Source organism: Pseudomonas sp. EB271-G4-1 (assembly GCF_058791355.1).
Window position 1 is genome coordinate 1 of the sequence record NZ_JBYTEO010000011.1, and the last position, 57,671, is coordinate 57,671.

General features: G+C 59.1%; 49 protein-coding genes and 2 pseudogenes (1 of these 51 running past the window's edge). 29 read left to right on the forward strand and 22 right to left on the reverse strand.

What is annotated here, in order from left to right; all coding sequences use genetic code 11:
• Positions 1–206: 206 nt before the first annotated feature.
• Positions 207–2,681: a UvrD-helicase domain-containing protein gene (locus AC3WWR_RS07765; RefSeq protein WP_020797102.1), complete on the reverse strand. Its 2,475-nt coding sequence runs from the start codon at positions 2,679–2,681 to the stop codon at positions 207–209.
• Between the two features lie 277 nt (positions 2,682–2,958).
• Here AC3WWR_RS07765 and AC3WWR_RS07770 point away from each other — a divergent pair, with 277 nt between their 5' ends.
• Positions 2,959–3,654 carry a pirin family protein gene (locus AC3WWR_RS07770; RefSeq protein ID WP_492598617.1) on the forward strand — a complete coding sequence of 232 codons (696 nt, stop codon included), beginning with the start codon at positions 2,959–2,961 and terminating at the stop codon, positions 3,652–3,654.
• A gap of 141 nt (positions 3,655–3,795) precedes the next feature.
• On the opposite strand, the gene pgm is transcribed toward AC3WWR_RS07770, so the two are convergent.
• From pgm to AC3WWR_RS07790, 4 genes are all read right to left on the reverse strand, one after another.
• Positions 3,796–5,442, reverse strand: a complete 1,647-nt coding sequence (gene pgm / locus AC3WWR_RS07775; protein WP_168758191.1) for a phosphoglucomutase (alpha-D-glucose-1,6-bisphosphate-dependent) — start codon at positions 5,440–5,442, stop codon at positions 3,796–3,798.
• Positions 5,443–5,563: 121 nt separating this feature from the next.
• Positions 5,564–6,964, reverse strand: coding sequence for an aminotransferase-like domain-containing protein (locus AC3WWR_RS07780; RefSeq protein ID WP_020797106.1), 1,401 nt, complete (start codon positions 6,962–6,964; stop codon positions 5,564–5,566).
• A gap of 67 nt (positions 6,965–7,031) precedes the next feature.
• Positions 7,032–8,513, reverse strand: coding sequence for a hypothetical protein (locus AC3WWR_RS07785; RefSeq protein WP_033043565.1), 1,482 nt, complete (start codon positions 8,511–8,513; stop codon positions 7,032–7,034).
• Positions 8,514–9,081: 568 nt separating this feature from the next.
• Positions 9,082–10,104, reverse strand: a complete 1,023-nt coding sequence (locus tag AC3WWR_RS07790) for a zinc-dependent alcohol dehydrogenase family protein (protein WP_020797108.1) — start codon at positions 10,102–10,104, stop codon at positions 9,082–9,084.
• A 269-nt stretch (positions 10,105–10,373) separates the two neighbouring features.
• On the opposite strand from AC3WWR_RS07790, the gene AC3WWR_RS07795 reads away from it, so the two are divergent.
• The 4 genes from AC3WWR_RS07795 (at position 10,374) to AC3WWR_RS07810 (ending at position 17,509) form a co-directional block, all read left to right on the forward strand.
• Positions 10,374–11,291: a LysR family transcriptional regulator gene (locus tag AC3WWR_RS07795; protein WP_020797109.1), complete on the forward strand. Its 918-nt coding sequence runs from the start codon at positions 10,374–10,376 to the stop codon at positions 11,289–11,291.
• 312 nt (positions 11,292–11,603) lie between these two features.
• The gene (mexE, locus tag AC3WWR_RS07800) at positions 11,604–12,857 is read left to right on the forward strand and encodes a multidrug efflux RND transporter periplasmic adaptor subunit MexE (protein ID WP_020797110.1); all 1,254 of its coding nucleotides are present in this window, start codon (positions 11,604–11,606) and stop codon (positions 12,855–12,857) included.
• A gap of 15 nt (positions 12,858–12,872) precedes the next feature.
• On the forward strand, positions 12,873–16,049 hold the full coding sequence (locus tag AC3WWR_RS07805; protein WP_020797111.1) for an efflux RND transporter permease subunit: 3,177 nt from the start codon (positions 12,873–12,875) through the stop codon (positions 16,047–16,049).
• Complete coding sequence (locus tag AC3WWR_RS07810) at positions 16,049–17,509, forward strand: efflux transporter outer membrane subunit (protein WP_083349150.1); 1,461 nt, start codon at positions 16,049–16,051, stop codon at positions 17,507–17,509. Before AC3WWR_RS07805 ends, AC3WWR_RS07810 begins: the two co-directional genes overlap by 1 nt.
• Before the next feature lie 218 nt (positions 17,510–17,727).
• Here the strand turns inward: AC3WWR_RS07810 and AC3WWR_RS07815 are convergent, their stop codons facing one another.
• From AC3WWR_RS07815 to AC3WWR_RS07825, 3 genes are read right to left on the reverse strand one after another with little or no spacing between them, the layout of a single operon-like run.
• Positions 17,728–18,693, reverse strand: coding sequence for an HlyD family secretion protein (locus tag AC3WWR_RS07815; RefSeq protein ID WP_492598618.1), 966 nt, complete (start codon positions 18,691–18,693; stop codon positions 17,728–17,730).
• Between the two features lie 4 nt (positions 18,694–18,697).
• Positions 18,698–18,898: a DUF1656 domain-containing protein gene (locus AC3WWR_RS07820; RefSeq protein ID WP_008061285.1), complete on the reverse strand. Its 201-nt coding sequence runs from the start codon at positions 18,896–18,898 to the stop codon at positions 18,698–18,700.
• Entirely contained in the window at positions 18,888–21,023 is a 2,136-nt protein-coding gene (locus tag AC3WWR_RS07825; protein WP_492598619.1) for an FUSC family protein, read from the reverse strand. The genes AC3WWR_RS07820 and AC3WWR_RS07825 overlap by 11 nt, the downstream gene beginning before the upstream one ends.
• 147 nt (positions 21,024–21,170) lie before the next feature.
• Between AC3WWR_RS07825 and AC3WWR_RS07830 the strand changes: the two genes are divergently transcribed.
• The 3 genes from AC3WWR_RS07830 to AC3WWR_RS07840 all read left to right on the forward strand — a co-directional run bounded on the left by AC3WWR_RS07830 (position 21,171) and on the right by AC3WWR_RS07840 (position 25,621).
• On the forward strand, positions 21,171–22,226 hold the full coding sequence (locus tag AC3WWR_RS07830; RefSeq protein ID WP_020797115.1) for a tetratricopeptide repeat protein: 1,056 nt from the start codon (positions 21,171–21,173) through the stop codon (positions 22,224–22,226).
• A 225-nt stretch (positions 22,227–22,451) separates the two neighbouring features.
• Positions 22,452–23,954, forward strand: coding sequence for an ATPase domain-containing protein (locus AC3WWR_RS07835; protein WP_492598620.1), 1,503 nt, complete (start codon positions 22,452–22,454; stop codon positions 23,952–23,954).
• The gene (locus AC3WWR_RS07840) at positions 23,951–25,621 is read left to right on the forward strand and encodes an ATP-binding protein (RefSeq protein WP_151142010.1); all 1,671 of its coding nucleotides are present in this window, start codon (positions 23,951–23,953) and stop codon (positions 25,619–25,621) included. Before AC3WWR_RS07835 ends, AC3WWR_RS07840 begins: the two co-directional genes overlap by 4 nt.
• Positions 25,622–25,740: 119 nt before the next feature.
• Here AC3WWR_RS07840 and AC3WWR_RS07845 read toward each other — a convergent pair whose 3' ends face one another.
• The 5 genes from AC3WWR_RS07845 to AC3WWR_RS07865 all read right to left on the reverse strand — a co-directional run bounded on the left by AC3WWR_RS07845 (position 25,741) and on the right by AC3WWR_RS07865 (position 32,283).
• Positions 25,741–26,118 (reverse strand): response regulator, encoded by a 378-nt coding sequence (locus AC3WWR_RS07845; RefSeq protein ID WP_020797118.1) that lies wholly within the window; start codon positions 26,116–26,118, stop codon positions 25,741–25,743.
• Between the two features lie 77 nt (positions 26,119–26,195).
• On the reverse strand, positions 26,196–27,377 hold the full coding sequence (locus tag AC3WWR_RS07850) for a hybrid sensor histidine kinase/response regulator (protein ID WP_151142008.1): 1,182 nt from the start codon (positions 27,375–27,377) through the stop codon (positions 26,196–26,198).
• On the reverse strand, positions 27,371–27,964 hold the full coding sequence (locus AC3WWR_RS07855; protein ID WP_033043338.1) for a chemotaxis protein CheB: 594 nt from the start codon (positions 27,962–27,964) through the stop codon (positions 27,371–27,373). Before AC3WWR_RS07855 ends, AC3WWR_RS07850 begins: the two co-directional genes overlap by 7 nt.
• A complete protein-coding gene (locus AC3WWR_RS07860) occupies positions 27,961–28,794 on the reverse strand; it encodes a CheR family methyltransferase (RefSeq protein WP_020797121.1) in 834 nt (277 codons plus the stop codon). The genes AC3WWR_RS07855 and AC3WWR_RS07860 overlap by 4 nt, the downstream gene beginning before the upstream one ends.
• A complete protein-coding gene (locus tag AC3WWR_RS07865; RefSeq protein ID WP_492598621.1) occupies positions 28,795–32,283 on the reverse strand; it encodes a response regulator in 3,489 nt (1,162 codons plus the stop codon).
• A 263-nt stretch (positions 32,284–32,546) separates the two neighbouring features.
• On the opposite strand from AC3WWR_RS07865, the gene AC3WWR_RS07870 reads away from it, so the two are divergent.
• The 5 genes and pseudogenes from AC3WWR_RS07870 (at position 32,547) to AC3WWR_RS07890 (ending at position 35,700) form a co-directional block, all read left to right on the forward strand.
• Complete coding sequence (locus AC3WWR_RS07870) at positions 32,547–32,912, forward strand: response regulator (protein ID WP_020797124.1); 366 nt, start codon at positions 32,547–32,549, stop codon at positions 32,910–32,912.
• Between the two features lie 72 nt (positions 32,913–32,984).
• Positions 32,985–34,292, forward strand: coding sequence for a glycosyltransferase (locus tag AC3WWR_RS07875; RefSeq protein ID WP_492598622.1), 1,308 nt, complete (start codon positions 32,985–32,987; stop codon positions 34,290–34,292).
• Positions 34,289–34,411, forward strand: a pseudogene (locus tag AC3WWR_RS07880) (AraC family transcriptional regulator); the annotation flags it as partial. The gene AC3WWR_RS07875 and the pseudogene AC3WWR_RS07880, both read left to right, overlap by 4 nt.
• Positions 34,407–34,676, forward strand: a pseudogene (locus tag AC3WWR_RS07885) (xylulokinase); the annotation flags it as partial. The pseudogenes AC3WWR_RS07880 and AC3WWR_RS07885, both read left to right, overlap by 5 nt.
• Positions 34,677–34,761: 85 nt before the next feature.
• On the forward strand, positions 34,762–35,700 hold the full coding sequence (locus tag AC3WWR_RS07890) for a carbohydrate kinase family protein (protein WP_492598623.1): 939 nt from the start codon (positions 34,762–34,764) through the stop codon (positions 35,698–35,700).
• A gap of 93 nt (positions 35,701–35,793) precedes the next feature.
• On the opposite strand, the gene AC3WWR_RS07895 is transcribed toward AC3WWR_RS07890, so the two are convergent.
• The gene (locus AC3WWR_RS07895; RefSeq protein WP_033041612.1) at positions 35,794–37,095 is read right to left on the reverse strand and encodes an OprD family porin; all 1,302 of its coding nucleotides are present in this window, start codon (positions 37,093–37,095) and stop codon (positions 35,794–35,796) included.
• Positions 37,096–37,453: 358 nt separating this feature from the next.
• On the opposite strand from AC3WWR_RS07895, the gene AC3WWR_RS07900 reads away from it, so the two are divergent.
• On the forward strand, positions 37,454–37,726 hold the full coding sequence (locus AC3WWR_RS07900; protein WP_168758205.1) for a DUF2790 domain-containing protein: 273 nt from the start codon (positions 37,454–37,456) through the stop codon (positions 37,724–37,726).
• A gap of 99 nt (positions 37,727–37,825) precedes the next feature.
• On the opposite strand, the gene AC3WWR_RS07905 is transcribed toward AC3WWR_RS07900, so the two are convergent.
• Positions 37,826–38,098 (reverse strand): DUF1652 domain-containing protein, encoded by a 273-nt coding sequence (locus tag AC3WWR_RS07905; protein WP_492598624.1) that lies wholly within the window; start codon positions 38,096–38,098, stop codon positions 37,826–37,828.
• 302 nt (positions 38,099–38,400) lie between these two features.
• On the opposite strand from AC3WWR_RS07905, the gene eco reads away from it, so the two are divergent.
• Positions 38,401–38,883: a serine protease inhibitor ecotin gene (gene eco, locus AC3WWR_RS07910; RefSeq protein WP_020797132.1), complete on the forward strand. Its 483-nt coding sequence runs from the start codon at positions 38,401–38,403 to the stop codon at positions 38,881–38,883.
• Between the two features lie 60 nt (positions 38,884–38,943).
• Here the strand turns inward: eco and AC3WWR_RS07915 are convergent, their stop codons facing one another.
• Positions 38,944–40,095: a PQQ-dependent sugar dehydrogenase gene (locus AC3WWR_RS07915; protein WP_033044476.1), complete on the reverse strand. Its 1,152-nt coding sequence runs from the start codon at positions 40,093–40,095 to the stop codon at positions 38,944–38,946.
• A 51-nt stretch (positions 40,096–40,146) separates the two neighbouring features.
• Positions 40,147–40,491, reverse strand: a complete 345-nt coding sequence (locus AC3WWR_RS07920) for a hypothetical protein (protein ID WP_033044477.1) — start codon at positions 40,489–40,491, stop codon at positions 40,147–40,149.
• Between the two features lie 192 nt (positions 40,492–40,683).
• Between AC3WWR_RS07920 and ku the strand changes: the two genes are divergently transcribed.
• Positions 40,684–41,544, forward strand: coding sequence for a non-homologous end joining protein Ku (gene ku, locus AC3WWR_RS07925; RefSeq protein ID WP_492598625.1), 861 nt, complete (start codon positions 40,684–40,686; stop codon positions 41,542–41,544).
• Between the two features lie 117 nt (positions 41,545–41,661).
• Here ku and lpxO read toward each other — a convergent pair whose 3' ends face one another.
• Complete coding sequence (lpxO, locus tag AC3WWR_RS07930; RefSeq protein WP_033044479.1) at positions 41,662–42,561, reverse strand: lipid A hydroxylase LpxO; 900 nt, start codon at positions 42,559–42,561, stop codon at positions 41,662–41,664.
• A 490-nt stretch (positions 42,562–43,051) separates the two neighbouring features.
• Here lpxO and AC3WWR_RS07935 point away from each other — a divergent pair, with 490 nt between their 5' ends.
• The 3 genes from AC3WWR_RS07935 (at position 43,052) to AC3WWR_RS07945 (ending at position 46,726) form a co-directional block, all read left to right on the forward strand.
• Entirely contained in the window at positions 43,052–44,638 is a 1,587-nt protein-coding gene (locus AC3WWR_RS07935; RefSeq protein WP_033044478.1) for an ABC-F family ATPase, read from the forward strand.
• A 291-nt stretch (positions 44,639–44,929) separates the two neighbouring features.
• Positions 44,930–46,126, forward strand: coding sequence for an MFS transporter (locus AC3WWR_RS07940; protein WP_492598626.1), 1,197 nt, complete (start codon positions 44,930–44,932; stop codon positions 46,124–46,126).
• 159 nt (positions 46,127–46,285) lie between these two features.
• The gene (locus tag AC3WWR_RS07945) at positions 46,286–46,726 is read left to right on the forward strand and encodes a tail fiber domain-containing protein (protein WP_080725356.1); all 441 of its coding nucleotides are present in this window, start codon (positions 46,286–46,288) and stop codon (positions 46,724–46,726) included.
• Positions 46,727–46,753: 27 nt separating this feature from the next.
• Here AC3WWR_RS07945 and AC3WWR_RS07950 read toward each other — a convergent pair whose 3' ends face one another.
• Entirely contained in the window at positions 46,754–47,791 is a 1,038-nt protein-coding gene (locus AC3WWR_RS07950; RefSeq protein WP_020797140.1) for an alpha/beta hydrolase family protein, read from the reverse strand.
• Positions 47,792–47,974: 183 nt separating this feature from the next.
• Positions 47,975–48,586 (reverse strand): FMN-dependent NADH-azoreductase, encoded by a 612-nt coding sequence (locus AC3WWR_RS07955; RefSeq protein ID WP_020797141.1) that lies wholly within the window; start codon positions 48,584–48,586, stop codon positions 47,975–47,977.
• 132 nt (positions 48,587–48,718) lie between these two features.
• Between AC3WWR_RS07955 and AC3WWR_RS07960 the strand changes: the two genes are divergently transcribed.
• Complete coding sequence (locus AC3WWR_RS07960; RefSeq protein ID WP_083349166.1) at positions 48,719–49,627, forward strand: LysR substrate-binding domain-containing protein; 909 nt, start codon at positions 48,719–48,721, stop codon at positions 49,625–49,627.
• On the forward strand, positions 49,624–49,983 hold the full coding sequence (locus tag AC3WWR_RS07965; RefSeq protein ID WP_083349167.1) for an MmcQ/YjbR family DNA-binding protein: 360 nt from the start codon (positions 49,624–49,626) through the stop codon (positions 49,981–49,983). The genes AC3WWR_RS07960 and AC3WWR_RS07965 overlap by 4 nt, the downstream gene beginning before the upstream one ends.
• Before the next feature lie 11 nt (positions 49,984–49,994).
• On the opposite strand, the gene AC3WWR_RS07970 is transcribed toward AC3WWR_RS07965, so the two are convergent.
• Positions 49,995–50,405: a DUF1294 domain-containing protein gene (locus AC3WWR_RS07970; RefSeq protein WP_020797144.1), complete on the reverse strand. Its 411-nt coding sequence runs from the start codon at positions 50,403–50,405 to the stop codon at positions 49,995–49,997.
• Positions 50,402–51,232 (reverse strand): undecaprenyl-diphosphate phosphatase, encoded by an 831-nt coding sequence (locus AC3WWR_RS07975; RefSeq protein ID WP_033043490.1) that lies wholly within the window; start codon positions 51,230–51,232, stop codon positions 50,402–50,404. The genes AC3WWR_RS07970 and AC3WWR_RS07975 overlap by 4 nt, the downstream gene beginning before the upstream one ends.
• A gap of 285 nt (positions 51,233–51,517) precedes the next feature.
• On the opposite strand from AC3WWR_RS07975, the gene pnuC reads away from it, so the two are divergent.
• The 8 genes from pnuC to fapF all read left to right on the forward strand — a co-directional run.
• On the forward strand, positions 51,518–52,081 hold the full coding sequence (gene pnuC, locus AC3WWR_RS07980) for a nicotinamide riboside transporter PnuC (protein WP_020797146.1): 564 nt from the start codon (positions 51,518–51,520) through the stop codon (positions 52,079–52,081).
• On the forward strand, positions 52,078–52,602 hold the full coding sequence (locus AC3WWR_RS07985) for an AAA family ATPase (RefSeq protein WP_454866399.1): 525 nt from the start codon (positions 52,078–52,080) through the stop codon (positions 52,600–52,602). Before pnuC ends, AC3WWR_RS07985 begins: the two co-directional genes overlap by 4 nt.
• A 333-nt stretch (positions 52,603–52,935) precedes the next feature.
• Positions 52,936–53,373 carry a functional amyloid chaperone FapA gene (gene fapA, locus AC3WWR_RS07990; protein ID WP_492598636.1) on the forward strand — a complete coding sequence of 146 codons (438 nt, stop codon included), beginning with the start codon at positions 52,936–52,938 and terminating at the stop codon, positions 53,371–53,373.
• 1 nt (position 53,374) lies between these two features.
• Complete coding sequence (fapB, locus tag AC3WWR_RS07995; protein WP_168758216.1) at positions 53,375–53,953, forward strand: fibril amyloid subunit FapB; 579 nt, start codon at positions 53,375–53,377, stop codon at positions 53,951–53,953.
• A 51-nt stretch (positions 53,954–54,004) separates the two neighbouring features.
• Positions 54,005–55,522, forward strand: a complete 1,518-nt coding sequence (gene fapC, locus AC3WWR_RS08000) for an amyloid-like fimbrin subunit FapC (protein WP_020797150.1) — start codon at positions 54,005–54,007, stop codon at positions 55,520–55,522.
• 61 nt (positions 55,523–55,583) lie between these two features.
• On the forward strand, positions 55,584–56,264 hold the full coding sequence (gene fapD / locus AC3WWR_RS08005) for a fibril amyloid maturation endopeptidase FapD (RefSeq protein ID WP_454866011.1): 681 nt from the start codon (positions 55,584–55,586) through the stop codon (positions 56,262–56,264).
• A gap of 33 nt (positions 56,265–56,297) precedes the next feature.
• Positions 56,298–57,044, forward strand: a complete 747-nt coding sequence (fapE, locus tag AC3WWR_RS08010) for a fibril amyloid subunit FapE (protein WP_020797152.1) — start codon at positions 56,298–56,300, stop codon at positions 57,042–57,044.
• A 46-nt stretch (positions 57,045–57,090) separates the two neighbouring features.
• Positions 57,091–57,671 carry the 5' end (the start) of a fibril amyloid transporter FapF gene (gene fapF, locus AC3WWR_RS08015; protein ID WP_432668192.1) on the forward strand. The gene runs 700 nt beyond the window's last position, so the window shows 581 of its 1,281 coding nt (coding positions 1–581); it begins with the start codon at positions 57,091–57,093; its stop codon lies off the right edge, out of view.

Here is a 57,671-nt window from a genome sequence, read left to right on the forward strand (position 1 = left end):
ACGGCTCATGTCATGCGTCGTCAGTGGAACGCGGAGCGTCCCTGGCGGCATTCCCACGCAGAGCATGGGAACGATCAGAACGCGGACAGATCTGCAATCACGTCCCTATAAGGCCGTCTCGCTTTGGCGTATTTGATCGTTCACATCAAGAATGTAGAGGGTACATGTACACCTTGTAAGAGCCGCACCGCAGGCTCCTACATGGGTCATGCCGGCGTTTTGGCCCGCCGATGATCGGCGAAAAACGCCTTGCCCTTGCCGATCCGGTCCGACGCCTTGGGCATGTTCACCGCCTGGGTGTCCTGCGCATCGACATACCAATAGCAATGACTTACCGCCCGGGTAATGCCCACGTATGCAAGGCGCAGAATCTCGTCTTTCTGGGCATTGTCATAAGGCTCAGTGTCGCCAGCCTTGCCCAGGCCCGCCATACGGTACACCTGGTTTTTGTAGGGCGAACGGGTCAGGTGCTGGCAATCGCCGAGCAGGAATACCGCGTCAGCCTGTAGGCCCTTGGCGCTGTGATAGGTCAGTTGCTTGAGGCGTCGTGCTTCAAACGGCAAGCTAGAATCAACATTAAGTACAGGCTTAATATGTTGTTCTATCAATGACTTATCGCTACTTTTTCGATAAAGCATCAAGATTGAATCGCCTTTCCGATAGTGCTCCATCAAGCGCTCGGCCATCCCCTGATCGTCCCGGTCCAGCACATTGACCGGCAGCAAGGCCTTTGGCTCGCCACTGGCCTTGGCCTTCTTGCCCGCGATCGCAGGCGCGGCACGCACGATGTACTCGGCGGCGTCAATGATGTGCTGGTGGCTGCGATAATTGTCGCTGAGCATCACCTTGGTGGTGCTTGGCGACGAGAACGTCTTGTTGAACTCCATGAAATAGGTCGGCGAACTGCCACGCCAGCCGTAAATCGACTGCCAGTCATCGCCTACGCACAGCAATGAAGAATGCTGGGCGCCGCGCCCGACGTGCATCGCCGGCCCGCGACTGCGGATTTCGGCCAGGCTGGCACGGATCCACGAGACAATTTGCGGTGAAACGTCCTGGAACTCGTCGATCATCAAGTGCGACAGCGGCCGCAAGAGCTCGTCACTGAGCAGCTTGAGGTTTTCCGGGGAGTGTTCGCTAAACAGCGCGAACATGCGGTTGTAAGTCATGACCGGCGGTTTCTGGTCGAGCAAATGGTCTTCCAGGGCGCGCCAGTACAGACTCAAGGCCTCGAAGAAAAAGCGGTCCGGGTCATCCTTGGCAAAGCTCATCTGGCCCACAGCCGTCGGCACATCCAGGCCGAGGTTTTCAATGAACCCGGCGGCAGCGACAAAACAGTCCAGCAATGGCGCGGACGCCAGCTCTCCCTTGACCTTGTAATCGAAGCCAGGCCCGGCGCTGGCATCCCCCCCAAGGGACGCCAGCACACGCTTTGATGACTCGTAATTATCAAGCCATATCAATGGCTTACGACAGAAAGCTTGAAACAACGTGCGCTTTACCGCGGTTTCCGCACGCAACGTAAGCTTGGCATTTGGCCGGGTCAGTTGCGGATTTTCACCAGGGTCGAATCCCAGCACCACCCAAGCGTCCAGCGAGGCAATGTAACCGTGGCAGTGAAAGGTGCTGCCATTGATATCGAAAGCCTGGCGCTTGGGCTCTATGCCTTTGATCGGCCAGGCGCCAGCGCGAAACCACAAGTCTTCCACCAGGTCGCAGAGCTCTTCATCGCGTTTGGCCGCCAGTTCGGTGACGGCCATACGCTTCTGTACATCGGGGTGGTCGCGCTCCAGCTCCTTGAGTTGCAAAGCGTGGCGGGACAATGGCTTGATCAGCTCGCGAAAACGCTCATCGCGAGTGTGCAACGCGTGATAACAGGCATTGAGTTGCTGACGCTGGGCGTCATTGATGCGTAGATCGAAGGGGTTGCTGTCCACTTCGTCATCCGCGCCTTGCGCTCGGTGACTGAGGTTTTCGAAGGCTTGCAGCCGCTCGAAGCCCGGCAGGCTGCGAACCATCGGCAATATGCGCGAATGGAAGGTGCGCACCAGGTCACGCGCCTCGCGCACACCCAGTGCATGCCCCCAGAGCGCAAACAGCTCAATTAGTTTATTGATGAAGTCCTTGCGCGACTCACGAGTGAACGTCACCACGGTCATCGAGCTCAGTTCGAACCCCAGGTAGTGACTGAGCAGCAGGATACGCAGAACCAGCGTCGTCGACTTGCCCGCTCCCGCACCGGCAATCACCGACGTCGATGGCGTATCACTGAAGATCATTTTCCACTGCGCAGCGCTGGGCTGGGCGTGTGCCGGCAGCAACCGGGCGACGTCGGCTTTCATGCGTTTCTTCAGTTCGGCGGTCAATGGCAGGCGCCAATCGTCGAAAAGATGGACATCGATATTGGGTGGCCGGTGCTCGGTGCAGCGTGAGTCGCGAATCAGCAAGACTTGCCGGCCCTCTTCCAGGCCCTCGAGCTTGCCTTCTTTGTATCCGTAGTCCACCCCGGCGCTATGACCGCTACGAAAACCGTCTGCCTGACCGTGCAACCAAGACGCGCGGTGTTGTGCGCGCAGGCGCGTCAGGCCATGACCAAAAAAGCGCGCGGCCAGGCGCTTGAGCAATGGCATCTCGGCCAGCGGGCGAAGTTCAGGCGGAAGATCGGGGGTGTGTTGCGGCACGCGGACGGACTCCAGGGTGTGAGGCTGTTGAGGGCTATGGTGTCTGTATTTGCTTTTTAGTTCTAGTGAAATGCTTATGACTCATCGACTTATGGGCGATATTGAAGGCTGGATGAGACGCTTTCGAGCGCACTTCCTATCTAATTTATCGATTATTATGCGGCATTTTTTACGCTTTTTATCGATTGTTGCCTGATGGATGATGCCGGTCATCAACAACCGGTCTCGATTCGTGGCCAGGCCTTGCGCCCCATGACGAACCTTTCAGGAGACGATCATGCTTGAACTCAGACCTTTCAACTCGCTTGGCGGCGCTCACCATGGCTGGTTGGATGCTCATCACCACTTTTCGTTCGCCGAATACCATGACCCCAAGCGCATGAACTGGGGCAACTTGCGGGTATGGAACGATGACGTGATTGCCCCGGGCACCGGTTTCCCGCAGCACCCGCACCGGGACATGGAAATCATCACCTATGTCCGTGAAGGCGCAATTACTCACCAGGACAACCTGGGCAACAAGGGTCGCACTGAAGCGGGTGACGTTCAGGTGATGAGCGCCGGCACCGGCATTGCCCACAGCGAATACAACCTGGAAGCTACGCCGACCAAGATCTTTCAGATCTGGATCATTCCCAATGAATCCGGCCTGGCACCTTCCTGGGGCGCAAAGCCATTTCCCAAGGGCCAGCGCGAAGGTTTCGTTACCCTGGCCAGCGGTAAGCCCGGGGACGATCAAAGCCTGCGAATCCGCGCCGATGCGCGCCTGGTGGCGGCAAACCTGAAGGCCGGCGAAACCGCTGAGTATCGCCTGGAGAACGGTCGTCGCGCGTACCTGGTGCCGGCCACGGGTGTCATTGAAGTCAATGGCTTGCGTGCACAAGCTCGAGACGGTGTTGCGGTTGCCCAAGAGCAGGTGTTGCGGGTGACGGCTATCGAGGAAAGTGAGATCGTGTTGGTGGATCTGGCTTGATTCAGTAAATCGAACAAAAAAAGGGCGACCGTGGGAGGTCGCCCTTTTTTATTTGGCTGGAGTACAACGGTGTTCATGCTGCCTTCTTCGCGGGCAAGCTTCGCTCCACAGACACGTGACGCTCGCGAAGACGGCCATCAATCATTTCGCAGAAATAGCGCCATCTACAAGGGTCTGTGCCTCAGCGACCAACTGCTTGAGGTGGTCGTCGCTGACGAAGCTTTCCGCGTAGATCTTGTAGATATCCTCGGTCCCCGACGGACGCGCCGCGAACCAGCCATTTTCGGTCATGACCTTAAGGCCGCCAATGGCCTGGTCGTTACCCGGTGCATGGCTGAGAATGCTCTGGATCGGCTCACCCGCCAGTGTTGTCGAGGTGACCTGATCCGGTGACAGCTTGCTCAACAGGGCCTTTTGTTCCGGGTTGGCCTTGGCATCCACCCGTACCGAGAACGGCTCGCCCAGTTCATCGGTCAGCGCGCGGTAGGCCTGACTTGGGTCGCGACCGGTACGTGCAGTCATTTCAGCCGCCAGCAAGGCCGGGATCAGACCGTCCTTGTCCGTGCACCAGACGCTGCCGTCCTTGCGCAGGAACGAAGCCCCCGCGCTTTCTTCGCCACCAAAGCCCAGGGAGCCGTCGAACAGGCCATCGGCAAACCACTTGAAGCCCACAGGCACTTCGTACAGGCGGCGTCCCAGGCGCTTGGCCACGCGGTCGATCAAGCCGCTGCTGACCACGGTTTTACCCACCGCGGCATCGGCTCGCCAGTGCGGGCGGTTCTGGAACAGATAATCGATCGACACGGCCAGGTAGTTGTTCGGCGCCAGCAGGCCGCCAGAGGGAGTCACGATGCCATGGCGGTCGTGATCCGGGTCGCAGGCGAAGGCCACGTCGAAGCGCTCTTTCAGGCCGATCAGCCCCTGCATCGCGTGGCTGGACGATGGGTCCATGCGAATCTGGCCATCCCAGTCGACGGTCATGAAACGGAAAGTCGAGTCGACCTGCCGGTTCACCACGTCCAGGTCCAGGCGATAATGCTCGGCAATCGCCGACCAGTAGCGCACGCCCGCACCACCCAGGGGGTCAACACCCAAGCGTAGCTTGGCATCACGAATGGAGTCGAAATCGATCACGTTGATCAGGTCGGCGACATAGGTGTTGAGGTAGTCGTGGCGATGGGTGGTGCTGGCCTTCAGCGCCTGCTCGTAGCTGATGCGCTTGACCCCGGCGAGCTTGTTCGCCAACAGTTCGTTGGCCTTGGCTTCGATCCACTTGGTGATGTGGGTATCGGCCGGGCCGCCATTGGTCGGGTTGTATTTGTAGCCCCCGCTTTGCGGCGGGTTGTGGGACGGGGTGATGACGATGCCATCCGCCAGGCCAGAGGTACGGCCGCGGTTGTAGCACAGGATCGCATGGGAAACCGCTGGGGTCGGCGTGTATTCGTCACCCTCGGCGATCATCACCGTCACGCCATTGGCCGCCAGCACTTCCAGGGCGCTGGCACCCGCCGGCGTGGACAATGCGTGGGTGTCGATGCCGACGAACAAAGGGCCATTGATGCCCTGGGCCTCGCGATACAAGCAAATGGCCTGGCTGATTGCCAGGACGTGCCATTCGTTGAAACTCAAGTCGAACGAGCTGCCTCGGTGCCCGGACGTACCGAAGGCCACCCGCTGGGTCGAAATGGCGGCGTCGGGTTGGCCGGTGTAATAGGCCGTGACCAGTCGCGGGATGTCTACCAACAATTCTGCCGGTGCCGGTTTGCCCGCAAAAGGACTGAGTGTCATGCAATACCTCTGGAATAGAGTTCAGGAGTAGAAGCGGAGTTTACTGGCAGTTTGACCATAGCGCGATGCAGTTTATCCAGCGCTCGATGGAATCGTTCCATTGGCATCATTTTGCAAAGGGTCAATCAACGGCTTCAAGGCGCAAGGCGTCCCCCAGCAAGCCCAGCGCGGCGGCCAGTTCCTGGTCGCTGCCAACGCCATGGCTCAAGCGCAAGTGTTGCCCATGCAAGCCTTGCAGGCTGAACAACTCGCCGGGCGCAACGACCACCTGCTGCCTGAGCAATCGCTGAAACACCCGGCTCATATCGACCTGGCGCAACGAGCGCAGCCAGATCGTCGCCCCGCCCTGGGGCTCGACGAACTGCAACGCGTCACCCAGGCGCTCCTGGAGCATCCGGGCCATTTGCTCCTTGCCGTCCTTGAGGCGTCGGCGCAGTACCTGCAGGTGTTGATCGATGCGTCCGTTGCTGTACAAGCGGGCGATGGCTTTCTGGCGAATCGGCGACAAGCGAAAGGCGCGCAACAGGAATTGCCGTTGCAGCTCGCTGCTCATATGGCGCGAGAGCAGGTAGCCATAAGGGGCTTCCGGGCCGATGATCTTTTCGAACGTGGAAAACACCATCAAGCGCTCCGGGGCCAACAGATCGCGAAATCGCCGCTGATCGGGCTCAAACCCGAGTTCTCCATAACAATCGTTTTCCAGTACCCAACTGCCATACCGCTCCAGCAAGTTCGCGATCACCTGCCGGTTCTCATCGGGTGCCCTGCTGCCTCGGGGCATGTTCAGCCCGGACGACACCATCACCAGGCGTACCGGCTCGGCTTCCAGCAGGTCCCGAAGGCACTTGTCGTCCAGGCTACCGTCGCCCAGCAACGGCCATTCGATCACCTTCACACCGGCCGCCTGGAACAAGCGCAGTATCGCCCAGTCACAGGGCGACTCGACGACCACCGCGGCATCCTTGAGATCCAACACGACGATGAGGATTTCCAGCACGCCGCGCAGGTCAGCGCCAATGTAGACATCATCGGCATGCCAGCAGCGCACCGCAGAGGTGGTATAGCGCGCCGCCAATGCGGTACGCAGTTCCAGCTCGCCACAGGGCTGCGCAGACGGCTGTGGCTGGCGCGGGTATTGGCGCAGCAGTTCCCTTTCCAGCAGCAACAAGGGGCTGTCGAGCGGTTGCAGCAAGGCCGGCTCATCCGCGCTCAGGACCAGCATGGCGGGCAGGCGGGCGTTGACATACACACTCTCGAGCAAGTCGCTGCCATCGTAGAGCGTGCTGGTAGGGGCAACCGGCAACGCGTAGTAACCGGACTTGGCCACCGAATACACCCGCCCCTCCTTTTCCAGTAGCGCATAGGCATACTGGATGGTCGAGATCGAAACGCTCAGGCGCCCGGCCAGTTCACGCAAGGATGGTAGTCGTACCCGGCTGTCGCTGACGAGCTCGCTGATCAGGCAGGTCAAGTATCGGTAGACCGACTGATAGGCGAAATCGGTTTCACGTTGTCCTTTCATGGCAGGGGATCGCTTGCGTGGGGGTAGCGGTCACGCTCACTCGAAGAGGCCGGCAACATGCGCATGTTCAACGCCCTGCCGACCGTTCACCGGTCATCGACGCCTCGTCGCTTGCCTGCTCGGGTTCCGAGACAGGGCTGTGGGGCGGGCTCATCGACGTGGCCTCCTGCACCAACGGTTCCATGCGATACAACTTGCCGACCAGGCTGACAGGCAGGCCGCTGACATCGACTATCCACTGCAGGATCTGCTCCGCCACTGGATGCCCCTGCATGGCCCGATGCAACTCGGGCAAGGCCACGAGCATGCCCGGGTGACATTGGCGCAGGAAGCGCTCCAGTGACGCACCTTGCCCGATAAAAGGCGCAAACAGCAGGCACACCCATTGTGCCTCGTTCAGGCCAAGGCTCTGATAAGCCTCGTCGGCGATCAGTGCGCGCTGGCCGGCCAGCTTGTAGGGGTTGCCATATGCGCCGTCTGCCCGTTCACATAAGCGTTCCGATAGCTGGTTACGCCGCATCATCACCAAGGCGCGCTGCAGGTAGTGTGTAACACCTGCCAAGTACGTGCTGCCCTGGACGAAGCAGGATTGCAAACCCCGCAAGTGCGCCGAGACCGCCACACTGACATATTGATTTTCACCAAGATGAGCTGCCAGCTCATCGGGCTGATACCCGAGAAACTCGGTCAGTATCGGCCAACGCTCTTCAAGCTGGCTGACCAGCACGTCGTGGATATCGATGTAGGTCGTGCGGCGACAGGCCTCAAACTGTTCTGCCGGACGCCAGGCCTCCTGGCCGTAGCCTTCATAAAAGGCCTGATAACAGTCGCTGCCGAACTCATCAAGCAACATGAACAACCCGCCGTAATCCGCCGCCTCATGACGGTTCGACGATGCCAGACCAGCCTTGGCGGCCGCGCGCTTGAGCCCTTCGATGAACCGCTTCTGCTGGCGCGGTGAGTCGCCACTGACCAAGGCATCGACGCCATTGTTCCAGCGGGCGATCTGACCATGGAACTCGCCAGTGGCCAGGAAACTGTCGTCCCACAGCTCAAGCGGTCCGTCCACGACGCCACGATGGCCGATCAGTAGCAGGTTCATGCGGTTGGATTCACGTGCGGCGCGCGAGACCGGCGCGCGGTGATCGAACGCCAGCACTTCCCTGTTATCAACCATCAGCACATCGACCCGGGGATCGTCGTAGATGAACAAGGCGTTGTAGCTTCGATGGATGTTATCCAGTGCCAGCTGGCTCATGCCATTGAGCCGCAGGGTCGCCAAGCGCAGCTTGAATGTCGTGGGCGCGCGGGTGGCGATTGTCAACTGTGCGGCTCGCAGCAGTGCCAGGGTGTAGCAACTGTCCCGCGATCCGCACTGGACCACCAATACCTTGTAATTACCTATTCGATCCATTCCTCCGGCAGCCACGGCCAGGCGCTGGATCAACAACTGCAAAGCCGTGCGCTCGGCTCGTGAAAAAAAACTCAACAAGCGTTGCAGCACTTGTTGATAGACATTATTCATCGCCTGATCATGTATATGGCTCATTTCTATTTACCTGATATTCAAAAGTTCGACACAACGCAAACAACTTCACGCATAGCGCAAGGAATGCCCGAAGAGAGATTAATTACTGAACTTTATTACCAAATGCTAACAATAAAGTTTTTTGTCATCATTTGAAATAATTGATCACTGCAAGCCTGATAGGCCCGCAAGGACTGGCGCACAGTAGCTTGGCAGGGGTTTGTTGCGATTGCCTTCGGGATCCTAGGAAATTTCCGACAGCGTCCCACAGACATTTAATACAAAAAATGAGGAAAGTAGCTTCTCGTAATAATGTGCCGACCACGCAGAAAATCACTAGTTGTCGAATATGCGTCAACGACGCGCACTGAAAAGTGTCGGCAAGATACCTGGCCATGACTCATTCCTTGAGATGAAAGTAATCATGCAATTATCAGTACTTGGATGTTGATTAGAAGCTACAGATCGAGAGCAAAAACCGGTTCAGTTGCTGAACCGATCCACCTACAGGCCGGTGGAACGTCTCATGTGGGGAGGCAAAGCGCTAAAAACGCAAGAGTCCGTGCAGGCACGGACTCTTTTGCAGGGGTCAAGCAGGTTCGACTTGCAGCGCAACCCTTTCGCGGCATGGGCATTCGTCCATGTAGCGGTGCGCTTCGACAAACTCGGCGAATGGGAAAACCCGGGTCTTGAGCGGCAGCAACACGCGATCGGCGGTCAGTTGGTTAATGTCACGCAACGCACGTTGCAGCGCGACCTGGTCCTGGATGATGCCCAGTTCCGGCTTGCCGGTGAAATTGCCGATGCAGTGCACGAAGAACTGAATGTTCTTCTGGAACGCCGCACACGCCGGGAATGGTGTCTGGTTACCGCCCTGCAGGCCGTAGAGCACCAGGCTGCCGCGGGGCGCCAGGACATCACCGAGCAACGACATCTGCGGGCCACCCAAACCATCGAACACCACATCCACACCGCGGTTGTCGGTGATCTTGTTGATGCGCATCAACAGGTCTTCTTCCTCGGTGACGATGACTTTCTCGGCACCCAACGACAGCAGGTATTCACGCTCCTCCGCAGTTTTGGTCGCGGCGATCACTCGTACGCCCAAGGCTTTGCCCAGTTGCACGAACGAAGGGCCGGCGCAGTGGCTGGCGTCGGTGACCAGGGCGAATTGCCCCGGTTTGACCCGCGCCAGGTCGACATAACCAAAATAGGCAATCAACAGCGGCGTGTAATGCACGCTGGCTTCAATCGGGCTGAGCACGTCCGGGTAACGCGTTACCGACGAACGCGGCAGAACGATCAGTTCGCCGTAGACCGGATAATCGTTGGGGCTTTGGGCCGGGAAACTGGCAACCTTGTCACCGACCTCCAGGTCATCGACACCCTCACCGACGGCTGTGACGACACCGGCCATTTCCTGGCCGATACCGGCAGGCAGACGGGCGTGGGATGACGCCAGGTTTTGGCGCCAGAGGGTGTCATACCAGCTGATGCCAATGGCTTCGACGCGCACCTGCACTTCGCCCGGAGCAGGCAGAGCCGCCGCATGCTCTTCGCATTTGAGCACCTCGGCTGGACCAAACTTGTGAAAACGGATCGTGCGGGACATCGCAAACCTCGCCAATTGAACCTCTAATGCCTTGAACTCTAGCTGGGCTTTTAACCCAACACTATCAGTGGCTATTAATAGTCGACATGCCTGTCATTGATTCCGCAGCTGCAGCATCCTCGTCAAATGTCGTAGGAAACCAGAGCAGCCGATGTGGGAAAAATGAATTACTCGGTGCAGAGTACCAGCCTTTCCCCGTAATATTCCTGCTGGCCATTGTTCCCATATGGCCGCTCACGTCAAGTTTGCTGACTCTGCCAGGACTCAAGATGAATCGTAATGACCTGCGTCGTGTCGACCTGAACCTGTTGATCGTGTTCGAAACCCTGATGCACGAACGCAGTGTGACCCGCGCCGCGGAGAAGCTGTTCCTCGGCCAGCCCGCCATCAGTGCGGCGCTCTCGCGCTTGCGCGGGCTGTTCGACGACCCGTTGTTCGTGCGCACCGGCCGCAGCATGGAGCCGTCCGCACGCGCGGTCGAGATCTTCGCCCTACTCTCCCCGGCTCTGGATTCGATTTCCACCGCCGTCAGCCGTGCCGCCGAATTCGACCCCGCCACCAGCACCGCAGTATTTCGCATAGGGCTGTCGGACGACGTCGAATTCGCCCTGCTGCCCATGCTGCTCAAGCGCCTGCGCGCCGAATCGCCGGGGATCGTGCTGGTAGTGCGACGGGTCAACTACATATTGATGCCCAATTTGCTGGCCTCCGGAGAAATCTCCATTGGCGTCAGCTACACCACTGACCTGCCAGCCAATGCCAAGCGCAAAGTATTGCGCCGCAGTTCGCCAAAACTGCTGCGCGCCGACACCGTGCCCGGGCCCTTGAGCCTGGACGACTTCTGCGCGCGACCCCATGCACTGGTGTCGTTCGCCGGTGACCTGAGCGGCTTTATCGATGAAGAACTGGAAAAGCTCGGGCGCAAACGTCATGTGGTGTTGGCAGTGCCGCAATTCAACGGGCTGGGCACGCTGTTGAGCGGCACCGACATTGTGGCCACCGTGCCTGACTATACGGCCGATGCACTGACGGCGGCTGGTGGTGTACGGGCGGAAGATCCGCCGTTGCCGGTGCGTAGCTTTGAATTGCACATGGCTTGGCGCGGTTCCCAGGACAATGATCCGGGGGAGCGTTGGTTGAGATCGCGGATACAGATGTTTTTTGGAGATCCGGATAGTCTGGCCTGATCCAATTGATTTATCGAGGCTGATAGACTCTTCGCGAGCAGGCTCGCTCCCACGGCATTGCTTAAATCTAATGTGGGAGCGAGCCTGCTCGCGAATGGCCGCGACTCGATCCAAAGCAGACCATTGCCAATCTGGAAACACACAATTGCCATCAACCGGGTTGATCACCGCCTGACGCAAGGCGCAGGCTAGAGAGCTGCCCGGCTCTCTCCTATCATTCCGAATGATAGTTACCTTCGCCCCATTCGATTCGTGCGATACAACCCTGCCGAGCATCATTCGCCAATCTTAAATACATTGGCGGATGCATCCATGGAACAGTCACTCAAACATTTGCGCTTGCCGTTGGCCGTGTTGGCCGTAGTGGTGATGAGCGCTTGCGGCAAGACGCCAGAGACTGCCGCTACCCCTTCCGCGGCCAAGGTCAGCGTGGCCAAGGTGCTTGAGCAACCGGTCAACGAATGGGACGAATTCACCGGGCGCCTTGAGGCGCCGGAAACCGTAGAGATTCGTCCACGGGTATCGGGCCAGATCGATGAAGTGACGTTCACTGAAGGCGCCCTGGTCAAGAAAGGCGACCTGCTGTTCCAGATCGATCCGCGTCCGTTCCAGGCCGAGGTCCGTCGCCTCGAGGCCTTGGTGGCCCAGGCCCGCGCCAACGCCACCCGCAGCGAAAACGAAGCCCAGCGTGGCGAACGCCTGCGCACCAGCAATGCGATTTCCGCCGAGCTGGCCGATTCGCGCACCAGTGCTGCCCAAGAGGCTCGTGCCGCGGTCGGCGCCCTGCAAGCGCAGCTTGATCTGGCCAAATTGAACCTGAGTTTCACCCGCGTCACCGCCCCTATCAGCGGTCGCGTCAGCCGTGCGCAAATCACCGCCGGCAACCTGGTGACGGCGGACACCACCCCGCTGACCAGCGTGGTTTCCACCGACAAGGTCTACGCCTACTTCGATGCCGACGAGCGCGTGTTCCTCAAGTACACGCAGCTCGCCCGCCAGGGCAAACGCGGCGCCACCACCCCGGTGTACATGGGCCTGTCCAATGAAGACGGCAATCCACACCTGGGCCAGATGAACTTCGTCGACAACCAGGTCAACCCGAAAACCGGCACCATCCGTGGTCGCGCCGTATTCGACAACAGCGACGGCAGTTACACCCCTGGCCTTTACGCTCGCCTGAAACTGGTGGGCAGCGGCACCTACAACGCCATGTTGATCAACGATGAGGCGGTGGGCACGGACCTGGGCAAGAAGTTTGTGCTGGTGATGGATGCTGACAACAACACGGCTTATCGCGCCGTGGAGCTGGGGCCCAAAATCGAAGGCTTGCGCATCGTGCGTAACGGCCTGAACACGGGCGACACCATCATCGTCAAGGGCTTGCAGCGGGTACGCCCGGGTTCGCCGGTCACCCCTGAAGTGATCCCGATGGCCAGCGAGCAAACCCTCGCTGCCCTGGCCCAACAACGACAAGCGCTGGAAGCCAGCAACCTGCCCCAAGTCGCCCCTGCCAGGGTTGCGCCGGGTGCGGTTGTGAAAGTGGCTGCTGCGACCCCACGCGGTTAAGGGATAACGACTCCGATGAATTTTTCCCAATTTTTCATTTCACGGCCGATCTTCGCCGCGGTGCTGTCGCTGCTAATCCTGATCGCCGGTGCCATCTCGCTGTTCCAGCTGCCGATCAGCGAATACCCGGAAGTGGTGCCACCGACCGTTGTGGTCCGTGCCAACTTCCCGGGTGCAAACCCCAAAGTCATCGGTGAAACCGTGGCAGCTCCCCTGGAGCAAGCGATCACCGGCGTCGAGAACATGCTGTACATGTCCTCGCAGTCGACTGCCGACGGCAAGATCACCCTGACCATCACCTTCGCCCTGGGCACGGACCTGGACAACGCCCAGGTGCAGGTGCAGAACCGCGTGACCCGCACCGAACCGAAACTTCCCGAGGAAGTGACGCGCATTGGTATCACGGTGGACAAGGCATCGCCCGACCTGACGATGGTCGTGCACTTGACCTCGCCGGACAAACGCTACGACATGCTGTATCTGTCCAACTACGCGATCCTCAATATCAAGGATGAGCTGGCGCGCCTGGGCGGTGTCGGTGATGTGCAGCTGTTCGGCATGGGCGACTATTCGCTGCGCGTGTGGCTCGATCCGAACAAGACCGCTTCGCGCAACCTGACCGCCACCGACGTGGTAACCGCCATCCGTGAACAGAACCGCCAGGTGGCTGCCGGTGCCTTGGGTGCGCCGCCTGCGCCGAATGCGCAAAGCTTCCAGTTGTCGGTCAACACTCAGGGCCGCTTGGTCAATGAGGAAGAGTTCGAGAACATCATCATTCGCTCCGGCGACGATGGTGAAATCACTCGCCTCAAAGACATCGCTCGGGTTGAACTGGGCTCCAGCCAATACGCCCTGCGTTCGCTGCTGAACAACCAGCCGGCGGTGGCGATCCCGATCTTCCAGCGCCCGGGCTCCAATGCTATCGAGATCTCCAACGAAGTTCGGGCGAAAATGGCCGAGCTGAAGAAGAACTTCCCGGAAGGCATGGATTTCAGCATCGTCTATGACCCGACGATCTTCGTGCGCGGCTCCATCGAGGCGGTGGTCCACACCCTGTTCGAAGCGCTGATCCTCGTGGTGCTGGTGGTGATCCTGTTCCTGCAGACCTGGCGCGCCTCGATCATTCCGCTGGTGGCGGTGCCGGTCTCGCTGATCGGTACCTTTGCCGTGATGCATCTATTCGGCTTCTCGTTGAACGCGTTGTCGCTGTTTGGCCTGGTGTTGGCGATTGGTATCGTGGTGGACGATGCGATCGTGGTGGTGGAAAACGTCGAGCGTAATATCGAGCTCGGGCTGACCCCGGTCGAAGCCACCAAGCGCGCCATGCGTGAAGTGACCGGCCCCATCATTGCCACGGCGCTGGTGCTGTGTGCGGTGTTTGTTCCGGCAGCGTTCATCTCGGGCTTGACCGGCCAGTTCTACAAGCAGTTCGCCCTGACCATCGCGATTTCGACGGTGATCTCGGCCTTCAACTCCCTGACCCTGTCGCCCGCCCTGGCCGCTGTGTTGCTCAAGGGTCATGACGCGCCGAAAGACCGTTTCTCCAAGGTCCTGGACAAGCTGTTCGGTGGCTGGTTGTTCCGTCCGTTCAACCGCTTCTTTGAAAAAGCCAGCCATGGTTATGTTGGTACCGTTGCCCGCGTGATCCGCTCCAGCGGCATCGCCCTGCTGCTGTACGCCGGCCTGATGGTGCTGACGTTCTTCGGTTTCTCCAGCACCCCGACCGGTTTCGTACCCGGCCAAGACAAGCAATACCTGGTGGCGTTCGCTCAATTGCCGGATGCGGCGAGCCTGGACCGCACCGAAGACGTGATCAAGCGCATGTCCGACCTGGCCCTGAAACAGCCTGGCGTGGAAAGTGCGGTGGCCTTCCCTGGCCTGTCGATCAACGGTTTCACCAACAGCCCGAACGCCGGCATCGTGTTCGTGACCCTCAAGCCGTTCGACGAGCGCAAAGACCCGAGCATGTCCGCCGGTGCGATTGCCGGTGCCTTGAACGGGCAGTTCGCCGGGATCCAGGAAGCCTACATGGCGATCTTCCCGCCGCCACCGGTACAAGGCCTGGGCACCATCGGCGGTTTCCGCCTGCAGATCGAAGACCGGGGCAACCTGGGCTACGAAGAGCTGTACAAGGAAACCATGAACATCATCGCCAAGAGCCACAACGTTCCGGAACTGGCCGGGTTGTTCACCAGCTACACGGTGAACGTGCCTCAGGTCGATGCCGCCATCGACCGGGAGAAAGCCAAGACCCACGGCGTGGCCGTCAGCGACATCTTCGACACCCTGCAGATCTACCTGGGTTCGCTGTATGCCAACGACTTCAACCGCTTTGGTCGCACCTATCAGGTCAACGTTCAGGCAGAACAACAGTTCCGCCTCGAATCCGACCAGATCGGCCAACTCAAGGTGCGCAACAACAGGGGCGAGATGATCCCGCTGGCGACCTTCATCAAGGTCAGTGACACCTCGGGCCCCGATCGTGTGATGCACTACAACGGCTTCATCACCGCTGAAATCAACGGTGCCGCAGCCCCCGGCTACAGCTCCGGCCAGGCGGAAAAAGCCATCGAGAAACTGCTCAAGGAAGAACTGCCCAACGGCATGACCTACGAATGGACTGACTTGACCTACCAGCAGATCCTGTCCGGCAACACCGCACTGTTCGTGTTCCCGCTCTGCGTGCTGCTGGCGTTCCTGGTGCTGGCGGCCCAATACGAAAGCTGGAGCCTGCCACTGGCGGTGATCCTGATCGTCCCGATGACCCTGCTGTCAGCCATTACCGGTGTGATTGCTTCGGGAGGCGACAACAACATCTTCACCCAGATCGGCTTGATCGTACTGGTGGGACTGGCCTGTAAGAACGCGATCCTGATCGTCGAGTTTGCCAAGGATAAACAGCTCGAAGGCATGAACCCGCTGGCGGCGGTACTGGAAGCGTGCCGCCTGCGTCTGCGGCCAATCCTGATGACCTCCTTTGCATTCATCATGGGTGTGGTACCCCTGGTGTTCTCCAGCGGTGCCGGTGCCGAGATGCGTCACGCCATGGGTGTAGCGGTGTTCTCCGGGATGCTCGGGGTGACCTTCTTCGGCCTGCTGCTGACGCCGGTGTTCTACGTATTGATTCGCAACTTTGTCGAGCGTGGTCAAGCGCGCAAAGCCGCCCGTGCCCTGAAGCTGGAGTCGCATTGATGAGTTTGAAAGCTTTCCTGCCAAGCCTGCTGGTACTGGCGCTGAGCGCCTGTGCCGTCGGCCCGGACTATAAAACCCAAGCCCTTGAACCGGCCAACATCACCACGGCCACGCAGGGCGCAGCCGGCCAGAAGAACTTCGACCGTTCGCGGTTCGAAGGCATCTGGTGGCAGCAGTTCGAAGACCCGACCCTCAACCAGTTGGTGAGCGAGTCCCTCAAGGGCAACCGTGACCTGCGTGTCGCCTTCGCTCGCTGGAAAGCGGCCCGGGCGATCCGCGATGACGTCAGCAATGACGCCATGCCGACGATCACCAGCCGGGTCAGCAGTGACTTGGGCAAAGGGCAGATTCCTGGCGAGACCACCGACCGTGTCAACAGCGAACGCTATGACCTGGGGCTGGACATGGCCTGGGAGATCGACCTGTTCGGCCGCATCCAGCGCAACCTGGAGTCGGCGGATGCCGAGCAACAGGCACTCGAGGCTGATTTGTACCAGCTGCAAGTGACCATGATCGCCGAACTGGTGGATGCCTATGGTCAGCTGCGCGGTGCACAACTGCGGGAAAAAATTGCCCTGGCCAACCTGAACAACCAACAGGAGTCGCGCAAGATCACCATCAGCCTGCGGGATGCCGGCGTCGGCGACCAGCTTGATGTGGAACGTGCCGATGCGCGCCTGGCTTCGGTCGAAGCCAGCGTGCCGCAGTTGCAGGCCGAGCAGGTGCGACAGAAAAACCGTATCGCCACCCTGCTGGGCCAGCGCCCGGACAAGTTGACCGTGGACCTGGGCCCGAAAGACTTGCCGGCGATTGCCAAGGCCTTGCCGATCGGTGATCCCGCCGAGTTGTTGCAACGCCGTCCGGACATCCTCAGCGCCGAGCGCAAACTGGCGTCGGCCACGGCGCGCATTGGCGTGGCGAAAGCCGACTTGTTTCCACGGGTGAGCCTCAGCGGCTTCCTCGGCTGGACCGCCGGACGTGGCTCGCAGATCGGTTCCTCGGCGGCCAACGCCTGGGCACTGGGCCCGAGCATCACCTGGGCGGCGTTTGACCTGGGCAGTGTAAAGGCCCGCATACGCGGCGCCGACGCCGATGCCGAAGGCGCCCTGGCGACTTACGAGCAGCAAGTGTTGCTGGCCCTGGAAGAGTCGGAAAACGCCTTTAGCGACTACGGCAAACGCCAGCAGCGACTGATTTCGCTGATTCGCCAGAGCGAATCGAGCCGTTCAGCCGCCGACCTCGCCGAAATCCGCTACCGCGAGGGCACCGCCGACTTCCTCGTGCTGCTCGATGCCCAGCGTGAACGCCTGGCGGCCGAAGACACCCAGGCCCAGGCCGAAGTCGACCTGTACCGCGGCATCGTGGCGATCTACAAGGCCCTCGGTGGCGGCTGGCAACCAGAGACGGTTGTAGGAGCGAGCATGCTCGCGAAAAACCCGAGGGCGCCGTTGGGCACCTGATTTAACGCATTGTCGTCGGAACGCCGCCCCGAGCAATACAGAGCTCCTTTGGTTGGCCGCAACCAACCAATTTTTTGCCCCGCGCCCCATTCGGTCGCGGGGCTTTTTTTACCCATCCAGCAGACAACACCCCACTGTAGGAGCTGCCGAAGGCTGCGATCTTTTGATCTTGCTTTTCAAAATCAAAAGATCGCAGCCTTCGGCAGCTCCTACAGGGGTCAGCGGTGATCTTGGGCGTTGTGGTTCTCCCGAACCGTCACGGTAGCCGTTGTACCGGCGCGCAATTTGTCTCTACGGGCATAGTCGTCGTCAATCCTGATCCGCACCGGCACCCGCTGCGCCAACTTGACCCAGGTGTAGCTGGGGTTGATGTTCGCCAGCAAGCGGCCGCCCGGCAGGTTTTCCCGGTCGGCAATGGCGAAGGCGATGCTTTGCACAGTGCCACCGAAACGTTCGCCGCTCATCAACTCGATGTCGACCCGATCACCCTCGCCGATCCGCGGCAGTTTGGTTTCTTCGAAATAGCCGCTGACGTAAAACGAATCGCTGTCCACCAGGGCCACCAGTGGACCGCCTGCGGTGGCGTAGTCGCCCTGGCGGGTCAGCAGGTTGGTGACGTAGCCACTGATCGGCGAGACGACGCGGGTGCGTTCCAGGTCGTGTTCGGCCTCGGCCAGTGCGGCGATCGCCAGTTGCACATTAGCCTGGGCAAACCCCAGGTTGGCCTGGTTGCGCAGCAAATCGGCCTGGGCCACCGAGACATCGGTGCTGGATTTTTCCCACTCTTCGCCGGAAATCGCCGAGCGTTCCTTGAGGGTCCGCCGGCGCCGCTCCTCGCTCTGGCGCTGCTTGAGCAGGGCCTGGCTGGCAACGATGGTTGCCTCGGATTGCCCCAGTGAAGCCTTCGCCACCTCCACCGAACGCTTGGCGTGCTCCACCGCCAGGGCGTAGCGTGAAGGATCTATTTCCAGCAGCAACTGGTCCTTCTGCACATGTTGGTTATCCTGCACGCCGAGGCTGACGATGCGTCCCGCGACATCGGCGGACAAGGTCACCACATCGGCACGCACTCGTGCGTCGCGGGTCCAGGGTGCGCGGGTGTAGTGCTCCCAGGCAAACCAGCCGAGCACGAAAGCCAGCACCACTACCGCGACCGTGGTGAGATGGGCAAGGATCTTCTTCACGGCATCAGGCTCCCATCACCAGGATCAACGTCGCGCACACGCAGACGTACAACGCGCCTTCGAACAAGGCTTCATGCCAGACGAACTGCAACACCCCGAGACGCCGCAGGATCCAGTCCAGCACCAGGAAAACCGGTACCCCCAGCAGCAACGCCTGGGCGATCGGTGGCAGGTAGACGCCGCCTATTTCCAGATCAATGGGCAAGCTCGGGTACTCCCTGCAAGGTGGCGGGTTCGAAGTGGCGACGGTGGCGTTCCAGGAACGAGACCACGATCAACAGCGCCACGCGCATGCGAAACACCGACCAGAGGTGTTCATGAACACTGGAATGCAGCGCGTCCAGGTCATCGCCCAAGGCGTGCAAGCTGTCGAGCACGTGGTCCACTCCAATGTCGCGCCGACCGGCCACCAGCCTCCCGGTTTCTCGCACCGTGGCGAATAATCGACGTTGCAACCCCGGGCTGAGCAATGCGTTGTTCTGCCCCTGTTGCCGCAGTTGGTTCAAGGCGATGCCCAGCGCCATGCAACCCAGGCTGACATCGAACAGGTCACGCGATGGCTTGTCCTCGATGGCGGGCAACAGTCCCAGCATCATGGTCAGGCGGTCGACCATACGACTCTCGAAGGCGAACTGGTTTTCATCGGTGGCGGGGGTTTTCAGCAAGGCGTAGACCTGCTCGCAGTTCTCCTTGAACAAGCGGCGAATCCGCAGCACAGGCCTGAAGGGGAAGATCAGGGCATAGACACTCAACGCCAGTGTCGCGGCGCACACATAAGCGCCCGCAAACTCGAACCACTGGATGGCGCTGTTTTGGCCTGTGCCGGTGTTTTGCGGGCCCAACAACAGGCACGTCATCAACCCCAGGCCAATCCCCGTGCCCGTCGTGGCCGGGCTGGACAACCCCACGGCGACCGCGTACAGCAAGGGCGCCAGCAGCAGCGCCAGGAGCTCGAAACTGCTGATCATCGGGACCAGCGCGAACTGCAGCACCGCCGACAGCACCAATGCCATCGCCAGCCCCCGGGCATAGCTCTGGGCAGCCAGCAGTGGCCGGGGAAACGTCGCCATCAGCGAACACAGAATCCCCACCACGACCATCCCGCCCCGCGCGCCGTCCCATCCCGTTTCGATCCAGATCAGCCCGGCCACCATCAGTGCGCAATAAGCGCGGATGGCATTCATCGTCGCCAGGGTGAAGTCCAGGTGCAGAGGGTTGGCCTGGCCACGAAAAACGCTACTGGCCTTGCGCCCGTTCTGGATCACATCGCTCAACTCCAAAATCATTTCAAGCTGCTGCAGCATGCGCGCCTGTTCCCAGCGTAAGGACCAGGACAGCGAGCGCAAAGTGGCCTTCAAGGGCTCGATCAATTGCTCCGAGCGGTACGCCAGTGCATCGAAACGCTGTTGCAACGCAGCAAACTGGCGCCGCTGCTCACCAGGTATCGCGCGCCCCTGCCGGGCCAGTTCGTCGAGCAAGACCAATTCTTCGGCGAGCAGTTGCTGTATTTCCCCGGGGAGCTCACCTTCCCAGCGTTCGAGCAACAGTTCGCGCTGGTGGCGCAAGGCGGTGAGTCTTGCCGTCAGCAGCACCAGTTGGTTGCCGAGCAATTGCACCAGGTCGTCGGCGCTGCGCAAGCGCGGCGCGTCGTAATAAAGGTGCCGACGCACGCCCTCCAGCGCGCTGATCTGCCCCAGCAACTGCATTTGCCGACGGTGGAAGTCTTCCTCGCTTTCCTCGGTACGAATAACGGCGCTGGCATGGGTTGCCAGCAGCTTGATCACCTGGTCGATCCTGTCGAAATACTCCTTGGCCACGGCCTCCGGGCGCGCGGTCAGCAGGCTCACGACGCAGACGCAGGCCACTGCCAGCAACGTCTCGGTCACGCGGGTCACGGCCAGCAGGAAGGTCCCGTCCTGATCGGGAACCGCCAACAGCCCCACGACCACCGCCGTGTAGCCGCTGAGGACAAACGCCTGGGAACTGGTATAGCGCAACAAGGTGCCACCGGCGGTGCACAACGCCAGCCACAGCGACAAGGTCATGATGAAAGGCAGCGGCGCCTGGGGGAATAGCGCCATGATTACCACGGCCACTGCCGCTCCCAGGGTGGTTCCGATGACCTGACCGAAACTGCGGGCCAGCACCATGCCGGCCAGGGGCTGGCTGATGATGACCACGGCCATGATCGACCACTTGGGCTGTTCGAGGTCGAATACGAACGCCAGATAGAGAGTCAACAGCCCGGCTGCAATGGTTCTCAAGGCGAACAGCAGCACCCCGCGCCCGGGGTTGAGCATCGCCTTGAAGTATTGCAGCAGCGCTTGCATGGGAATGCCTGTCCAATCCACTCCAGCAAGCGTAGTCATAGCCGCGAGGTCTGGACAGGTTTGAGTATCGCAGTCAGGGTTTGACTCCAGGCGCCGCCTGACCGAAGCTGACAGCTTTGCCAAAGCCTGTCAGCTTCCGGATTCTGCATGACCCAGTCCCGCCGCTATTTGCTCATCAGCCTCTGTGTCCTGTTTGCCATCGGCCTTGCCTGGATGTTCCTGCGCAGCAGCACCCCGGTAGTACCCGAAACCATCAAGCGCGGGTACAGCGAAGCACTGACGGCAGCCCGAAACGGCCAGCCGGGGGCCGCGCGGGTGCTCTACCAGCAACTGGCCCGCCCGGACATATCACCCAAGCGGCGCGTCTGGCTGCTGGCCGAACTGCCCAACTACCCCAGCTCCGTGGCGCTGAAACTGGCGGATGCAGACTTGCAGCATGAGGCGCCCGAGGTGCGTATCGCGGCGATCAAAAGCATCAGCGGGCTGGTGCCCAGCGGCCAGCGCAGCCTACTGCTGGGGCCCTTGCTCGATGACGGCGAACAGAGCGTGCGCCTGGCCGCCGTCAATGCGTTGCTGGGCCTGTCGCCCGATGATCTTGGCCTGTATTTCGGCGCGCTGGAGCAGGCTATCGACGCCTGGCAGGTGGTTCTCAAAGACGCCCCTGAAAGTGCCGACAATCAGTATCAACTGGCGCGCCTGTACCTGCACAATGCCCAACTGAAGAAGGCACAACAGGCGCTCGAACACACCTTGCGTCTGGACCCGGGCAATCTGCCGGCGCTGGTGATGCAGATTGAGATACTGGACAAACAGGGCCAGAGCGACGCGGCCCGGCAACTGTTGGCCAAACAACTCAAGGCCCAGCCCGACTCGGCCTATCTGCAACATGCGCTGGGGCTCTGGCTGCTGCATCACGGTCAAAGCGAATTCGCCCTGCTCGGATTGTCCAAGGCCGTGGAGCTTGAGCCGAACAACAAGGACTACCGCTACGACCTGGCCACCACGCTGCATGGCGAGCAGGAACTGGAAGCGGCGCAGAAACAGCTGCAGGAAATCGTCCAGCGCCACCCGAACGATCGCCGCGCACGGGTGTTGCTGATCAACTACTGGAAAGAAAGCGGGCAATTGCAGAACGTGCAGATATTGCTGGCGCAGCTGGAACAGATGAACCCGGATGATCCGGCCCTGCAGCAAGGGCTATAAAACAGGTTACCGACGTAGGAACCTTGCCGGCGAACCAGGCGCTTCGGTGTATCAGTCGTTACCGCGTCTCGTTCTTCGCGGGCAAGCCTCGCTCCTACGGTGCGAGTGCACACCCAACGCCTCTCAAAAAAGTTGAACGCTCCTCGCGACCCAAGGTCAAGTGAACAGGCAGCTCGCCATCATCGGTCCGCTGCCTCGTTTTCCCTAGTCATGAGAGGGCATTTTTTGTCTACATCCAACGAGTTGATCAGCGTTAAAGCCGCCACAGGGATTACTGGTCTCGATGACATCCTCAATGGCGGACTGTCCCGCGGCCACGTGTTCTTGCTTGAGGGCGAACCCGGAACCGGCAAGACCACGGTCGCCTTGCACTTCTTGTTGGCCGGTGCCCAAGCCGGCGAGCGCTCGTTGTACATCACCCTGTCCGAAACCGAACGCGAATTGCGCCAGGGTGCGCGCTCCCATGGCTGGGAGCTGGACGATAACGTCCATATCTTCGAACTGACGCCCCCCGAAAGCCTGCTGACCGCCGAGCACCAGCAATCGCTGTTGTACTCCTCGGACCTGGAATTGGGTGAGGCCACCAAACAGATTTTTGAAGTCGTCGAACGCGTCAGGCCGACCCGCGTCGTGCTCGACAGCCTCTCCGAGATTCGCCTGCTGGCGCAAAGCTCACTGCGATACCGTCGACAGATCCTCGCCATCAAGCATTATTTCGTGCGCTATGAGGCCACGGTGCTGCTGCTCGACGACCTGACCACCGAATCCCTGGACAAGACCGTGCACAGCGTGGCCCACGGAGTGGTTCGGCTGGAGGAACTGACGCCGAACTATGGCGCCGAGCGCCGGCGCGTTCGCGTGGTGAAATACCGTGGCCAGAAATACCGCGGCGGTTATCATGATTTCACCATCATGGGTAACGGCGTGCACGTGTTCCCACGCCTGGTGGCCGCGGAGCACCGGGGTGACTACCAGCGACAGCAGTTGACCAGCGGCATCCGCGAAATGGACGCGCTGCTCGGTGGTGGCGTCGAGACGGGCTCAAGCACGCTGATTCTCGGCCCGGCCGGCACCGGAAAATCCTTGATATCGATGATTTTCGCCGCCGCCGCCGTGGCCCGGGGCGAAAAGGCGGCTCTGTTCATCTTCGATGAAGAGCTTGGCTTGCTGTTCGCTCGCATGAAGAAAATCGGCATCGACTTGAGTGCATTGCAAGCCACCGGCAACTTGCTGATCGAGCAAGTGGACGCCGCTGAACTCTCCCCCGGCGAATTTTCCCACCGGGTTCGTCGTTGCGTCGATGAAGGCGATATCAAGACCGTGGTAATCGACAGCATCAACGGCTATCAAGCGGCGATGCCGGAAGAGAACGCCCTGGTGCTGCACATGCACGAATTACTGCTGTACCTCAACCGCAAAGGCGCGGCGACGTTCATGACAGTCGCCCAGCATGGCCTGGTTGGTGACATGCAGGCCCCGGTAGACATCACGTACCTGGCCGATACGGTCATTCTGCTGCGCTACTTCGAAGCCCTGGGCAAGGTGCGGCGAGCCATTTCCATCATCAAGAAACGCACAGGCAGCCATGAATCGACCATCCGCGAATACAAAATCAGCGCCAACGGCATGACCATCGGGGAACCGCTGGAGACCTTCCAGGGCGTTTTGCGCGGAGTTCCGACCTATTTGGGTGCCAGCAATCCCCTGCTCGGGGATGAAGTCCCGTGACGGTCAATGAAGCGACGTCCGAGCGTGCGATCATTCTTGCCCCCTTGGGGCGGGACAGTCAGATCGCCTTGATGCTGCTCAATGAAGCGGGCTTCGGCGGAGTCGTCAGTACTGATCTGCCAGGGCTTTGCCTCGAAGTGGAGCAAGGGGCCGGCTTGTTGCTCATGTCTTCCGAAGCCTTGCTGCGCAGCGATCTCGAACCCCTGTTGAGCCTGATCGAGCAGCAACCGGCGTGGTCTGATTTGCCGATCGTATTGCTGACTCACCATGGTGGCCCGGAACATAATCCGGCGTCACGCTTTGGCCCCCTCCTGGGCAATGTCACGTTCCTCGAACGACCCTTCCACCCCGAAACATTGATCAGCCTGGTCGCCGCCGCCTTGCGCGGCCGAAGGCGACAGTATGAAGCCAGGGATCGGCTGGTGGACTTGAGCATGAGCGAACTGCGCCTGCAAAACACCCTCGAGACCCTGGAACAACAGGTTGAAGAGCGCACCGCACAACTGCGCCACAATGAAGAAGCACTGCGCCAGTCGCAAAAAATGGAGGCGGTCGGCCAACTCACCGGTGGCATTGCCCATGACTTCAACAACATGCTGACCGGCATCATCGGCAGTTTGGAGTTATTGCGCCGGCGACTGGCCCGGGGGCGCACAGAGGATCTGGACAGCCTGATCGACCTTGGCGTGACGTCGGCCAATCGTGCGGCGAGCCTGACTCATCGTCTGCTGGCGTTTTCCCGTCGCCAGTCGCTCGACTCCAAGCCCGTGGAGATGAATAACCTGGTGGTCTCCATGGGCGAACTGTTGCAACGCAGCATCAATGAAAGCATTCACTTGGACATGCAACTGAGCGATCAGCTATGGGTCGCCGAAGCCGACCCCAATCAACTGGAAAGCGCCCTGCTCAACCTGGTCATCAATGCCCGCGACGCCATGCCCGATGGTGGAAAACTGCTGGTGCAGACCTCGAACCGCCACCTGGATGCCGATTTCACCAAGCCCTACGGTAATCTCGCGCCAGGCGACTATGTGGTACTGAGCGTCACCGACAATGGCTGCGGTATGCCGCAAAGCACCATCAACCGGGCCTTCGACCCGTTCTTCACCACCAAGCCCATCGGCCAGGGCACCGGCCTGGGTTTGTCGATGATCTATGGTTTCAGCAAGCAATCGGGTGGGCATGTCGCCATTCAGAGTGAAGTCGGCGCAGGCACCACGGTGAACTTGTATCTACCGCGTTTTGGGGGTGACCTGCCCCAGGACAACCCGGTCAACATCGAACACGCCCCCTACGCGAAAAATGGCGAGACCGTGCTGATCGTCGAGGACGATCCGGCGGTGCGACTACTGGTCAGCAACGTGCTGGGAGATCTGGGGTATGCCTTTGTCGAGGCCAGCGATGCCGACAGTGCGATGCCGATCCTCGACTCGGTCCAACGCATCGACCTGCTGATCAGCGACGTCGGACTGCCCGGCATGAATGGTCGGCAACTGGCGGAAATCGGCCGGCAACTGCGGCCGGACCTGAGGGTCTTGTTCATTACCGGCTATGCCGAACATGCGGCAGTGCGCGGCGGGTTCCTCGATCCGGGCATGCAGATGATCACCAAGCCGTTTACCTTTGACCTGTTGACGGCAAAGGTGCAGGAGATGATTCGCGTCTGAACGCGCCGCTGCGCAAGCGTCGAACACAACCATCCCCTGTAGGAGCTGCCGCAGGCTGCGATCTTTTGATCTTTAAAAGCAAGATCAAATGATCGCAGCCTGCGGCAGCTCCTACCCGATCAGGACAGCATGTCCTGCATCAGTTCCTGCAACGTGTCCAGATCGAATGGTTTCTCAAGAATCGGTGCCTTGCGAGTAATCGGGCTATCAGTCTCGCGAATTTCCTGGGCGTAGCCGCTGATGAAAATCACCTTGAGCTCAGGCCGTAGCTTCACCGCGGGCTCGGCGATCTGCACGCCAGAAATCCCGCCGGGCAGGCGAAAATCGGTGATCATCATGTCCAAGTGTGGCTTGCTGGCGAGGATCTCGAAGGCCTGCTCGCCGTTTTCGGCTTGCAGCACCCGGTAGCCCTCTCCCGACAGATAGGCCGACAGCACCATCAGGATTGAGGGATCGTCCTCGACGACGAGGACTACATCTTGCGCATCTTCACTCATGGGAAGCCTTTGTTCGGTCAATAGCTGCTGATACGACCCCGAGGTCGATCAGAGGTTGCGTTTATCGCGCGGTTTTCCTACAGCGGCAGACAAACGCGAAACAGGGCGCCTTCGCCAATCCGGCTTTCGACGGTAATGGTACCGCCATGGGCGGCAACTATCTGTTCGGAAATAAACAACCCCAAGCCCAGCCCGGTGGCGACATGGTTGGCCGAGACGCGCTCGAATTGCTGGAAAATCCGTTGCTGGTTCTCCTCGCTGATGCCGATTCCAAAATCACGGACTTCCACCCGTGCTTCACCGTTCTCACTGTACACCTTCATGTTGATCGGGCTCTTGGCGCCATAACGCAGGGCGTTGGTCAGCAGGTTGGAAATCACCTGCTCAATACGAAACTCATCCCAATCGCCCATCACCGATTGCTCGGCGTCCAGGCTGACCGACGTTTCGGCGGCCTCGATCTGCGGGGCAAAATTGTGCAACAAACCGCGAACCAGCGCCGCCAGATCAAAGTGTGTCGGGCGAATCGACAACTTGCCGGTACGAATACGTGACACATCGAGCATGTCTTCGATCAGCCGGATCAGGCTTTTGATCTGCCGTTCATCGCGATCGACCATGGCGTGCATCTTGTCGAGGGTGAAGGCAGCAGCGTTGTCCCGGGCCAGGTGCATCTTGCGCAACTGGGTTTCTAGAATCAGTCCATTGAGCGGCGTGCGCACTTCATGGGCAACGATGGACATGAAGTCATCGCGCATGCGCACCGCCTGCTCCAGCTCAAGCTGGGTACTGCGCAACTGCATGAGCAACGCTTCCTGCTCCCGACGGCTCTGTTCCAGCGCTTCGACCTGTTGTTTCATGGCCTTGCTCTGGCGGTAGAGGTCGACGAAGACATTGACCTTGCTCTTGACCGCCTGGATATCCAGGGGCTTGTGCAGGAAATCGACGGCGCCGCTTTCGTAGCCCTTGAACGCGTAGTTCAGCTCGCGACCGGCGGCACTGACGAACACGATCGGAATGTTCCTGGTCTTTTCCGTGCCACGCATCAACTCGGCCAGCTCGAAGCCATTCATGCCGGGCATCTGCACGTCGAGGATGGCAATGGCGAATTCGTGTTGCAGCAACAGCGACAAGGCTTCGTCGGCCGACAAAGCCTTGTAGACGATGCGATCTTCACGCTTGATCAGCGCTTCAAGTGCCAATAGGTTTTCTGGCAGATCGTCGACGATCAGCAGTTTGGCCTGGATATTACTTAGCATGCGATTCGTTCCAGCTCGACAAGCAAACGGCCGATGCCGCGTATGGGGAGTATGTGATCGGGCTGCAGGATATTCAGCGCCGCTTGGGGCATGGTCGCGACCTGGGCCTCGCCCGGGTCCTGGACGATGGTCAGCCCGCCATGCTGCTTGACCTGGGACATACCCTTGGCGCCATCCTGGTTGGCGCCGGTCAGCAATACCGCGGCCAGCTTCGCACCGTAGGCATCGGCAGCCGATTCGAACAGGAAGTCGATGGCCGGCCGCGAATAATGCACACGGTCTTCCAGGCTCAGGGAAAAGCTGCGGTCCCGCTCCACCGACAAGTGATACCCGGGCGTGGCGAAATACAGGGTACCGGCTTCAACCGGGGTCTTGTCCGTGGCCTCCACGACCGGCAGCGAAACACGCCTGGCGAAGACTTCCACCAGGTAACTACGGCGCTCGCCCGGCAGGTGCAGGACCACGATGATCGGCAATGCGAAACCTTGTCGCAGCGGCCCCAGGATACTGAGCAGCGCCTCAACTCCGCCAGCCGACGCACCGATCACAATCGCTTCTATTGAAGGTAAGCCCGTTGCGCTGTTCATGATTTGCGATAGATCCGTTCTTGTTTGACCAACGGCTCGAACTGGTTGCCGAAGGCTGAAAAATCTGGCGTTTCCTTGCTGCCCAGAGCGAGGAAACCGCGGTGGCAAAGCGACTCATGAAACAAGCCGAAAGCGCGATCCTGTAGTTTTTTATTGAAATAAATCAATACATTACGACATGAAATTAATTGAGTTTCTGAAAATACGCTGTCCGTCGCGAGGCTATGATCGGCGAAGGTCACGTTTTCGCACAGCGACTTGTCGAAAATCGCGAACCCATACGCCGCTGTGTAATAGTCGGCGAAGGAGCACTTGCCGCCGGCCTGCTGGTAGTTGGAAGTGTAGGCGCGGACATTCTCCATGGAGAAAATCCCTTGCTTGGCTTTGTCCAGCGAACGCGGATTGATGTCAGTGGCATAGATGATCGTGCGCTCGAGCAGGCCCTCTTCGCGCAACAGGATGGCCATCGAATAGACTTCTTCACCGGTGCTGCACCCGGCGATCCAGATCTTCAGCGAAGGGTAGGTCTTGAGCAACGGCACCACTTCGCGGCGGATGGCCAGGAAGTGCGAAGGGTCGCGAAACATTTCACTGACCGGAATCGTCAGCAGTTGCAGCAACTGCATGAACGCCGTCGGGTCGTGCAGGACCTTTTCCTGCAATGCCGAAATGGTATTGCACTCGAACTGGCTCAAGGCGTGCGTCACCCGGCGCTTGATCGAGGCGCCGGAGTAATCGCGAAAATCGTAGCTGTACTTGAGGTAGATCGCCTCGATCAACAAGCGCAATTCGATTTCGCTGCTGCGCTCCCCTGAATGATTGCTCTGCACTTAAATGCGTTCCATCTTCGGTAACCACACACGAATCAGCGAGAACAGGCGATCGAGGTCGATGGGCTTGGCCAGGTAATCGTTGGCGCCGGCCTGCAGGCAGCGCTCCTGATCGTCTTTCATGGCCTTGGCCGTCACCGCGATGATCGGCAGTTTGCGCCAGCGCGCCTCCTTGCGAATCAAGGTGGTGGCGGCGAAACCATCCATTTCCGGCATCATCACGTCCATGAGCACCAGGTCGATGTCTTCGAATTCATTCAATCGCTCAATCGCTTCACGCCCGTTGCGGCCGATGACCACGACGGCGCCCTTTTGCTCCAACGCACTGGTGAGGGCGAAAATGTTGCGCACATCGTCGTCCACCAGCAACACCTTGCGCCCCTCGAACACCTTGTCACGGCTGCGGGCGGTCTTGAGCATCTTCTGCCGGTCATGGGACAACCGTGATTCGACTTTGTGCAGAAAAAGTGTCACTTCGTCCAGCAGGCGCTCGGGAGAGCGCGCGCCCTTGATGATGATCGAGCGCGAATACCGGCGCAGCTCAGCCTCTTCGTCCCGGGTCAGGTTGCGCCCGGTATAGACAATCACCGGCGGGAACGAGCAGATGTTCTCGCTGGACATGCGCTTGAGCAGGTCGTTGCCGAGCATGTCCGGCAGCTTGAGGTCGATGATCATGCAATCGAACACGGTGTTCCGCAGCAGTGCCAGGGCATCCTGCGCCAGGCCGACGGCGGTGATTTCGATGTCATCGTCGCCGATCAGCCGGGAAATGCTATCGCGCTGCAAGTCGTCGTCCTCGACCAGCAACACACGCTTGACCTTCTGGGTCAGCTTGGCCTCCAGGCGCGCGAACACGTCCTTGAGCTCTTCGCGGGTGGTCGGCTTGACCGCATAACCGATGGCTCCCATGTGCATCGCCGCTTCGACCCGGTCTTCGACCGAAATCACATGCACGGGAATATGCCGGGTCTCTGCGTGTTCCTTCAGGCGTTGCAGCACCGTCAGCCCGGAATGATCCGGCAGGCGCATGTCCAGCAGGATGGCGTCCGGAATGTATTGCCTGGCCAGGTCGTAGCCCTCGTCGGCGCCATGGGCCACCAGGCACTGGTAACCCAGTTCATGGGCGAGGTCATAAAGGATGTGCGCAAAATTCGGCTCGTCCTCCACCACCAGGATACAACGCACGGTGAAGGGTGCCTTGAGGCGGTCATCGGCGAACCGCGCGATCTCCTGGACCACCGCCGGCGCAACCGCAATGGGCGCAACCGGGGTTGGAGCGTGTGTTGGCATGGCATGCATCCGCTCAACGGGCTCGTCGCCAGGTTCCACGTATTGCTGCGGCAGGATCAGGCTGAACTGGCTGCCCTGCCCCGGCGTGCTGGAGACATTGATCGAGCCGCCGAGCAGCGCGGCCAGGTCACGGGAAATCGACAGGCCCAGGCCGGTCCCGCCATAACGACGATTGGTAGTGCCATCGGCCTGGCGAAAGGCCTCGAAAATGCTTTCCTGTTGATCGGCGGCAATACCGATCCCCGAATCGCTGACGACAAAGGCAATGCCTTGGTTCGACGCCGCGCTCACGGTCAGGGATACCCGACCTTTCTCGGTGAACTTGACGGCATTGGAGAGCAGATTCTTGATGATCTGCTCCACGCGCTGGCGGTCGGTGTACATCATGGTTGGCGCACCGTCCTGCAACTCGACCTGGAAATCCAGTTGCTTGTGCGCAGCCAGCGGCTGGAACATCCCGCGCAAGCCGTCCACCAAGCGCGCAACGCTGGTGTTTTCCGGGCGTATCTCCAGTTTGCCGGCTTCGACCTTGGAGATATCGAGAATATCGTTGATCAGGTTGAGCAAGTCGTTGCCCGCCGAATAGATCGACTCGGCGAACTTGACCTGCTCGGCACTCAGGTTTTCCTGCGGGTTTTCCGCCAGCAACTTGGCCAGGATCAGCGAGCTGTTCAACGGCGTGCGCAACTCGTGGGACATGTTGGCGAGGAATTCGGACTTGTATTTGCTCGAACGCTGCAGTTCTTCGGCGCGCTCTTCGAGCTGGGCCTGGGCCTGGTTGAGCTCGGTATTCTTGAGGTCCATGGCGTCACGTTGCTCGGCCAACACCTGCGCCTGTTCGGCAAGTTGTTCGTTGGTCTGTTCGAGCTCGACCTGCTGGGTTTCCAGATGCGCCTGGGATTCCTTGAGAATCCGCGACTGCTCTTCCAGCTCTTCATTGGCGGTCTTGAGCTCTTCCTGCTGAACCTGCAACTCTTCGTTGAGTTGCTGGGTTTCAGCCAGCACTTCCTGCAAACGCTGGCGATAACGCGCCGCCTCGATGGAGGTGCCGATGTTACCGGCAATGAGCTCCAGCAAATCGATGTCACGGTCGGTCAACGGGCGCAGGAAGCCCAGCTCAATGACGCCGTTGACCCGCTCGTCGTCGCTGGTCGGGACCACCAGTACGCTGCGCGGCAAACCTTCGCCGAGCCCGGAACTGACCTTGAAGTAGTCGCTGGGCACATCGTCCAGGCGAATCAGGTGGGCCTGTTGCGCCACCTGGCCGACAATGCCTTCGTCACTGTAGATTTGCTGCTCACGCGCCTCCTGCTCGCGGGAAAACCCATAGGACGCCACGCGGCGCAGGCCGCCGTGTTCTTCGCGCACATAAATGGCCGCCACGGCACTGCCCAGGTACTGCGCGCAGAACTGCAGGATGTTGCGCCCCAACAGATTGAGCGACAGTTGCCCCAGCACTTGTTCGGCCAGTTGGGTCTGGCCATTGCGCAGCCAGGCCTGTTGCTCCAGCCGCTGGGCGCTGGCCTGTTGCGCCGCCAGGGTCGCTGCGTAGCTTTGCGACAGATTGAGCAGATCGCGACGGCCGATGTAGGCCAGCAACCCGCTGATACCGGCAATGAACAAGAGATAAAGGGTGATGCTCCAGATCGTGGTACGGCGCACTTCCTCGTTACGCGTGGCGCGCAACTGCTGCTCCATGTCGATCACGTCTTCGTACTGCTTGCGGATTTCATCGGTCAGGCGCTTGCCTTTGCCGGCCTTGACCGCGCCACGATAGTCACCGTTGCTTCGCTGCAGATCGATCATCGATTGCGCGTAACCGGCCCACTCCTGCTGCAACGACTCCAGCCTGTGCAAGCGGTCGGTCTGGACCGGATTGTCCGCGGTCAGTTCGAGCAAGGTGCTGAGCACCACCTCGATGCGTGGCTTGGCCGTTTCGTAGGGTTCAAGGAATTTATCGTCGCTGGTGAGCAGGTAGCCGCGCATGCCGGTTTCCAGGTCGACCGTTAGCTTGACCGCCTCATTGGCGTTATTGATCACCCGATCGGTGTGCTCGACCCACTGGATCGTCGACAGCAGATAAGTGATCAACGACACGAAAAAAACCGCACTGATGGCGCCGACGCCCAGCGGTAGACTGATGTTGCGGCTAAGGAGCTTGCGGAATCGCTGCTGATCAACCGAAGACTCAGTGGTCATAGTTAAGCCTTGTTGAACGGGTGAAAACCAAGGAGTTTGCCCCAAAACTGACGCACTGATCGAATTTTCTCGCAGTATTGGCCGCAAAATGCACTTTCAACTGCTGTTGCGCCAACGCAGCGGTTATCCTTTGCCCTAATGCGGGCCGACCCTTCTTTTTATAGCCTATCGGGAACTTGTCGGGACCCCTCACTTACTCATGCAAGAGAGCCGGCGATTCTGGTCGGCCGAAAAAGCCATCCACCCTTTCCGAGAACCCCATCATGACCGCCAATACCCCCACCCTCCTGGTCGTCGAAGACGATGCCATCGTGCGCATGTTGATCGTCGACGTGCTGGAGGAGCTGGAGTACAAGGTCCTTGAGGCCGATAGCAGCGAGCAGGCGCTGGCGATTCTCGAGAATGAGAACCAGCACATCAACCTGATGATGACTGACGTGGGCTTACCCGTCATGGACGGCCGAGAACTGGCCACCCAGGCCCGGTTGCTGCGCCCTGGACTGCCCATCCTGTTCGCCAGCGGTTATGCCGAGAACATCGATGTACCCGAAGGCATGCATCTCATAGGCAAACCGTTTTCCATCGATCAGTTGCGGGACAAGGTCAAGGGTATCCTCGATAATGCCTGACTTCGGGCGCCGCTTTATCGCCGGCCTCCTTTACCTCTCCAGCGCCATGCTCGTTTCAAGGAATTCCGGTTCATGAGTCAGTCCCACGCAACCAAAGTCCTGGTTATTGGTTACGTCTGGCCCGAGCCCCGCTCTTCGGCGGCTGGCGGGCATATGATGCAAATCCTCGAAAGCTTCCTGCAGCAAGGCTGGCACGTCACATTCAGCAGCCCGGCCGGCAGCGGCGAACATCGGGCCGACCTGACGGCGCTGGGTATCCGTGAAATACCGATCGAGCTGAACAATAGCAGTTTCGACACCTTCATCAGCGAACTGGCCCCGGACATCGTCTTGTTCGATCGTTTCATGATGGAGGAACAGTTTGGCTGGCGCGTCGAGAAACACTGCCCCGAAGCACTGCGGGTTCTCGAGACCTCCGACCTGCAAAGCCTTCGCGATGCGCGCCAGCAACGACTCAAGAACCGCTTGAAGGCAAGCGAAGACGGCAATGATTTCAGCGAGCTCTTCGCGCCGGCATTGCGTGAAGAATTTGAGCTCATGGCCGAGACCGATCTGGCCCAGCGGGAGATCGCAGCGATTTATCGTTGCGACTTGAGCCTGATGATCTCCGAAGTCGAGATCGAGTTGCTGGTCGAACACTTCAAGCTGCCGCGCAGCCTGTTGCATGGGTGCCCGCTGATGGTGGACCTGCCCACCCATGCGCCGGTGCCGTTCGAGGACCGGGCGCACTTTATTCACATCGGCAATTTTCGCCATGCCCCCAACTGGGATGCGGTGCTCTGGCTCAAGACCACTATCTGGCCGATGATTCGCCAGCAATTACCCGCCGCTCAACTGCACATCTACGGCGCCTACACACCGCCCAAGGCGACCGCGCTGCATAACGCGGCGCAGGGCTTTCATGTGATGAACTGGGCTGAGGACGCCTTGCAGGTGATGTCGGCGGCACGGGTGTGCATGGCACCGTTGCGCTTTGGCGCGGGGATCAAAGGCAAGATTGTCGACGCAATGCTCTGTGGCACACCGAATGTCACCACGCCCATCGGCGCGGAGGGCATGCACGCAGCTGAGCCATGGCCGGGGGCGATCACCCGCACTGCCAGGTCCTTTGCCGATAGTGCCGTGCAGCTCTACCAGGACAAGACGCAATGGCTCAAGGCCCAGGCCCAGGGCCTGGAATTGCTGGCGAGCCGTTATCAGCCACGCATTCATGGGCCGGCGCTGATTGCACGGCTCAAGCACTGCCGCCAACACCTGGCTTCGATCAGGAGAGACAACTTCACCGGCAGCATGCTGCGTCATCATCAACACAAGAGCACGCAATACATGGCGCAATGGATTGAAGCCAAGAACCGCCATAAAGAAGACGCTCCGACATGAGCCGAACGCCCCGTGTCACCGACCCTTCCTACGAATTGATGGACGACCATAACGGGTTGTCCATCATCTATCGCCAGCACGGCTTCCCCTGCCCTTTGGTGCGCGGGCATTTCCACCGGTCGTCGTTGCACTGAGTATGGCGATGCCTCGGGCACGGGTTACTTCAACCTGCGTACTCGCCAATGGGATTTGCAGCTGCTGCGCGACATCGACCCCAGCGGGCGTCTGCTGGCCGCGTTGCCGGCCTGCGGTTGGTTGCCATTGATTTGCACCATGAACCTGACCAACGCCACGGAGTCGATTCGAGCACTGTTCGATCTGGATATCGAGCGTTTCAATGCGCTTGTTGCCCAGGCCCCCATCGGCGCCGAAGGCGTGTGCATGCCGATCGCGCAAAACGTGGCGGCCTCGCAGCTGGCCTATGAACGCTATCGACAACATGTCGCAACCCTATAAAGAGCGAACAACTATGTATCTGGTGTGTGGCGAAGCGCTGTTCGATTTCTTCAGTGAAAACGACGCCAGCGGCCTGGCTTCAAAAGTGAATTTCAAGGCCATCGCCGGTGGCTCGCCGTTCAATGTCGCGGTGGGTTTGCGCCGCTTGGGCGTGGAGGCTGCGTTATTGGCCGGGTTGTCCACCGACTACCTTGGCCGGCGCTTGCTCCAGGTGTTGGAGGAAGAAGGCGTACGCACGGACTACCTGGTGGATTTTGCTGCACCGACCACCCTGGCAATGGTGGCGCTCGGGGCCAATGGCTCGCCCCACTACAGCTTTCGCGGCGAAGGCTGCGCGGATCGACAACTCAAACCCGAGCATCTGCCGGCGTTGGGGTCGCAAGTGCGCGGCCTGCACATCGGTTCGTTTTCCCTGGTGGTGCAGCCGATTGCTGACACGCTGCTGGAGCTGGTGCGCCGGGAAAGCGGCAAGCGCTTGATAAGCCTTGATCCGAACGTGCGTCTTAATCCGCAGCCAAACATCGAGCTGTGGCGTTCGCGGATTGCGACCCTCGTCGAGCATGCCGACCTGATCAAGGTCAGCGATGAGGACCTGGGTTTGCTGTACCCCGGGCAGGACCCGGCGCAGGTTATAGAGGGCTGGCTGCAACACCGCTGTCAACTGGTATTCCTGACCCGTGGCGGCGAAGGTGCGAGCGTATTCAGTCGAAGCCATGGTTCGTGGTCGGTGCCGGCCTGCACGGTGACCATCGCCGACACCGTGGGCGCTGGCGATACCTTCCAGGCGGCGTTGATTACCTGGCTGACCGAGCAGGGGCTGGATTCGGTCGAAGGCGTTCGCCAATTGAGTCGCCAGCAGATCGATGAGATGGCGAGGTTTGCGGTGCAGGCGGCGGCGCTGACGTGCAGGAAGACCGGGCCGGATTTGCCGTATCGGCATCAGTTGACCTGACGCACCTCCCCTGTAGGAGCTGTCGAGTGCAACGAGGCTGCGATCTTTTGATTTTTAAAAGCAAGATCAAAAGATCGCAGCCTGCGGCAGCTCCTACAGGATCGAAAAGTTGTAGCTGACGATCAGCCGCGTCTCATCCACATCCCGGGCATATTGCTCGTAGTTGGTGCGGTAGGTCGCATTGCGCAACCGCAGGCTGACATCCTTGAACGTCCCGCCCTGCACCACATACTTGAGCTCGCTGTCACGCTCCCACTCTTTGCCTTCCTGATCGCTGCCGGGCACCTTGATGTGGTCACCGTTCACATAGCGGGTCAGGAAGGTCAGGCCGTTGATGCCGATGGCCTTGAAGTCGTAATCGTATCGCAGCTGCCACGAACGTTCCTGCGCTGCGGCGAAGTCGTTGACCTGCACGTAGTTGACCAGATACGGATTGCTACCATCGAGGTACGGCATCGAGTTGTCGCCATTCATGCGCTGCCAGCCCGCGCTGAACGTATGGCCGCCGTTGGCATAAGCGAGCATCGTGCTCAGCGCGCGGTTGTCAATGGAACCGGCGCGGGCAGCACCGCTGTCGGCACTCTTGAGCAAGCGCAGATCGGCCTTGAGCACACCGCCATCCAGGGGTTGACTGGCCAGCAGGCCGAGGAAGTGCTGACGGTAGATGTCTTCCAGTTCAGCGTAGTGATACTGGGCTGTCAGCCGCTCGTTGATCCGGTAATCGAAGCCGTACATGTCGAAATGGTTGGCCGTGATGTTGCAGGCATAACGCTTGTTCTTGCAGTGCAGGCGGATGTCCTGGGAGTCGGTGGAGTCCCGGGCGGTATACTTGTCCAGGCGCGCGGCCATGAAATTCAGATCCTGCACTTCCCTGGACGTGAGCATCGCACCGTTGAACATGGTTGGCAGCAAGCGACCGTCGTTGTACTTGAGCAGCGGCACATCCGGCAGCAGCGCGCCGTACTTCAGCACGGTTTGCGAAACGCGCACCTTGGCGGTCAGGCCCAGCTTGGTGTATTCATCCGCCGAACCACGCGGGTTACTGCCGCTGGACGGCAGCAAGCCGCTGTTGCTGCTGTCTGGGCTGGAATCGAGCTTGAATCCCGCCATGCCCAATGCATCGACACCGAACCCGAGCGTGCCCTCGGTGTACCCCGATTGCAGATTCAGAATGAACCCCTGGGCTGACTCTTCGCGCTTGGACGCGCCCTGTTTGTTGGAGGTATGCCCGTCACGAAAATCGCGGTTGAAATACACCGTACGTGATTCGATTTTCGCTGTGGTGTCATCGATAAAACCGCTCGCTTGAACCGGCCCGGTAAAACCGGCGCACAGGACCAGGGCGCCGAAGCCGAATGACTGGCGAGCGCGGATGAACGTAAAAGGGGGACGCATTAAAAAAAAGCTCCAACAATGCAGCGATTGCGCCAGGACGCAATCAGCCAGAAATAGCCTTCGCCCCGGACCAGTAGAGGATCGGGCTGAAGTGAACACGCGGGGGTGAACGGCAATGATGGCAGAAGGCTTTTTCTTGCTGCAGACGACTTTAGTCTCAATAGTGATCCGGTTTGATGGAAAAATGCCGCCGAACGGTAGTGGCAGTACGACAGGTGGCGTTCAGCGAAGTTAACCAATGCTTAATCGCGCAGTCCAACACTCTACTGGACCGCACGCCCTCAGAGCCCTCTGACGCCCAGTGCGGCAGGTTCGACGACACGTCGAGCTAACTTGCGACTGCACTGGAGATTGCCTCATGAACTCGCGCGCCCTGCTCGTTTCAATCGCCCTTGTCTGTGCTTCATCGACCGGCATTGCACAGGCCAACGACACTACGTCCGCACAAAACGTGCCTTCCTACCACTACGGCATGCCGTTGCACGTGGGCAAAGTGATTGCGCTGAACGAACCCACCACCCTGGATTGCGAAGTGATCACAGCGACGATGAAATACATCGACTCACAGTCGGGTCAACCTGCAGAAATCGCCTACCGAAAACTGTCTGACGCCTGCAGTTATCAAAACTGAAGGGAAAGGACCAAAATAGTTGCTCGCAGTTAAAAACAGACGCGCCGGATCTGGGGTTTTCCCGCCCCGGCGCGAATCGGTAGAGCATGAAATGCCGGCTTAAAACGCTTTGCGCAGCCTCTGGTTATGCCCGGGTTCTGTGTAATGGTTTTGAAGATCGGTACGCAGGACAGCTATCAGCTCGTTGATTTCCCGACAGCCATTGAGTTGATGGGCATCGATTCCGGTTTTTACCAGATCGAGCTGATCGGTCTCCCCATCGGCATACACTTTTACAGTCATGGACATGTCCGGCGACAGCGTGCATTGACAGCGTCTCGGTAGAAAACTGCTTTCAATGATGTTGCGAAGTTCCAAGGCAGAAAGAAACATGGCGACCTTCTCCGTTGTGAGACTGCCAATTAATCATCGACACTGACTCATATGGAATCCCGGTCAGCTTGAGAACAGCTACAGCATAAAACATGCCTTGAATCTCGCTGTGCAGCTCATCGGTAATTCAAGGGGTTATTGTAAGGACTCGTGATTACGGTCATGCAAATTGCAAAAAAGGTTGATGAAGGCCCTGCAAATTGCATGTTCAGGCAAGGGATTTGCATTGGCCGCTGCCGGCGTCGAGAATGGCGCCCGGCCGATCAAGAATCGGCTCACCTACACATACGCAAGGAGGCATCATGGGTTCATCGACCATCAGCACCACCATCGGGCTGATCGCCGTCACGCTGTCGAGCATCGCCCATGGGGCAAAGCTCGAAGATGTTGCACCCTTTCCGAAACCTGAAAAGGGTTTCAGTCGTCAGGTCATCCACCTCGCCCCGCAAACCCGTGAAGACGACTTCCAGGTCCAGATCCTTGCTGGCAAGATTTTGGAAGTCGACTGCAATCGCCAACGCCTGGGTGGCATTCTCGACGAGAAGAACCTCGAAGGTTGGGGGTATCCGTTCTACCGCCTGGAAAAAGTCATCGGCCCGATGAGCACGCTGATGGCCTGCCCGGATGGCAAGCGCCAGCAGGATTTCGTGCCGGTGGTCGGTGACGGTTTCATGCTGCGCTACAACAGCAAACTGCCGATCGTGCTCTATGTGCCCAAGGACATCGAGGTTCGCTACCGGGTCTGGTCGGCCTCGAGCAAGGTTGAGAAGGCTGTCGAGGAATAACTGCCATTTTGAGCCCGGTCTACCCGATCGCTCCCAAACGTGAGAACGATCGGGTAAGCGTTATTTCAACCCTATCTTGTACAACGCTCCGTCCTCTTCATCGGTCAGCACATACAAATACCCATCCGGCCCCTGCCGCACATCGCGGATGCGCTTGTCGAGTTCGCCCAGCAAGCGTTCTTCGTGAATCACCTTGTCGCCGTCGAACTGCAGGCGAATCAATTCCCGGGTCACCAGCGCGCCAATGAACGCGTTGTGCTGCCAGTCCTTGAAGCGGTCGCCGTCGTAGAATGCCAAGCCGCTCAGCCCGGGGGACTTTTCCCAGACATGATTTGGCCCACGAGTACCTTCGGCGGTTTTACCTTTGGCTTCCGGGATCGGCTGGCCCGAGTAATTGATGCCGTGGGTGGCCAGCGGCCAACCGTAATTCTTGCCGCGCTCGATGATATTGACCTCATCACCGCCCAGGGGACCGTGTTCGTTTTCCCAGAGCGTGCCGGTCCAAGGGTTGAGCGCCGCGCCTTGTGGATTACGAACGCCGTAGGCCCATATTTCCGGGCGCACGTCGGCCTGTCCGACAAAGGGGTTGTCTCCAGGCACCTGGCCGTCGGGATAGATCCTTACGACCTTGCCCTGCAACTTGTCGAGGTCCTGGGCGGTGGGCCGGTCGTTGTTTTCCCCCAGCGTAATGAACAGGAAGCCGTCCCGGTCGAAAACCAGCCGCGAGCCAAAATGGTTGCCCACCGAGAGCTTGGGCTCCTGACGGAAAATTACCCGGAAATCCTTCAGGGTCGTCAGGTCTTCGGACAACCGTGCGCGGCCAACCGCAGTACCCGCCTTGCCACCCTGGCCGCCGCCTTCGGCATAGGACAGGTAAATCATCCGGTCTTGCCTGAAGTCAGGCGACAGCGCCACATCCAGCAAGCCGCCCTGCCCCTTGGCCCAGACCTTGGGCACGCCGTTGAGCGGTGCTGACAACTTGCCGTCGGCTGTCACCACACGCAGGTTGCCCGGTCGCTCGGTGACCAGCATGCCCTGCCGGTCCGGCAGAAAAGCCAGCGCCCAGGGGTGTACAAGTCCCGAGGCGATCAGCGTCACCTCAAGGGTGCCCTGCTCGCTTTGCATGTCCTGGGTGGTTGCTGCCAGAACAGGCGCGCTGGCGGCTAACAAGGTGCTGGCAAAAAAAGTGCTCAGGAGGCTACTACGCAACATGCACGATTCCTTTTGTCATGGGATGGGCCAACAGGACGCCAGCCCGGTCCTTCAAGGGCTACGGGGCGGTGGATTGGGGATGAACTTCGGGGCGCTGCTGGGGGCCGAGCGATCCTGCGGGTAGCGATTGCCGATGCCACCGTTGTCAAGGGTGGGCGGTCGTGGCACGGGTACGGTGTTCGGCCCGCGGATGGCCGGGGCACTGGGCTGTGTGCCTTGCATGCTGTTTGGGTTGGCCCGGCGGATCGGACTGTTGTAGGGATTGTTGTGGGTGCTGCCCGGCAGGTTTTGCGCCAACTGTATCGGAGCGCCGGGCGAAGCGGTGCCGGCCTGGGCCATGTGACCGAGTACGCCGCTCAATGCCAGCACGATAAGGCCAGGTACGTATCGGTTCATTGGCGAGCCTCGCGAAGGATGCGTGAATAGATTCGTCCATAGCACGCTACGCCTGGGATCGGGATTTGTTAACCCAAACTTCCCGGCAAGATGTAACACGACGTCGACGCACAGCCCCACACGGCCTGCAGGCCGCTGAAACTTTTGCACGAGGCCCAAGGTCACCTGAACATCACTTTCGGAAAGACGACCATGGCACGGGCAATCTGGAAAGGCGCGATCAGTTTCGGGCTGGTGCATATCCCTGTGGCGCTGGTCTCGGCGACGTCCTCCCACGGGGTGGATTTCGACTGGCTCGACAGTCGCAGCATGGACCCGGTGGGCTACAAACGCGTCAATAAAGTCACCGGCAAGGAAGTCACCAAAGAGCACATCGTCAAAGGCGTGCAATACGAAAAAGGTCGATATGTGGTGCTCAGCGAGGAGGAGATTCGCTCGGCGCATCCACTCTCGACCCAGACTATCGATATCTTTGCCTTTGTCGACAGCAAGCAAATCCCGCTGCAGAACATCGACACGCCCTACTACCTGGCACCGGATAAACGCGGCGGCAAGGTCTATGCCCTGTTGCGTGAAACCTTGACCAAAACCAATAAAGTCGCGCTGGCCCGCGTGGTGCTGCATACCCGCCAATACCTCGCGGCCTTGATGCCGCTGGAATCGGCCATGGTCCTCGTGAAGCTGCGCTGGCCGGCGGAAGTGCGCAGTCTGGACGAGTTGGCATTAGGACCGGATGTGACCAAGGCCGAGTTGGCCAAGGGCGAACTCGACATGGCCAAGCGCCTGGTAGAGGACATGAGCGTCGAATGGTCGCCGGAGGATTACCGGGACGAATTCGAAGACAAGATCATGGCCCTGGTGGACAAGAAAGCCCATGAAGGCAAAATCGAGGATGTTGAAACAGCCACTGGCGAGGAGGAGCGCAAGACCGCGGATGTCATTGACTTGACTGAGTTGCTCAAGCGTAGCCTGGGGGGCAAGGGCGGGAGCAAGGAGACGGCCAAGCCCAAATCGCCGACAAAACCGGCGGCGCGGAAAAAAGTCAGCAAGTGAGGGGTTGAACGTTCCGGCCTCATCGCTGGCAAGCCAGCTCCTACAAAGATAGGCGGTGGCCACAAAACCTGTGGGAGCGGGCTCGCCGGCGATGACGTCAGTTTTGACAAACGAAAATCAAACCAGGACAAAAATCGCCAGCAACCCACCAAAGAAGGCCCACTTCTGCAGGTAATAAAGCTTGCGATTACGCTTTTTCAAGGCTTTGCCATTCAAGCGGATCTTGTAAATCTTGCCGAACAGGCGGTTGATGCCTCCGGTCTTGTCGCCCGCCTCATTCGGCGCACCGGCAGCCGCCATCACATTGCGGCTGAACCAGCGGTTGAATGCGGCCACCCAGCGGTACTTCATCGGGCGCTCCACATCGCAAAACAGAATGATGCGGTTCTGCTCGGTGGTGTTGTGTGCGTAATGAATGAACGTCTCGTCGAACATCACCGCTTCACCGTCGCGCCAATGATAGTTTTCGCCGTCGACGTTGATGTAGCAGCCCGAATCGTTAGGTGTCTCCAGGCCCAGGTGATAGCGGTAGGAGCCGGCATACGGATCACGATGGCGAACCAGTTTCGAACCCGGCGGCAATTCGGCGAACATCGCCGCCTTGATCGAGCCGATGCTCTGTACCAATTCGGTGGTGCGCGGGCAAAGCTTCATGGCCGATGGGTGGCTATCGCCGTACCACTTGAGGTAGAAGCGCTTCCAGCCGGTCTTGAAGAAGGAGTTGAAGCCGACGTCATCGTAATCATTGGAGCGCTTGATCTCCCCCGCCTTCAGCAGGTTCTGGCCTTCGGCGCGAATCTCCTCCCAATGCGTCTGCAGTGGCGCGAGGTCGGGAAAGTCCGCCGGGTTGAGAAACGGCTTGTTAGGGATCTTCGAGAACAGATAAAGCAAGCAATTGATCGGCGCCAGGAACGTCGAGTGGTCGCTCAGCTGACGGCCCAGTTTGTGGCGTACACGGCCACGCAGATGGACATACGCGATGGATATAACGTAGACAGCGGCAATGATGAGTTTCACGAAAATCGTCACACGTCAGAGGTGAGCAAACTGCGCTCCCTGGCAACCAATAGCCTGCGGAGCCTGAGTAGTGCCTGAAAACCAGACAACGGGCCCGGTGGCCCGTCCTTGAGCCGACGCCAACGTTTGGCATCAGTGAAAGATGGCATTTTAGCCATCGTCCGTAACCAATTGTTAGCCTTGAGATGTGAAAATCTGTCCGTTGATACCGTCAATGCGTCGGTGCGGCCTTATTGCCCTATCGTTTATATGGCCAGACCAGTACAATCGCCGCCAAACTTTACGCGCCCCCCTTGGTTGATGACGGGAAATCCCGGCCTCAGCGCACTTCGACTCGGGCCAAGCGCTCCCAATGCTGCTGTCCACTTATTGCCAGATGGATCTTGCGCTGCTGACCGGGATGTACGTCCCATGGTCGAACAGCGTTAACGGGTACTGAATCGGTACTGCCGCAACCCTAGCTACTCTGAATGCTTCGCAGGAAAAACCTTTGATTTCTACAGCTAACATCACGATGCAGTTCGGCGCCAAGCCGTTGTTCGAAAACGTTTCGGTCAAATTCAACGGCGGCAACCGCTATGGCCTGATCGGGGCCAATGGTTGCGGCAAGTCGACGTTCATGAAGATCTTGGGCGGTGACCTCGAGCCGTCCGGCGGCCAGGTCATGCTGGAGCCGAACGTGCGCCTGGGTAAATTGCGCCAGGACCAGTTCGCCTACGAAGAATTCACCGTGATCGACACCGTGATCATGGGTCACGAAGAGCTGTGGAAGGTCAAGGCCGAGCGCGATCGCATCTACTCGCTGCCGGAAATGAGCGAGGAAGACGGCATGGCCGTGGCCGAGCTGGAAACCGAATTCGCCGAAATGGACGGCTACACCGCCGAATCCCGTGCTGGTGAACTGCTGCTGGGCCTGGGAATTCCGCTGGAACAGCATTTCGGCCCGATGTCCGAAGTGGCTCCAGGGTGGAAACTTCGGGTGTTGCTGGCCCAGGCCCTGTTCTCCGATCCGGAAGTGCTGTTGCTCGATGAACCGACCAACCACCTGGACATCAACACCATTCGCTGGCTGGAATCCATCCTCACGGTGCGAAACAGCACCATGATCATCATTTCCCACGACCGTCACTTCCTCAACAGCGTCTGCACCCACATGGCCGACCTGGACTACGGTGAGCTGCGCCTGTTCCCGGGTAACTACGACGAGTACATGACCGCGGCGACCCAGTCCCGCGAGCAGTTGCTGTCGGACAACGCCAAGAAAAAAGCCCAGATTGCCGAACTGCAAACCTTCGTCAGCCGCTTCTCGGCGAACGCCTCGAAAGCCAAGCAGGCCACTTCCCGTGCCAAGCAGATCGACAAGATCCAGCTGGCCGAGGTCAAGCCCTCGAGCCGCGTGAGCCCGTTCATCCGGTTCGAGCAGACCAAGAAGCTGCACCGCCAGGCCGTGACCATCGAGCAGATGTCCAAGGGCTTCGATGGCAAGACCCTGTTCAAGAACTTCAGCTTCACCGTCGAAGCTGGCGAGCGCGTGGCGATCATCGGCCCGAACGGCATCGGCAAGACCACCCTGCTGCGTACCTTGATGGGCGAACTGACCCCGGATGCCGGCTCCGTAAAATGGACCGAAAGCGCAGAGCTGGGCTACTACGCCCAGGACCACGCCCACGACTTCGAAGACGATGTCAGCCTGTTCGACTGGATGGGCCAGTGGACCCAGGGCGAGCAGATCATTCGTGGCACCCTGGGCCGGATGCTGTTCTCCAACGACGAGATCCTCAAGTCGGTCAAGGTCATCTCCGGTGGTGAGCAAGGTCGCATGCTGTTTGGCAAGCTGATCCTGCAAAAGCCGAACGTGCTGGTGATGGACGAACCAACCAACCACTTGGACATGGAATCCATCGAGGCGCTGAACCTGGCGCTGGAAAACTACCCGGGCACGCTGATCTTCGTCAGCCACGACCGCGAGTTCGTGTCGTCCCTGGCAACCCGCATCATCGAGTTGAGCCCTAATGGCGTGACTGACTTCAGCGGCACCTATGACGACTACCTGCGTAGCCAGGGCGTAGTGTTCTAAGAGCAGCCTGTAGGAGCGAGCATGCTCGCGATGGACGTTAACGATAACGCGTGAAATCTGGATGAATGCGTTATCCGAACGTTTTAGATCATTCCCACGCTCTGCGTGGGAATGCAGCCCGGGACGCTCCGCGTCCCAATCCAGAGCCGAACGCGGAGCGTCCGTTGAGGCATTCCCACGCAGCGCGTAGGAACGATCAAATCTCAAGCCTAATTAGTTAGCCTGCTTTCTTTTATCTCGCCGCCACTCCATCATGCAGTTCTCCTGCCGCCGCCCGCGAACGAGCCCTTCATGTCTGCGCAAGAACAGCCACCGCAAAGCTCCATGGCGATCACCCTGCAGATCGTTTCCATCGTTTTCTATACCTTTGTCGCCTTCCTCTGCATTGGCCTGCCCATTGCGGTGTTGCCAGGATACGTCCATGAACAGCTCGGGTTCAGTGCCGTCGTCGCAGGGCTGACCATTGGCTCGCAATACCTGGCTACCCTGCTCAGCCGGCCCATGGCCGGGCGCATGTCGGACAATGTCGGTACCAAGCGCGCGATCGTTTATGGCCTGTCGGGGATTGTGCTGAGTGGCGGGCTGACTTTGTTGTCGGTGTTGTTGCAAAGCGCACCTTTAATCAGCTTGCTGGTCCTGATCGCCGGACGCCTTTTGCTGGGCATCGCCCAAGGGCTGATCGGGGTCGGCACCATCAGTTGGTGCATGGGACAGGTGGGTGCCGAACACACCGCGCGCTCGATCTCCTGGAACGGTATTGCCTCCTACGGGGCGATTGCCATCGGGGCGCCGCTGGGGGTGGTGATGGTCAGTCAACTGGGGTTTGCCAGCCTGGGTATCGCCCTGTCGGTGCTGGCCCTGGCGGCGCTGCTGCTGATTCGCAACAAACCGTCGGTGCCGGTCGTGCGCGGTGAGCGCCTGCCCTTTTGGGCGGTGTTCGGGCGCATTGCACCGTTTGGCGCAAGCCTCAGCCTGGCTTCGATCGGCTACGGCACCCTCACCACCTTTATTACCCTTTATTACATCAATCGAGGCTGGAGCGGTGCGGCGTATTGCCTGACGGTATTCGGGGTATGTTTCATCCTGGCCCGGTTGCTGTTCATTTCCAGCATTAGCCGATTTGGCGGCTTCCCGTCGGCCATCGCCTGTATGACCATCGAGACCATCGGCCTGGCGCTGCTGTGGCTGGCGCCTTCGACTGGCTATGCCTTGATCGGTGCCGGCCTGACCGGGTTCGGCTTGTCGCTGGTGTATCCGGCACTGGGCGTCGAGGCAATCAAGCAGGTGCCCAACGCCAGTCGCGGCGCGGGCTTGAGTGCTTACGCGGTGTTTTTCGACCTGGCCCTGGCGATTGCCGGCCCGCTGATGGGGGCGGTGGCGTTGAACCTGGGGTATCCGTGGATCTTCTTGTGCGCGGCGTTGCTGTCCGTCACCGGACTTTGTCTTACTTTGTTGCTTTCACGTCGGGTCACAAGTCCTGCTAGTTAAATAAATACACCATTACAACCCTATAAGCATTTGCAAACACATTAGCACGCAATATCACGCATCAATTAATGCAGAGTGCCATCGTTGTTATAATCATCAACTTTGACAAAATCACGGATGACACACCTACATTAAATTCTTACTCGGAAAGAATAGACGATGCGAACAGCTCTAACCGTGTTTACTCCAATACTGGCGTTCTTACTGGCCCCCACTGCAAATGCCGAAAGTTCGGTTCAACAGCAAATCTGCCACAATGGCGTCTGCTATGATGTTGGCGGCCCGCCAGACTCTGGTGGCATTGGCGGCGATTGCTGCCCATTCAGCGATGAACGCCTGAAACAAAATGTCCAGCGCTTGGAAAACCCGACGGAGAATCTGCTTAAACTCCGTGGCGTGACATTCAACTGGAAGCACAACGACCAGCCTGATGTTGGCCTGATCGCACAAGATGTACAGAAGGTCTATCCACAGTTGGTACGCACAGAAGGTGATCACCTGCAAGTGGACTATCAGAAACTTGTTGCACCATTGATTGAATCCGTTCGCGAACTGAATGCCAGAGTTCAAACCCTGGAAACAGCCTTGGCTAACAAGTAACGAATTATAAAAGCGCCTGGTTGCCATTCATTGATCGGCGGTCTGCATTCCTGCTCGCGTCGCTCTGCCCAGTGTGCGAGAAAAAAAGCGTCCGGCTTCGGAGATCAGGTTGCGGTGAATATCGACGCGATCGACACCGTCGGCATCGGTGCACAAGGCTGGCGTGACAACGATCTGCTCGTCATTGCACGGAGCCATGAATACGAAGTGCCCGGCCCCGGCCAGCAGCTTGAAATCGGGGGCGACGGGCAGTTTGCGCGCCAGGGCGGCGGCGTTCTTGTCGGGGTACACCAGCTTGTCGCCATCGCCGCTGTAAAGCAGCACCGGAACATGCACATCGGCCAGGGTATGACGACCGAACTTCAGGCTCAGTGGCGCCATCAGCAGCAATGCATGGACGCGCGGGTCGGCTACCGGTTGCAAATCATCGCGGTCGACAATCAGTTCACCCTGGGTATTGCAGGCATCACGGTCGTCCGGGCGCTCCTGGCAGTAGCGGCGCAGACGATCCAGATCCGGAGTCGCGCCCGACAGTATCAATGCCGTCTCGCCGCCTGCCGAATAGCCAATGACGCCAACCTGCTCGGCATTGACATAAGGCGCGAGCATGGGATCGCCCAGGGTCGCGGTGATGGCTTCGGAAATCTGGATCGGCCGTCCGTACAAATTGCTCAAGGTGCCGAGGCGGCTGTGGTCTTTGGAGTTATCGCCGGGATGAATAACAGCCACCACCACAAAACCCTTGCGTGCCAGCGACGTGGCCAGGTCATGCAGGGCCAATGGCGTGCCGGTGTTGCCATGGGACAGCATCAGCATTGGAAACCGGCCCATGGCGACTTTGGTGTCTTCGCCGGCTTCGACGGTGTAGCCCTCAAGCCGGCTGGAGTGTTCCTTCGCGCTCGAAGGGTAGAACGCAATGGCCCGCATCGGTTGCAGATCGAGCGGATCGAGAAAGCTCATTTCATGAAAACCGACGCTCCAGTGAGGATGCGGCGCAGGTGCGGCGTGCACTGAATTCAGGCTGGCGAGCAGACAGATCAGTAAAGCTGCACAAAGACGCACCATGGGATGCCCCACCTTGCTACGGAACGGAGACGTTAAGCCTCGACTGCATGACTCGGGCCACAATTTTGCAAGCGCAATTAGCAATACCGAGAAACAAAAAACTCCGCATCTGCCACTTGCGTGAACAGAATACAGAGTTTTTTGGGGATTGCCTGCAGCGACAGCGGGGTCTTTATCCAAACCTTATGCGGCGGCGAACAGCTGCTCGCTGATTTGTGCCTGGGCATCACTCATCGCTTTGCCGCGCACTTCGTCACCGTAAGCCAGGCCGTGGGCACGGACGAATTCGATGTCGGTAATGCCGATGAAACCAAACAGCACCTTCAAGTAGTCTTCGTGGGCAACACCGGTTGCCTGGCCGGCGTGCAGGCCACCGGAAGTCGAAACGACCACCACTTTCTTGCCACCGCACAGGCCTTCAGGGCCGGCTTCGGTGTAGCGGAATGTCTGGCCGGCGACGGCAATGCGGTCGATCCAGGCCTTCAATTGGGTCGGGATGGTGAAGTTATACATCGGCGCTGCAATCACCACGGCATCCGCGGCGAGGAACTCGGCCAGGGTAGACGCGCTCAGTTCGGCTTCGTGCTGTTGGGCCGCGTTGCGCAGTTCAGCCGTGGTACCCGCTGCAACCAGTGTGGTCGAGGAAAAATGGCTGATGGCGTCGGCTGCCAGATCGCGGTAGGTCACAACGGCGGACGGCTCGGCGGCTTGCCAGGCTTTGACGACTTCGCTGCTCAGCTGACGGGAAGCCGAGTTGTCACCAAGAATGCTCGAATCGATATGCAGCAGTTTCATGTGGGATCTCCAGGTGAGGATCGCCGTCAGGGGCGATCTGATGGAAACAATCCTACAGATCAAACCAATAACTGATTAGACTGCAACAATGCGATAGTTTGTCTCACTGGTAGAACGATCGAGAAAACGCCCATGCAAGACCTCAATGATCTCTATTACTTCGCCAAAGTCGTCGAGGCTGGCGGGTTCGCGGCCGCCGGGCGTTTACTGGGGATTCCCAAGTCGCGCTTGTCCAGGCGCATCGCCGAGCTGGAAGAGCGCCTGGGTGCACGTTTACTGCAACGCACCACAAGGCAACTGAAACTCACTGCCGTAGGCGAACGTTATCTGCGCCACTGCCAGGCGATGCTACTGGAAGCGGAAATGGCTGACGAAGCCGTGGCCAGTATGTCCAGCGAACCCCGTGGCCGCTTGCGGGTCTCTTCCCCGGTCGGCCTGGCTCACGAAATGCTGCCGGGGGTAATCAGCAACTTCCTGGAGAAGTATCCGCAAGTGCAGCTGGAGGTGATGCTGGTCAATCGACGCGTCGACCTGGTGACCGAAGGCGTGGACGTTGCATTACGCGTGCGCGAACCGGGTGATGAAGACCCGCTGTTGGTGACTCGCCGCCTGCGCCAGGCGCAGATGCTGATGGTCGCCAGCCCCGCCTTTCTAGAGGGGCTCGAGATCAATCATCCCGACGACCTGAAAAACCTGCCGGTACTTGGCGCCCTCGAACCCGATCGCCTGGTGCACATTGGCCTGGTCGATCGCCAGGGCAAAAAATACGACCTGGCCCTAGAAGCGCGGCTGGGCATCGACGACTTCATCGTGCGCAAGACCTGCACACTGGCTGGCCAGGGCTTCACGACGCTGCCGATGATGTATTGCGAGCAGGAGCTGGCAAATGGCTCACTGGTACAGTTACTGCCCGAGTGGTCGCTGCCCGGGGGTTGGTTGCAGGCGGTCTACCCTCATCGACGCGGCGTGATGCCGGCCGTGCGCGCCTGGCTTGACCATCTGATCGAAACATTCAATGCCTGTGGAGATCGCTTGATATGAAGGCAGGACGCATGAGCGAGGCCGACGTAGCGGCTTTTTGCCTGGCTTTGCCGGGTGCCCGTGAAGATTACAAATGGGGTGGCGTGCGGGTATTTTCGATTGCCGGCAACAAGATGTTTGCCTTGCAGAACCTGCGCGGCGAGTCACTGGCTTTCAAGGTCGACAAGGACCTGTTTCTGGGGCACTGCGACCGTCCCGGCATTCACCCGGCGCCTTATCTGGCCCGGGCACAATGGATTATCATGACCACGCCCTACCCGCTCGGCGCCGAGGAATTGCAAGGCTTGCTGAAGCGCTCTCATCAACTGGTGGTGAGCAAGTTGCCCAAGCGCACGCAGGTCGGACTGCTGCTCTAGCAGCGCCTCGATCAGAACAGTGAGAACAGCTGCGCCTCGAGGAACAGCTGGTCGATCCAGAACACCTGGTGCAGCAGCACGATGATCCAGAACACCAGTTGAAAGGACACCTTGCGCGTCTTGTGCCGAAACACTTGCTGCGCGAGCAAGGCGCCCGGCCAGCCGCCAGCGAATTCCAGCGCATGCAGGACGTTTTCCGGCGTACGCCAGTGATCAACGCGCGCTTTGCGCTTGTCGCTCCAGTACAGCAGGAACGCCAGCACGCTGACGATACCGTAGGCCGCCAGGGGAATCAGTGAACCCCCTTGCAGCCACCACGACATCGAACCGAACAGCGGCAGCGCGCACACCATCGCAAACACCAGCAGCTTCAGGCGCAGGTGGCGGATGTTTGCCCCGTTGCGCGCGCTGACACCATTCATGGCTTGGCCGCGGTCCAGTCAACCCAACCGAATTGCCAGGTGGCCAGGATGAGCAAGCCGAAAGCAATGCGGTACCAGGCGAACACCGCATAACTGTGGCTGGCGATGAACATGAGCAAGCCTCGCACCGCGATCATCGCGAAAATGAACGCCGTGATGAAGCCAATCGCAAACACCGGGAAATCCGCAGGCACGAACAGGTCGCGGTACTTGTACCCCGAGTACACCGCAGCCCCCACCATGGTCGGCATGGCCAGGAAGAAGGAAAACTCGGTAGCGGTCTTGCGCGACAGGCCGAACAACAAGCCGCCGATGATCGTCGAGCCTGAGCGCGAGGTGCCCGGAATCATCGCCAGGCACTGGGCCAGGCCGACTTTAAGGGCGTCTTTCCAGGTCATGTCATCGACGCTTTCTGCATGTACTTCGTGCTGGCGCTTTTCAGCCCACAACATGACGATGCCGCCCACGACCAATGCCGTGGCTACCGTGATCGGGTTGAACAGGTAGTGGTGAATCAAGTCGGCGAAAATCACCCCCAATACCACCGCCGGAAAGAAGGCAATCAGCAGGTTGGCGGTAAAGCGCCGGGCATTGGGCTGCGTCGGCAGGCCCACTACCACATCGAAAATCTTGCGACGAAACTGCCAGACTACCGCCAGGATGGCGCCGAGCTGGATAATGATGTTGAACGCCATGGCACGCTCACCACCGAAGTTGAGCAAGTCGGCGACAATAATCTGGTGCCCGGTACTGGAAATGGGCAAGAACTCCGTCAGCCCTTCTACAATGCCAAGAATCAAAGCCTGAAAGGCCGTCCAAAGATCCATCAATCCCCCAAAAGGCAATGCGTCGACGCATGCCCCGTTAATTTATTCAAAGCCGTTTACTGTAAATCAGCGTCGTTGAGTCCCGCGCGCACAAGCCTACGCAAAAATCTCCAGAGTTTCGTGAAAAATCAGTTTGATTTCAGGTTTTTGCGTGCGGGACGAAATCCTAGCAGACAAGTACGCCTAATGCTGTCGTGTTGCAGGCTCCGATAGAGACGCTGCATCAAGCCTCCTCGCGGTAATCCGGTTACAATTCGCCCCCTCTTCGATTTTCCAGGGAAACTTATGTCCGGGCTTGAACTGTTTGCCGCTACCCTCGGCGTCATCGCCGTCTGGTTGACGGTCAAGCAGAACCCTTGGTGCTGGCCGATCGGCCTGGTCATGGTGCTGATCTACAGCTGGATCTTTTTTGAGGTGAAGCTGTATTCGGACATGTTGCTGCAAGTGATATATGCCGCGCTGCAGATTTATGGCTGGTGGCAATGGACGCGCGCAGGCCAGGCGCATCTTGGACGCGAGGTCAGCCGGCTGGATGGGCAGGCGGTGGCTTCGGGGCTGGCCCTGGGCGCGCTCGGCAGCCTGTTGCTGGGCGCCGCCATGGCGCACTGGACCGATGCCGCACAACCCTGGCTAGATGCCGCCCTCACGGCTTTCAGCCTGGTGGCGCAATGGTGGATGGCGCAAAAACGCCTGCAATGCTGGCCGTTGTGGATCGTCCTGGACTGCGTCTTCGTCGGCTTGTTCCTCTATAAGGGGATGTACCTGACGGCTGCCCTGTATGGGTTGTTCGCCCTGTTGGCTATTCAAGGCTGGCGGACATGGCGCAGCGACCCGGTGCTATGCCCATGAAGGTGCTGGTGCTGGCAGGACCGGAATCGAGTGGCAAAAGCTGGCTTTCGAGCGAGATTTACGCCAATTTCGGCGGCATATTGGTCGGCGAATATGTTCGGTATTTCATCGAGAATGAAGCCCGGCTAACCTGCTACGAAGACATTACGCCCATAGCACTTGGCCAGCTTACTTGGGAAGATCAGGCACGGGCGAAACAGCCGCCACTGTTGATTCTCGATACGCACCTGTTAAGCAATGTACTTTGGAGTCGAACGTTGTTCGGCGCTTGCCCGTCATGGATCGAACGGGCTTTGCAGAAACGCCATTACGACCTTCACCTGCTGCTGAGCCCTGATACCGTGGCCTGGCATGACGACGGACAGCGTTGCCAGCCGCAACTGGAAGAACGCCAGGCATTTTTCCAGGCCAGCCGCCAGTGGTTTGAGCTGCATCGCCAGCCTTACGAGGTACTGCAAGGTGACTGGCAACAACGCAAGGACATGGCGTTCGAGGCTGTGACACGCTTGCTACGCACCTGACAGGGCGGCCCCGCCCTGCCAGAAAATGTCCATTGCTGAAACACCTCATCTCGCGCAAATCATCGAGCTAGAGCGGTTCGAGCATTCTTTCAAGAAAATGTTAAGCCGCTGATACAACGCTCCCTAAACGCCCTTAGCAAGCAATGCCGCCAGCATGGACGGCACTTTCGCGCGGCTTTGTCTCAGTGACGTTACAAAGTGTTTTTCACCACCTCAACAGTTAAAGCCAAGCCACTGTTATTAAAGACAAATCAAAAACCGGCACACCTTCTGCTCTCTTCCCCTGCAACGCTGATAAGGGCCAGCGTTCCACTTACAGAAGGAATTGCCGCCGTGGGGAAACTCCAGAACGAAATTCATAGTCTCCTGCTGATCGGATGCGCACTGAGCTCAATGGCTTGTCTGTCTGTACAAGCGGACAACGGCATTATCATCATCAAGCGTGATGTCCAGGTGCGCAACGCGACGAGTGCGCCGCTCGTTCCCGACCCTAACCCCACGACCGTCAACGCCAACCCGTCCAAACAGGTCCTCGCTCAAACCAATGAGTTGAGTGACGGTGACTTTGCCGGCGTTGCCAGTGGTGCAGGCATCTCCCGCCTAGTGACGCAAAACACCAACAACCTGGGCGGCAACATCAGCAACCAGACCCAGCTTTCCAACCTCCCCGCCGGGCGCTCGGGCAATTCCGGCAGCGGCATTGCCAACATGGTCAACTCCAACGTCCAACAGGGCCTGGGCGCCCTGAAAATCATAACGGGAGACCGTTAAGATGAATCGTACGCTGCTGATGTTCGCCATGTTTTGCAGTGCATCGACCTTCGCCCAATCCCCCGTCCCCGTCATCAATAACGCCGACATCGACGGTTCGGGCGCGCAGTATCAAGGCAACTTCGCGGTCAACCAGGCGGCCGGCGACCTGCAGCAACAGGCTAATGCCCGGGCCATCGCCGCGGGTCATAACGCCAGCGCGACCACAGAGATTCGCCAACGGTTACGCACCATTGTCGACCCCAACATGGATGCCCGATCCAGCATTCAAGGCGACTCCTTCAGCCATGGTAATGGCGCGTTGGGCGTCAACCAGAGCGCGGGCGCCAGCAACCAGCAAGCCAATGCGCTGCGGATCAGCACCAGCGCACAGCCGCAAAGTATCGATGACAGCGTCCTCATGCAACAGAACGTGACGCTGCTCTACAACTCCGATCCAACTGACTCCGCACCAGGCTATCGCCAGGTCACTACAAGTGACCAGGCTTTCACCGGTAGCCGTGGGCTCATTCAGTTGAATCAGAGCGCCGGGGTGGGAAACCGAATGGCCAACACCCTCAGCGTACGGGTCGTGGACTGACCCAAACAGGTAATAACAACACTTAACCTAAAATAAGTACGGAGAATCACCATGAAACCTTCGATGGCATTAAAGCCTCTGGTTTTCGCAATTGCTGCGGTCATGGCTGTTGCTGTACAAGCTGGGCAAAACGATCGGCGTGGTAACCATCATCACAACGGAGGCCACCACACCCCTCCTGCAAAAATGATCCCTATCAGTGCGACTGCCAATGCTCACGACAGACAGAGCAGCACCAACAATCGCATCTGGAATGAAGGGGTAGAAAACTCGGCCGAGATGAGCAGTTCGGCCCAAGGCGCAAGTGGCAACGTCGGCGTCAACGTGGCGGCAGGTAACGGCAACCAGCAAGACAACGCCGCCGCCATCGCCAACGCAGCCTCCGACAACGCCGCGATCGACAACAGCTTCGTGTTCGGCACGGCCACTGCCTCCGCCGACGTGCGGCAAACCAGCAACCGTAACGTCGTCCACAACTTCGGCGTAACCAACTCTGCCGTGATGAGTGGATCCGCCGATGGCAGCAGCGGTAACGTGGGTGTCAACATTGCTGGCGGCGACCTGAACCAGCAGAAAAACACCATGGCAATTGCCAACACCAATGCCCCACTGGGTAGCGCAAGAGCCACCGCCTCCGCCAACCAGGACGGTCCTGGCTTGATCGTGAATAACACCGCTGACCGGACCTATCGCGTGGATACCATTACGGTTACCAAAACCGCAAGCGGTAGTGCCTCTCGCGAGAAATCCTTCGAGGCTAGCGGCAGTCAAAGCGCTTCGTCGAGCTGGGCCGCTGCCGGTTCCAAAAACTCTAGCTCCAGCGGTTCCTTCAGCCTGGATGCAAGCGGTTCCAAAAGCAGCAATGCAAGCGGATCCAACAGCAGCAGCGCAAGCGGTTCCTTCAGCCTGGATGCAAGCGGTTCCAACAGCAGCGCTGCAAGTGGTTCCAATAGCAGCAGTGCAAGCGGTTCATCGAGTGCTTCTTTGAATGCTTCCCTGGACGCTTCCCTGGACGCTGCGGCGGCGTCTTCCCACTCCACTACCGTCAACAATGGCTGGGGCGATCGCACCCGCAGCAGAGAGTCCGATGCATCGCTTACCGCTTCGCTTAGCGCTTCGCTTGACGTGTCGGTAGACAAATCATACGACAAATCGCGCGAATCCTCGTTCGACAGGTCTCGCGAATCCTCGTTCGACAAGTCTCTCGATGTCTCGTACGACAAATCCCGTGAATCCTCGTACGACAAATCGCGCGATTCCTCGTTCGAAAAATCGTTCGACACTTCGTTCGAGAAAGCCAACGCGTCGTCGTATGACAAATCGGGCAGCAAGTCGTCCGAATCCGAGTACGCAAAAGCGAAAAGCTGGAGCGAAAGCAGCTCTTATGATTTGAGCAACACCTACTCTTATCAAGTGCTGACTCCAACCGGCTGGGCCAACCCTGTAACCAACACTGCAACCCTGAGCGGTTCGGTGAACGGCGGCAGCGGCAACCTGGGCGTCAACGTGGCTGCTGGTGTGGGCAACCAACAAAGCAACTCGTTGGCCATCTCCAACCAATCGTTCTAATGCTGTCAGTCGAGGCCCCCTTCCGGGGGCCTTTTCAACCCAACCAGAAGGCGTCCCCACCATGCGTATTATCGCCTTGGCAATCTTGCTTTGCGTGTCCTGTGTGATCGAGGCTGCACAACTGCCGCTGTCTGTCCTGCCAGGCGGTGCGGTGGTGTACAAACCGATCCAGAGCATTCGCGAGCGCAAATTTGCCGACCTGGTGCAGCAGAAAACCGATTTCAGTTGCGGCGCCGCTGCGCTTGCGACCATCTTGCGCCAGGCCTACTGGCTTGACGTAGACGAAGAACAGATCATCGAAGGCATGCTGTCACATTCCGATCAGGATCTGGTCCGCGTCCAGGGTTTCTCCATGCTCGACATGAAGCGCTACGTGGAAAGTCTCGGGATGCGGGCGCGTGGCTATCGTGTATCACCTGAATCTTTGAAGGAGATCAGGATTCCGGTGGTGGTACTCATGGACATCCGTGGCTACAAACACTTTGTGGTCATGCAAAGAGTCCATAACGACTGGGTCTATATCGGCGATCCGGTACTCGGGCATAAACGCTACAAAGTCGATGACTTTATCAAAGGCTGGAACGGCATCATCTTTGCCGTCATCGGCCAAGGCTACGACAAAAATAATGCATTGCTCGACCCGCCCCTGCCACTGACTGCCAAGAACCGCGTCAATACCTTCAGCCCGGTGCAGGACGCGGAGTTGATGGATTTCGGCTTCATACAAAGCGACTTCTTCTAATAACAAGCGAGCATGATGCTCGGGGAGTATCCAATGAAGACTCCAATCTGGCTGGCCGTCGTTTGCCTGGCCGCCAGCCTGCCGATCCATGCAGAAATATTGAAACCCATTGAGTTGAACGACCAGGAACTGGCAAGCCTGCGCGGGCGTTATGTCTTGCCGGGACGGATCATCAGTTTCGGGATTGCCATGACCAGCACCTGGCAAAACGCCAACGGGGAAGTGATCGGGGCAACGTCCTCGATGCAAATTCAACAGTCGACCATCAAGCCACAATTCTATGTGTCGTTGATCGACGAAAAAGGCACTGGTTCAGCGCGTACCCAAAGCACCGGCACCGGCACGGTCACCGGCGGTGGCGGCCTCAACAGCACCGAAGGCGTCACTCAAGTCGTGCGGGCTGCCGGCGACAACAACAGTGCCTACAACAACGTCGATATCAACGTTACCAAGGCCAACCAGGCGCCAGCCACGCAACAGCAGGGCCAGGCACTTGCCGCGGGTTCGACCTTGGTCGGTTCCAATGGCGCGGGCACGCTGAGCGTTTCCTCGAGCGGTTCTGGGGTGCAACTTAACATCATGGCCAACAACAACCAGGGCAGTACCATGCAACGCCTGGCCCAGGGCGGGTTGATGCAGAACACGACGTTGCTCGGCAATAGCAACCAGGTCAGGAACCTCACATCGTTGAATGTCGTGCTGCGCGACAACATGGCGACAGCCGGCTCGTTGAACGGCAACCTGGACCAGCTCAAAGGTCTTCGCACTCAAGGATTCTGATCTACGCTCAGTCTCATCATCTGTAGTCAGAAGGGACGGCTAACCCATGCACCGATCGTTAACGTTCAGAGTTATCGTTTGTCTGAGTAGCCTGGCACCGGCCCCATTGCTATACGCAGCACCGGACCCCCAGGTAGAAGCACTAAAACAAGAACTCATGGAGTTGAAACAGCGTTACGAAGCACAACAGAACGCGCTGATGGTCCTCGAACAGCGCGTTCGACAAGTCGAAGAAGCTCCTGCGACATCTGCGCCCAAACGCCTGACCAAGTCCCCCGCGGAATCGCCCAATAGTGGCCAGAAGGTGGCTACCGGCGCGCCCGGAACCACGGGCAGCTCCTACGGGCAGTCGCTCAAGGATGACTCGGAACCGGCACAAAGCGTATCCAACCTGTACGACGAAGCCAGCGGGTTCTTCGGCGGCGGCAAGTTCAGCGTCGAAACCGGCCTGACCTACACGCACTACGATACCCGTGCGCTGACGCTCAATGGCTTCCTGGCACTGGACTCGATTTTCCTCGGCAACATCAACCTGGACCGCATCAAGGCCGACAACTGGACACTGGACCTGACCGCCCGCTACAACGTAGCGCAACGCTGGCAGTTCGACATTAACGTCCCCGTGAT

Bases quoted from the DNA above. Each gene is read 5' to 3' on its own strand.
- AC3WWR_RS07770 (WP_492598617.1), top strand. From the start codon at position 2,959: ATGCTTGAACTCAGACCTTTCAACTCGCTTGGCGGCGCTCACCATGGC.
- pgm (WP_168758191.1), bottom strand. From the start codon at position 5,442: ATGACACTCAGTCCTTTTGCGGGCAAACCGGCACCGGCAGAATTGTTG.
- AC3WWR_RS07780 (WP_020797106.1), bottom strand. From the start codon at position 6,964: ATGAAAGGACAACGTGAAACCGATTTCGCCTATCAGTCGGTCTACCGA.
- AC3WWR_RS07785 (WP_033043565.1), bottom strand. From the start codon at position 8,513: ATGAGCCATATACATGATCAGGCGATGAATAATGTCTATCAACAAGTG.
- AC3WWR_RS07790 (WP_020797108.1), bottom strand. From the start codon at position 10,104: ATGTCCCGCACGATCCGTTTTCACAAGTTTGGTCCAGCCGAGGTGCTC.
- AC3WWR_RS07795 (WP_020797109.1), top strand. From the start codon at position 10,374: ATGAATCGTAATGACCTGCGTCGTGTCGACCTGAACCTGTTGATCGTG.
- mexE (WP_020797110.1), top strand. From the start codon at position 11,604: ATGGAACAGTCACTCAAACATTTGCGCTTGCCGTTGGCCGTGTTGGCC.
- AC3WWR_RS07805 (WP_020797111.1), top strand. From the start codon at position 12,873: ATGAATTTTTCCCAATTTTTCATTTCACGGCCGATCTTCGCCGCGGTG.
- AC3WWR_RS07810 (WP_083349150.1), top strand. From the start codon at position 16,049: ATGAGTTTGAAAGCTTTCCTGCCAAGCCTGCTGGTACTGGCGCTGAGC.
- AC3WWR_RS07825 (WP_492598619.1), bottom strand. From the start codon at position 21,023: ATGCAAGCGCTGCTGCAATACTTCAAGGCGATGCTCAACCCCGGGCGC.
- AC3WWR_RS07830 (WP_020797115.1), top strand. From the start codon at position 21,171: ATGACCCAGTCCCGCCGCTATTTGCTCATCAGCCTCTGTGTCCTGTTT.
- AC3WWR_RS07845 (WP_020797118.1), bottom strand. From the start codon at position 26,118: ATGAGTGAAGATGCGCAAGATGTAGTCCTCGTCGTCGAGGACGATCCC.
- AC3WWR_RS07850 (WP_151142008.1), bottom strand. From the start codon at position 27,377: ATGCTAAGTAATATCCAGGCCAAACTGCTGATCGTCGACGATCTGCCA.
- AC3WWR_RS07855 (WP_033043338.1), bottom strand. From the start codon at position 27,964: ATGAACAGCGCAACGGGCTTACCTTCAATAGAAGCGATTGTGATCGGT.
- AC3WWR_RS07865 (WP_492598621.1), bottom strand. From the start codon at position 32,283: ATGACCACTGAGTCTTCGGTTGATCAGCAGCGATTCCGCAAGCTCCTT.
- AC3WWR_RS07870 (WP_020797124.1), top strand. From the start codon at position 32,547: ATGACCGCCAATACCCCCACCCTCCTGGTCGTCGAAGACGATGCCATC.
- AC3WWR_RS07875 (WP_492598622.1), top strand. From the start codon at position 32,985: ATGAGTCAGTCCCACGCAACCAAAGTCCTGGTTATTGGTTACGTCTGG.
- AC3WWR_RS07890 (WP_492598623.1), top strand. From the start codon at position 34,762: ATGTATCTGGTGTGTGGCGAAGCGCTGTTCGATTTCTTCAGTGAAAAC.
- AC3WWR_RS07895 (WP_033041612.1), bottom strand. From the start codon at position 37,095: ATGCGTCCCCCTTTTACGTTCATCCGCGCTCGCCAGTCATTCGGCTTC.
- AC3WWR_RS07900 (WP_168758205.1), top strand. From the start codon at position 37,454: ATGAACTCGCGCGCCCTGCTCGTTTCAATCGCCCTTGTCTGTGCTTCA.
- AC3WWR_RS07905 (WP_492598624.1), bottom strand. From the start codon at position 38,098: ATGTTTCTTTCTGCCTTGGAACTTCGCAACATCATTGAAAGCAGTTTT.
- eco (WP_020797132.1), top strand. From the start codon at position 38,401: ATGGGTTCATCGACCATCAGCACCACCATCGGGCTGATCGCCGTCACG.
- AC3WWR_RS07915 (WP_033044476.1), bottom strand. From the start codon at position 40,095: ATGTTGCGTAGTAGCCTCCTGAGCACTTTTTTTGCCAGCACCTTGTTA.
- AC3WWR_RS07920 (WP_033044477.1), bottom strand. From the start codon at position 40,491: ATGAACCGATACGTACCTGGCCTTATCGTGCTGGCATTGAGCGGCGTA.
- ku (WP_492598625.1), top strand. From the start codon at position 40,684: ATGGCACGGGCAATCTGGAAAGGCGCGATCAGTTTCGGGCTGGTGCAT.
- AC3WWR_RS07940 (WP_492598626.1), top strand. From the start codon at position 44,930: ATGTCTGCGCAAGAACAGCCACCGCAAAGCTCCATGGCGATCACCCTG.
- AC3WWR_RS07945 (WP_080725356.1), top strand. From the start codon at position 46,286: ATGCGAACAGCTCTAACCGTGTTTACTCCAATACTGGCGTTCTTACTG.
- AC3WWR_RS07950 (WP_020797140.1), bottom strand. From the start codon at position 47,791: ATGGTGCGTCTTTGTGCAGCTTTACTGATCTGTCTGCTCGCCAGCCTG.
- AC3WWR_RS07955 (WP_020797141.1), bottom strand. From the start codon at position 48,586: ATGAAACTGCTGCATATCGATTCGAGCATTCTTGGTGACAACTCGGCT.
- AC3WWR_RS07960 (WP_083349166.1), top strand. From the start codon at position 48,719: ATGCAAGACCTCAATGATCTCTATTACTTCGCCAAAGTCGTCGAGGCT.
- AC3WWR_RS07965 (WP_083349167.1), top strand. From the start codon at position 49,624: ATGAAGGCAGGACGCATGAGCGAGGCCGACGTAGCGGCTTTTTGCCTG.
- AC3WWR_RS07970 (WP_020797144.1), bottom strand. From the start codon at position 50,405: ATGAATGGTGTCAGCGCGCGCAACGGGGCAAACATCCGCCACCTGCGC.
- AC3WWR_RS07975 (WP_033043490.1), bottom strand. From the start codon at position 51,232: ATGGATCTTTGGACGGCCTTTCAGGCTTTGATTCTTGGCATTGTAGAA.
- pnuC (WP_020797146.1), top strand. From the start codon at position 51,518: ATGTCCGGGCTTGAACTGTTTGCCGCTACCCTCGGCGTCATCGCCGTC.
- AC3WWR_RS07985 (WP_454866399.1), top strand. From the start codon at position 52,078: ATGAAGGTGCTGGTGCTGGCAGGACCGGAATCGAGTGGCAAAAGCTGG.
- fapB (WP_168758216.1), top strand. From the start codon at position 53,375: ATGAATCGTACGCTGCTGATGTTCGCCATGTTTTGCAGTGCATCGACC.
- fapC (WP_020797150.1), top strand. From the start codon at position 54,005: ATGAAACCTTCGATGGCATTAAAGCCTCTGGTTTTCGCAATTGCTGCG.
- fapD (WP_454866011.1), top strand. From the start codon at position 55,584: ATGCGTATTATCGCCTTGGCAATCTTGCTTTGCGTGTCCTGTGTGATC.
- fapE (WP_020797152.1), top strand. From the start codon at position 56,298: ATGAAGACTCCAATCTGGCTGGCCGTCGTTTGCCTGGCCGCCAGCCTG.